Genomic DNA, 48600 nt, shown 5'->3' with positions numbered 1-48600 from the left:
AGTTCTGCTGTCTGATACAAGAGGATAAATTGAATTGATAGAACTCACCTTAAGTGATTATTCTTCATTTGCCTATCAAGTGGAAATTTCAAAAGAAGCTTTGAAAAAACTGAAAGAACTTTTTTTAACTTTAAAACAAGTATAGGATAATGATGGAAATTGTCATAGGGAGAGAATCGCCTAATAGCCGGTTGCGTATCAGTGTAGATAATAAAGACTTTTTTCTTGGTGAAAACGGGAGTGTGCCCAAGTCAGTAAGTCGTCAACATTGTAAGCTGACTATAAAAGAGAAAGGAAATTATGTAATCACCAATATAAGAAATATAACTTATGTAAACGGTGTAGAAGTCGAATCTAAGCATATAACCGATAATGATCGTGTAGAATTGGGAAGTGACCGATACTATTTGAACATAGCTGCAATATGTAAGATAGTTGCGAACGCATCACCTTCAACATATTCTATTCGGCATCTTGAGAAAGTTTGGGATGAGTTTCATGACACCAAACTCCGGATACAGATTAAAGAAAAGAAATCTGTAGCAATACGATCGGTAACAAGTGTATTTTCTATGTCTGCCATATTCTGTGGTTTTATTCCCGGTATAGCCGAGTACACTTCGTTGCGTGTAGCTTTATATTCTGCAGGCCTTTTGTTGGGTGTGTATTTCTTTATAGTTACTTATCGTTCATCTTCCACACTTCCTAAATTTCTGGATGATTTAGATAAGAAGTTTCATAAAGATTATGTATGCCCTAATCCGGATTGTCACCATTTTATGGGCTATCAACAATATGATGACTTAAAGAAAATGCCAGGTTGTCCCTACTGTAAATCCAAATACACGAATAATTGACAATCTCACAAAAAACAGACAATAGCAGAGGCAAAGGAAGCCGTCCTATTCAAGCATTATCAAACAAAACAAAAAAATAATAGCATATGCAGTTACAATCAGAAACTCTTTTGTAAGCAGAAAAATAAAAATTGAAAAGCAACCCCCTTCATACATAAATCCCTATATTTCATGTAATACACCTTATGGAATATCTGGTTTATAGAATGATTCGGTACCTTTGAAGCAAGACAAGAAAAACAATTATGAAAAAAAAAGAAGAAACAAAAGCTCAATCAATGTCAGAATTTAATCGAGATAAAGATTGGGCGATAGCGGCTGGAATTGGTGCTGTAACTGGAGGAGCGGCTTTTGCAACAGCGGCATATTCTGCCGGAATATTGGAAAGTGAACAAGAAGAAATCATTGATGACGGCAAAATGACTGAACACAACGAAGTCACTGTTGAAATTCATCGACCGGAAGTGATACCTGTCGAAACGCTATCTTCATCTACGGGTGATGTATTGACAGAACCATATACTGCAGAACCGTATATTACAGAACCATCAGTTCTGCCGGATAATGATGAAGTGAATATTGTTGCTGTAGAATCTAATGGGATGCACTTGGAAAATATCGGATATCCGACAGAAGGAGCGATTCTCCATTCGGATATGCAAGAAATAATGGACATTTCTATAAATCAAACCATAGACACCCTATCCGTTGATAGTATTAATGAAACATATGATGACAACGTGACGGATGATTACCTACCTTATTTAATATAAAACAGAATTAATAACCATAAAAATTGCAGCCTTATGAAATCGGAAGAGACTATACTCAATCAGTATGAGAATGAAAATGAAGAGACACAACTATCTGATAAACAAACGAAAGAGCAGAAAGAACCGCGGGAAGAACTTACTAAAAAGAACCGTTCCTGGAAACAAGTTGTAATAGGCGGAGTATCGGGAATATTATTAGGTAGTACGAGTACATTCTTTACAGGCTCAACTAGCGCATATGATGATGCGGACGCTCCAGGGCACGGTAGTCAATCCTCAACAAGCGGAGAAGCACTCCCGGTTTCAGAAGATTCTGCTATTAGCGTAGAAGGGCTTCCTGTAGCTACAGTAAGTGATGACCTGTCTTTTAGTGAGGCCTTTGCGGCAGCACGTCAGGAAGTGGGACCGGGCGGAGTTTTTGAGTGGAACGGAGGCGTTTATGGTACATACTATGCAAATGAATGGAACGAAATGACTGCAGAAGAACGTGCGGAATTTGGCAGCCGTATCTCTTATGGGACCGGGGAAAACACAGCAAATAATGAAGATTCCAATCAAAACGATACAAGCACAGAAGCAATATCTGCCGAAATTCACACAGATACCATGCCGGGTGGCGGGAGAGTCGGAGAGGACCTCGTCGTTAACGTAGAGCCTGAAAACAACGAAACATTTGATGAGGTTCAAATAATAGGCGTTCATGAGGCGACAATGGAAGATGGCTCCGTAGCTACTATCGGACAAATGGAAATAAGCGGCCATGAAGTCTTTGTCGTGGATGTAAATCATGACGGCACTTTTGATATTATGGGAGCAGATATGAATAGCGACGGAGTCATCAGTGAGAGCGAAATATGCAACATACAGGATGAAGGAATACAAGTAGCCGATTTTCAACAACAATTGGATATAAGTCCCCAGGATAATTATTTGGCAGAACTGCCGGATTATACCAATGATGCTGAGCCGGTTGACTTTGCTTAACATCTAAAACATCAGTTATGAAGCAAATATTGTTTTTGGCAGCCTGTTTTTGCATCCTTTGTGGAAAAGCTTCTGCCCAAAAGATTTATTTGGTATCTGTCGGGATAGCAGATTATCCGGGTACGGAGAATGACCTCACACTTCCGGCCAAAGATGCAAAAGCCATTCAATGGGTCTATCAAAAAAATCAGAAAGCAGAAACAGTAATATTGACAAATCGACAGGCTACCCGCAGTAACGTGTTAACCGGCATGAGCAAGCTTTTTAGTAAAGCTACAGTCGATGATATCATTGTTCTCTTTTTCAGCGGACATGGATATAAAGGCGGATTTGTCGGGTATGATGAAAGGATTTCCTATCAAGATGTGAGAAAAGTAATGGCTAAAAGCCCGTCGAAAAACAAGATGATATTTGCAGATGCTTGTTTTTCAGGTAAGATGAGAAACTCAAGAAACAGTTCGTCGGCGCCATCATCTTTGTCTTCCTTGAAAGTAATGCTCTTCTTGTCCTCCCGCGACAATGAGGTATCAATCGAGCGTCGCACCATGCAAAACGGATTCTTCACTACCTGTTTGCAGCGTGGCTTACGTGGAGGAGCTGATGCTAATCGTGATAGGATAATTACGGCAAAAGAACTGTTCCTATATGTCAGTAAAGGAGTAAAAGAACTGTCAAATAATAAACAACATCCGGTCATGTGGGGAAAGTTTAGTGATACGATGCCGGTTATAGTGTGGTGAAAAATGTAAAAAAATAAAATGGAACCCGAATTACTTAAAATCAAGTGCCCCAATTGCGGGGCAGTTCTGACTATTAAAAATATGACCGGTTTGGAAAATAAATCTATTCCTTGTCCGGTATGTAAAAAAGTCTCCCGTTATGTAGATTATAAAATTCCAAGTCAGAGGCAAGAATCACAATATGATATGGACGATGCGACTACGGCAGGAGATGCCACACAATTAGGCAACAATTTGCACGACAGACTTAAATCCAAAAGTATTGGCAAACTTAGAAAGCCCGGGACAAACGAGGAATATACGCTTTCGCTCGGTAAGAATACCATCGGAAGAAAAGCACAGTCATCTAATTCTACCATACAGATTAATACGGATGATCGTTACATGAGTCGTGCGCATTCTGTTATTGAAGTCCATAAAAAGCAAGATGGGGATTATATCCACTATTTCTCGAATGCACAGAATAAAAATGCCACATATGTGAATTGCCTAAAAATAGAGAACGGAGACCGTATCGTATTACATGGAGGAGACACCTTGAAAATGGCGAATACAGTGTTGCAATTTGTTTTTGATTCGGAAGACGAAACTATCCTATAAATTGGAAAATAAAAGAAGATGAAATATATATTAAAACCATTGGCGATTTATGAGTTGGGGCAGCGAGCCAACCAAGAAGACTCTATATTCCCACATTATGGAAAAGCAACAAAAAACGATCGTACATTCCTCGTCTGCGATGGAATGGGAGGACATGATTCAGGAGAGATAGCAAGCCAGACTGTATGCGAAGCCATGAGTAAGTATGTTTTAGCACACACTCCGACAGATAATTTCACAGATGAACAGTTCAATCAGGCATTAAACGCTGCGTATGACGAATTGGATGCTAAAGACAACGGTGCGGCAAAAAAGATGGGGACCACCATGACTTTCTTGCACTTCCATGACGATGGTTGCCTGTTAGCTCATATCGGAGATAGCCGTATTTACCATATTCGTCCTTCAGAAAAGAAAATCCTGTTTAAAACGCGAGACCATTCACTCGTGAATGACCTGATTGAAATAGGAGAATTAACGCCTGAGGAGGCCAAAACATTCAGACAAAAGAACGTCATCACTCGTGCCATGCAGCCCAATCTTGAAAGACGTCCTAAAGCTGAGCTTAAACATATTACGGATATTCGGCCGGATGATTATTTCTTTATGTGTTCGGACGGGATGTTGGAAGAGACAGAAGATGAAAACCTGTTGAACATACTATCGGAAACAAAGAATAGTGATGAAGAGAAGTTGGATATACTGATTAAAGTAAGTGAAAACAACAAAGACAATCATTCAGCCTATCTCATTCATGTGCTTGATAGTCTATCAGACGAAAATATCCCGGCCGAGACAAATAAAACCGTTCAAGAACCAAAAGAAAACAAGCGCCATAAGCGTGTTTCTTCCATCATAAAAATTTCGGTTTTTTGTGTACTGCTCTTTGTGCTTCTTTATGCCGCCTCTTCACTTTTTATAAAACGGATATCCAAAAAAGAACCGGATAAAAAGCCGCAAATTGAAAACGTAAAGAAAGATTCCCATGATAAGACCCGGAATGAAGACAGGAATCAAAAACAAGAATAATCATAGTTACCGACAACTAATAAACAATGAATTATGCAGCTCCCATTTCAAACTTTCCTCCAAGGCAAGAAATATAGAATAGAAAAAGTGCTTGGGCAAGGTGGTTTCGGCATCACTTATTTAGCAACAATGAAAGTGGAAATAAAAGGACCACTGGGAATCATACAAACAGAAATAAATGTCGCTGTTAAAGAGTTCTTTATGAAAGAGCTATGTAATAGGGATGAATATACCAAACACGTTTCCGTCCCGTCAACCGGCAGCATAGAACAAGTTGAAAGCTATCGGAAAAAATTCAGGAAAGAAGCAGAGAACCTGTCCAAATTAAACCATCCGAACATAGTCAAAGTTTTGGATGTCTTTGATGAGAACGGAACATCCTATTATGTAATGGAATATATTGACGGCGGTTCTTTGCAGCAATACGTCAGTCAGTCGGGTGCTTTGACAGAAAAAACGGCACTGAATTATATCTCTCAGTTAGCGGCGGCATTAGGTTACATGCATACCCACCGGTTGTGCCATCTTGATATAAAACCGAGCAACATATTGATAACTGCTGATAGAACGAAAGTACTATTGATAGACTTCGGGCTTTCAAAACAGTATGACCCGGACGGCAACCAGACTAGCAGTACTCCTGTCGGCATTAGTGAAGGATATGCTCCTATGGAACAGTACGAGCCGGGCGGTGTCAGTGAATTCTCTCCCGCAACAGATATTTACTCATTGGGAGCCACTCTGTTTTTTTTACTTTCAGGAGTAAAGCCCCCTAAGGCAAGCCTGGTATTGAATGAAGGTTTACCGGAACTGTCGGGTTCAATATCGGATACTACCCAAAGAGCCATTGAAAAGGCTATGAACCCCAGAAGAAAAGAACGTCCGCAAACAATAACGAATTTTTCGATACTCCTTAATAGCCAAAAGGAGAAAGAGCCAATGTCATCTTCTATAAACAGTGATGATACGACAAAGATTATAACGGATGAAGAAAAGTTACAAACATCCGATGAAAAAACACCTAAGTTTAATCTGAGTCAATCTACATGGACATTGATTGTCAGTGTCGCCATATTAACCGGTATAGTGATATTATTCTCTGTTTCTTACAGAGGCAATGAAGCTAAAAAACGTGAATTAGCTCTCATGGATTCCATCCGGATAGGAGATTCGATAGCAGCTTTAGAGAACACGCCAGTACTAAATGACGTTGTTGCTGTTGCTGATACCACGGTTCTATCGGTAGCACAAAGTACGGCATTGGACGAGAAACAGGCATTGAAAGAGAATCTGCGTCTTGCACACTATGGGTTTAGTGAAGGGATAGCCCTGATAAATAAAAACAAAAAATGGGGATATATTGATAAAAACGGGACCATTGTCATCCCATTGAAATACGATTATGCAGAGTCATTTTCAGAAGGGCTGGCGGCAGTCGAGAAAAATGGCAAAAGGGGATATATAGACAAAGACGGGAATACAATGATTTCGTTTAAATACAACTATGCCGAGCCGTTTTCCGAAGGACTGGCATTAGTGGGAATAAATGGAAAAGAAGGTTTTTTTGATAGAAAATATGGGTTTATTAATAAAAGTGGCAAGATGGTTACTCAATGCATATATGATTTTGCCAATAGTTTCTCCGAAGGTTTAGCGGCAGTGAGCATAAATGGAAAATGGGGGTTTATAGATAAAAGCGGTACCATCGTTGTCCAGTGCCAATATAATAACGTATCCAGCTTTAAAGGCGGGGAAACTAAGGCAGAACTGAATGGTGAAACTTTCCGTATAGATAAACGAGGAAATAGAATCTAATCAATTATGAATATACAAATAGGCACACTCCTTCAAGGAGGTAAATATAAAATTGAAAAAGTACTTGGGCAAGGTGGTTTCGGAATTACCTATTTAGGCATGCAAGTCGGGTTAAACCGCTTGGTCGCAATTAAAGAGTTCTTCATGAAAGAATATTGTGAACGTGACGAGCGAACTTCAAAAGTCTATTTAGGTTCTCAAGGCAGTAAGGAAATCGGTAATCAATAATATAATATCCGATACGGTCTTCGTTTGAAACCGGCAACCCTTAAAGCGGAAAAACGGGACACCTTTCGTTGTTCATCCGTAAGCGGTGCGATGATAGACGATATGACAAAACAATCCCCTTATTTTAACCTTCATTCCGGAGAATGTCAGGTAAAATAAGGGGATTACTGTTTTGAGAGATTCCAGTCTGTCGGATTACATTTACACAAAATTCTGGACAGTGCCGATTTTCAATTTCCGGAACCCGTTTTGGGGTATCCTTCTTTCGCTTTAGGACATCCTTCTTTTCGCTTTAAGACATCCTTTCTTTTCGCTTTAAGACATCCTTTCTTTTCGCTTTAGGACATCCTTTCTTTTCGCTTTAGGACATCCTTCTTTCAATATAAGAACCTCCTTTTTTCCAAAAAGAAACATCCCTATACCGACCGACAACGCAATATCAAAAACGGCCTCCTCCCAGCGCCTTGTATAATTGGGCATGCAACTGGCAATAAGCAGTATTCAGCTCGATACGTTCCAGTTCGCATTCCAGATAACGCTCGTCGGCTGACAACACATCCAGATACCCCGCAAAACCGGTCTTGAACAACTCATTCGCGTTATTGATAGACCGGTTATGAATCCGGCTTTCCTCCTGTTTGAGAGCCTTGCGTTTGCTCATCTGCTCGGAGGCGGCTATGAGACTCACCACCTCCTGGTAAGAGCGCAATACCGTATAATGATAGTTCAGCAAAGCAATCCTCTGGCGGCTTTTAGAAGTCTGCCATAACGCGCGGATTTCATGACGCTTGAAAATAGGTGCGCTGATACCCGCTGCGATGTTATACGCCAGTGAGGCCGGAGAAGCGAACCACTCCTGCAGGTTGAACGCATTGAACCCTCCACTTCCGCCTATTGTCAGTGAAGGGAAAAAAGCCTTGCGGGCGGCGGACAAGTCAGACTTGGAAGCCAGCAGCTCCAGTTCGGCCGCCCGGATGTCGGGACGGTTCCTCAATAACTGGGCGGGAATACCCACCTCGCCGGGAAAACGGTAAGCAGACATCGTATTGAAATCCGGACGTACCACCTTCATGGACAACTTCCCCAATAATAAGGCAAACGCCCGTTCCGCATCCGATATCTGCAACTCCGTATCCAGCAACATCTCCTTCAGTTGCAGCCGGCGCGAGTTGAACTGGTCCACCGACAGACGGGAAACCTCCCCCTCCTTCATCAACTCATCAGTCAGGGCACAAGACTCTCCGGTCTTGCGGATAGCCTCCTCCAGTACCGCCCGTTTCCTGTCCAGGCCAATCAAGCCGTAATATTGCGTAGCCACTTCGGAAATCAGCATCGTGCGGGCGAGCCGTTGCGCCTCTACAGACTGCATCCACCGCATGGCAGCCGCCCGTTTCTTGTCCGTAAGCTTCCCCCAGATATCCGCTTCCCACTGGAAACTCAGTCCCAGGTTCAGATTCCTGTACGGGTCGGGGATATGCTTGTTCTCCGGCAAGTCCGGGGTATTAGTCGTGCTGTTGCCCACACCGTCCATCGTAAACTCGCCAAACCGTTGGATACCGCCGTCAATCCCCAATGCAACCTCAGGCAACAACGCCCCCTTGCTGGTTTTCAGTTGCGCCCGCGCTATGGATATATTCTCCATCGTCTGCAAAAACGAATGATTCCCGGCCAGAGCCGTATCCATATAAGCAACCAGGCAAGAATCGGGAAAGAAAGCTTTCCATGAAAGAGAGGCGACCGTAGCCGTGTCCGTGCGCCCCGTAAACGTGTCCGGCAAGTCAATTCTCTCCACCGGTGAGAGAGAAGGAGCCTTGCATCCCCCCAATACCCACACCGTGGCGGCCATAACCGAACAAATCCTTATGCTATTCATCATCATCTTCATAACGTATTTTATTGCGGTTCAATCGTACCGACAAAGATTCAAAAATCAAATATAATCCGGGAACCAGGAAAATACCCACAGCCGTCCCGATAAACATGCCGCCTGCCGCTGCCGTACCTATGGAACGGTTCCCCAGCGCGCCGGCGCCGCTCGCCAGTAACAGCGGAATCAGTCCGCAGATAAAAGCGAATGAAGTCATCAGAATCGGGCGCAGACGGCTCACCGCCCCCTTTACCGCCGCTTCCAGAGGAGACAATCCCCGGCTGCGGAACTGGTTCGCCATCTCCACAATCAAAATCGCATTCTTGCCCAGAAGCCCGATAAGCATCACCAAAGCCACCTGTGCGTAAATGTTGTTCTCCAGCCCCGCCAGTTGCAGGAAGAAATAAGAACCGAAAATCCCCGCAGGCAGAGAAAGAATTACCGAGAAAGGCAATAACAGACTCTCATACTGAGCGGCAAGCAACAGATAAACAAACAACAGGCAAATACCGAAAATGACAAGAGTCTGCCCGCCGGAATCCTTCTCCTCGCGAGTCATGCCCGACCATTCCACGTCATACCCGCGCGGAAGCACCTCCTTGCAGATTTCCTCCACGGCGGCAATCACCTCACCCGAACTGATGCCGCCTTCCCCTTCACCCGTAATCAGTGCCGAGGTAAACATATTGTAACGGGTAATCTGGCTCGGACCGTACACCCTGTCCATAGTCATGAAATTCGAGTACGGCACCACGTTCCCGTCCTTGTTCTTGGCATAAAAATGATACAAATCCTCAGGATTCATCCGGTATTCCGGAGACGCCTGAATCATCACCTTGTACATCTGCCCGAAACGGATAAAGTTAGAAGAATAAAAACTGCCTATATACGCTTGAAGCGTCTCCATAGCCTTGTCCAGTTCCACTCCCAGCTTGGCGGCCTTTGCCAAATCCACCTTTAGCAAATACTGCGGGAAGTTCGGGTTGAACCCGGAAGTGACCCCTGCCAGACGCGGGTCCGCGTTTAACTTCTCCACTAAATCGTCCGCCACTGCTGCGAACTCATGGAAATCCCCGGCAGTCTTGTCCTGCAGCCGCAGCTCGAATCCGCTCGCATTGCCGAAGCCCGGAACAGACGGAGGCAGGAAAAACTGGATGTCAGCATCCTTGATGTGAGAAGTACGGTCCTTGTAAACCTGCATCAGCTCGTCCACGCTCTCTTCGCGCTCGCCCCAAGGCTTGAGGTTAATCATCCCCATTCCGTAGCTCGCCCCCTCCGTTTCCGTCATCAGGCTGTAGCCCGCCAATGTCGAGATACTCTCGATTTCGTCAAAAGGCAGCAAAGCAGCCTGTATCTCATTCAACACCTTCTCGCTGCGTTCCACCGTAGCCCCCGGAGGCGCGTCCACATTGACATATATCATGCCCTGGTCCTCATTCGGTATAAATCCGGTGGGCAGGACCAGATTGATTCCGTAGGTTGCCAGCAAGAAAATAAGCAAAGTAGCATACGTGAAAGCCTTCCGTCCCAGATACTTGTGCACTCCGAGATTATAACGGTTCTCGAAACGGTAATAAGCCCGGTTGAAAACGATGAAAAACTTACGCAGCCAAGTCAGCTTCTTCCGGCCCGTACCCGCCGGTTTGAGCAGTAAGGCGCAGAGGGCGGGGGAGAGGGTCAGGGCGTTGATACCCGAAATGACGATAGCCACAGCCAGAGTCAGGGAGAACTGGCGGTAGAAAATCCCCACAGTACCCTCCATGAAACCTACCGGGACGAATACGGCAGACATCACCAGCGTGATGGCGACAATCGCCCCGCCGATTTCCTTCATGGCAGCGACAGACGCCTTGTATGGCGACAACTTGTTCTCATGCATCTTCACATGCACCGCCTCCACCACCACTATGGCATTATCGACCACAATCCCGATGGCAAGAACCAGAGCGAAAAGCGTAAGCATATTGACAGAGAACCCCAGCATCTCCATAAAGAAGAACGTGCCGACCAGCGAGACAGGGACCGCGATGGCGGGAATCAGAGTAGAGCGGATATCCTGGAGGAAAATATACACCACGATAAACACCAGCAAGAAAGCCTCAAGCAACGTTTTCAGCACAGACTCGATGGAAGCGTCGAGAAACCGCGACACGTCATAAGCGATGTTATAATCCATTCCCGGAGCAAAACTGCTCTCTTTGATTTCCTCCATCCGCTGCTTGATGTTCTGAATCACTTCGCGGGCGTTCGAGCCCGGCCTCTGCTTAATCATGATAGAAGCCGAAGGACGCCCGTCGGTCATGGAAATCATGTTGTAGTCTTCCGAGTCAAACTCGATTGCAGCCACATCCTTCAGCCGGAGCAGCGAGCCGTCGGGCAAAGCCTTCAGCACGATTTCGCCATACTCCTCCGGAGTGCTGAACTTACCCGTATATTGAAGCACATACTGCAACTGCTGCGGCAGACGGTCGGAACTGATACCCGTCTTGCCGGGAGCCGCCTCGATATTCTGTTTGCGGATAGCCTCGGTCACGTCCTGGGGAACCATGTTATAAGCCGCCAGGCGGTTCGGGTTCAGCCATACGCGCATGGCGTAGTCCCGGCTTCCCATAATCTCCACGAGCCCCACGCCGTCAATACGTTTCAGCTCCCGCAAGATGTTGATGTCCGCAAAATTATAGACAAACTTCTCGGTGTGCGTGCTGTCGCTGCTGAATACGTTCAGATACATCAGCATGCTGTTCACCTCCTTCTCCGTCACCACGCCGGCCCGGATAACCTCCTCCGGCAACTCGTCGAGCACCGTCGTCACACGGTTCTGCACGTTGACAGCCGCCACGTCGGGGTCCGTCCCTACCTTGAAATACACAGTCGTGAGCGACATGCCGTCGTTGGTACATACGGTAGTCATATACGTCATTCCCGACACGCCGTTGATAGCGCGTTCCAGCGGAGTCGCAACCGTTTTGGACATCACGTCCGCGCTGGCGCCCGTGTAGCGCGCCGTCACCGTCACTGCGGGAGGCACGATGTCCGGAAACTGGGTGATAGGCAACGATACGATAGAAAGCGCCCCCAGACACACGATAATCACGGAAATTACCGCCGAAAGAATCGGTCTTCGGATAAATAATTTGAACATAAGCTATACTATCTTTGGAGGTTATTCAAATGAAGTTCCTGTTTGATGTCCTCAAAAGAGACCGTATCAGTTTTAATCTTCGCGCCATCCCGAATCATCTGCACGCCCTCATACACGATAGTCGTGTTCGGCTGCAAATCCTGCGTGATATAATAATTCTGATACCGTTCAATCGGGTTGAAGCTGCGCACCTTCGCCACACCCTCCTTATCGACCAGATAAACATACGTGAAATCCTGGATTTCGAACGTAGACTTCTGCGGAACCAGGCATACATCCTCCATGCGCGTCATCATGCGCACCTTGCCGGTCACGCCGTGTTTCAGCAACCCGTCCGGATTCGGGAAACGTACGCGGAAGGCGATAGAGCCGGTTCCGCGCTCGAAATCCCCCTCCACCGTTTCCTGCCGTCCCTTGTGCATATAAGGCATTCCGTCCGGCAATATCAGTTCCACGTTGTCCGTCTCCTGCAACTGTTCCCCTTTCAGTTGCGCGCGTTTGAAGCGGAGATATTCGTTCTCGTTCACCTTATAATACGCAAAAACCTCCGAGATATCACTTACGGTAGTCAGCAGGCTTTCCGGGTTCACCAGGCTGCCCACCTTGTACGGGATACGGTCTACATACCCCGTGAACGGAGCGGTGATAGTCGTGTACCGGTATTCCATCTGAGTACGTTGCAGTTGGGCGCGTGCCTGCGCCACCTTCATCCTCGCCACTTCACGCTCGCGTTTTACCTGGTCCAGCCTTATCGGAGAGAAAATCTGCTTGTCCACCAGCCGCTGGATGCGTTCCGTCTCATAATTCGCCATTTCCAACTCCGCCTGCACCTGCTTGTAGTTAGCCTCCGCTTCCTTTACGGCTTCCGCATAACTCTCCGAACTCAGCCGGAACATCGGCTGCCCTTTCTTCACCAGTTCCCCCTCGTCAACCAGCACCTCCTGTACGAAACCCTCCACCTTCGGCTTGATTTCTACAAACTGGATAGCCTGGATATCGGCAACATAAGAACGGGGCAACTCCACCGTAGTGGGTTGAAGAACAGTTACAGGTACGGTCTCGTCTTTTCCTACCTGACGGTTGCCTGCCGACTGGCAGGCAGATAACAGCCCCATCACGCACGACAAGGCTGTAATCCTGTGAAAAAAAATTCTCATAAAGATTACAAAATAGTATTAGTATGATAATGTTTGTTGTAATAAAAGAAAGAGGACCGGCAGTAAGAACGGCCCTGGAACATAAAGCCGGAATAGCCGTTTCGCGGCTAAATGAGCAAGGCTAAATGAGCAATGTGCAGTATATCAGATGTTGCGACCCCGCCGCTTCCCCTTTGACGGCACGGGAACAGAGGCGCGGGAATGGAATACGCGGCAACCGTAAAAAAACGAAAACAGAAAACATCAGCAGAAAACACTTGATAAAAGTGCGTTGCAAGGGGACAACCCTCTTATATACGGAGTCACACCATTCTATATCCTCACCGTCGGCTTCCGTGCTCCCCGTGTCATGCACCGTACAAGGCATCTGCTCCCAATCCTTTTCCGCAGAGAAAAAAACAGCCAGCTCATAGGCATACGCATCCCCGTGTATGAGCAGTAACATAGCCATACATATAATCCGGAAAATCTGTTTTTGCCTGCGTATCAACATAAATGTGTCAAAATTTCGGCACAAAATTAATACCTCCCGCAGAAAGCAGGAAAACAGCGCTTTATTATTTATTTTTTTTAACAGTCATAAAGCAAATATCCGTTCATACATCCTGTAAGGCAAAGCCCCCCGTTTCCCCGTCCGGAGGAGCCCCCTGCCTTTTCACGGATTCGTCCGGCTCACTTCACGCATAGCAGGCTTTCCATTTGCGCGACGATGTACGTTTTCCATTCGGCAAGCATATCGTCAAACGATTCCCCCTGTTCCGTAAAAACGCGGGAGCCGAGATTCCTGGTAAGGAAAGGGAAAGTCAGCAAGCTGTAGAACGTGAAGAACAAGAATCTCAAAGGAACCGGCTTGAGCTTTCCCTCCTCCATCTCTTCCTGCAGGCTGGCAATCAGTCTGCCGAAAGCATCCTTCATGTGCAAAGACCGAATCGTGTCCAGCAGATAATCCACATCCCGGTGCATCTCCCTCAATACGAACAGCGGCAGGCAAGCATTCTCACGGAAAACGGCGTAATACGTATCCACCACATTCCCGATACGCTGCGATATAGGCTCGTCCTTTCTCAGCAAGATATCCTGCACCTTGGGCACGATTGACTGGATAATCATTCCGAAGACAGCCTTGAACATCTTGTCCTTCGTCCTGAAATAATAGTGCAGGGCAGGGCGGTTTATGCCCACCTTGGCGGCAATCTCGCTCATGCTGGTCTCGGCGAACCCGTTCTCGATGAATGAAGACTTGGCAGCCTCGATGATTCTCGCCTCCAAATCATTGTTCTCGATATTCTCAGTCATAATTTTATTTTTTCAGATTATCAATAAATAACAGCATTCTATTCACAATGTTGACGTCGCTCACCCCGCTGTCGAAATCCAGCGACAACATATTCACCTCCGGGCAGAGCGACTTGATGCGCTTCTCGATTCCCTTCGATACGATGTGGTTGGCTATGCATCCGAACGGTTGCAGGCTGACCACATTCGTCACCCCCTGCCGCGCGTATGAGATAATCTCTGCCGGCAACAGCCATCCCTCACCGAACTGGGCGTTCAGCGACACCACCTTCGCGGCCTCCTCCGCTTCCTCGAAAATATCCGCGAAAGGAGTGAAATAACGGAAATTCCCGGCTATCCTGTTCACCTTCTCTATCTGGCTCCGGACCACCCTGTATCCGAACTTGTAGACAAACTCCGGCAGCGTCCTTCTCTGTATGTCCGACTCCACCCTGACCTTCCTGTTCACGAAACTCTGCATAAAGAAATCCGTCAGGATGGAAGGGACCACCTCGATTCCCCTCTCCGCCAGCCAGTCCGTCACATTCTTCTGTGCGAACGGGTTGAATTTCAGGAAAATCTCCCCGACCACCCCGACTCTGGGACAAGGCTTATCCTCGCATATCCCGTTGAACTGCCTGGCGGCCAGTGCCAGATAACTGAACAAATCCCTCGAACGGTTTTTCAGTATCAAGTCTTCCGCCGTGTTCAGGAACATATCCCTCAGTTGCGCCGCCTGTCCCGCCTTCTTCTCGCGCGCTGCGGAAGCATAGTAAAACTTGGAAATGCAATCGCTGTACAACACAGCCCGGAAAGCCACCGGCAAGACTCTCAGCCAATTAATCCTGAGTCCGGGCTGCCTGTCCTCGATAGAGCCGCCGAACGTCAGGGATACGACAGGAGTATCCGCGTAGCCCGCATCCGCCAGTGCCTTTCTTATCACGGCGACGTAGTTGCTGGCCCTGCATTGCCCGCCCGTCTGCGTCATGGCGACCACACATTTGCCGGGGTCATACCTGCCGCTCTTGAAAGCCTTGACGATATCGCCTACAATCAGCGTGGCGGGATAACAGATCTCATTGTTGGCGTATTTCAGTCCCCAGTCGCACGACTCCGTGTCGCTTAGCGGCAGGTTTTCCGCGTCATATCCCGCCACACGCATGATTGCGGGAATCAGAGGAGACATGAAAGGAGTGAAGTAGGGAACCAGCACCTTCCGGCCGCGGAAACTCCCGTCGTAAATTGGGACAGTCCCGAATGCCTCCGCCTTTTTCCTGTCCTCCCTCTGCTCCCCGGATATTTTCAGGCTTTCCACCAGTGAGCGCACCCGGAGCTTCATGGAGCCTACATTGTTGATATCATCCAGTTTCAGCAAAGTGAACGTCTTCCCCTTTCGCATCAGCAAGTCGCGCACCTCGTCTGTGAGGAAAGCGTCGGGGCCGCAGCCGAAAGAAGTCATTTCGATAAACTGGACGCCGCCGTCCTGCATGGCACACCATTGCGCCGCTTTCAGTATGCGGTTGGGATACGTCCATTGAGCAAGGAAATGCACCTCGCCGACTTCAATCTCCTCGCCGCGCACGATATCGTCGCTGATGACGTCGATACCCATGTCCGCAATCATGTCGGAGATTTTATGCTGTATCAGAGCATCCGTGTGATACGGGCGGCCGGCAAGCAATACGGCAAAACGGCCTTTCTCCCTTGCCTCCCGCAATATCCTCCTGTTGTAGTCCGCCAGCGTGCGTTCATACTGTTCCTGCTCTTTTTCCGCCAGTGAGAAAGCGGTCTCCGCCAAAGCCCCGCCGATTCCCAGCCCGCTTAGATAACGCCGGCATTGCTTGAATAGCAACTCCCTGTCCTTGAAAGAGATGGCAGGAGAGTCAATGGGGATTCCCTCAGACTGCACGCTCTTTACAACGTCGGAATAACCCGTGACGATGGGACAGTTGTAACTGTTCTGCTCCTTCTCCCGCTTCTCGAAAATCACGAAAGGCATGAAGATGCGGTCCGTTCCCTTGTCGAGCAGATTCCGTATGTGGCTGTGCACCAGCTTGGCGGGAAAACAAATGTTGTCGGACATCACCATTCGCGCATTCTCCTCGTAATGCGTGAAGTCCGACGCATCGGAAAGGCAGACCCGTATGCCGCATGAGGTGAACAGCGTATGCCAGAACGGGAAATTCTCATACATATTCAGGCATCTGGGAATACCGACCGTCATGCGGGCAACCTCCGCCTCCGTCCCGTTGCGCCGGAAAAGAAGCTGCTCTTTCAGCCGGTAGACATTGTTTCCCTTTCGCCCGCTTTCCCCGTTCGTAAAGACTTTCTCGCACCGGTTCCCCGAATAATAATCCTTCCCGTTGTCAAAGCGGTAGCGGTAGACGGGGCATCGGTTGTCACACCCTTTGCAATGCAGCAGACGAGACGTATAATGCGCCTTGGAGATAATCTCGTCCAGCGTGGCGGAGACGTCGCAATGGTCTTTGGCATACAGGGCGCAGCCGAAAGCCCCCATCAGTTCCGGAACGTTGCATCTGGCAACTTCCGCCCCGGTCAGGAGTTCGAGAGCGCGGACCACGGCGTCGTTGCGCATCGTCCCTCCCTGCACCACGATGTTGCGTCCGAGAACCGACACATCTTTCAGTTTCAAAACCTTGTAGAGGCAATTCTTGATGACGGAGTAAGCCAGTCCCGCCGCTATGTCGTCCACCGTGGCGCCTTCGCGGAGCACCTGCTTCACCTTCGAGTTCATGAATACCGTACACCTCGTGCCCAGGTCGCACGGCAGGGAAGAGCGGCAGGCGGCCAGCGAGAAGTCACTCACCGTATATCCCAGAGTCTTGGCGAAAGTCTCGATAAACGAACCGCATCCGGAAGAGCACGCTTCATTAATCTCGATACGGTCTATGACGCTGTTGTTCACAAACATTGCCTTCATGTCCTGCCCGCCGATGTCCAGAATGAAAGACACCTCCTTGTTCAGGTAACGGGCGGCTACGTAATGCGCGATAGTCTCCACAATCCCCGAATGTAACTGGAATGCGGTTTTTATCAAGTCCTCTCCGTAGCCGGTGGAGCAACTGCCCTTGATATTCAGCACCGTACCGTGTTCCAGACATTTCTCCTTCAATCGGAGCAATCCCTTTTCCACCGCTTCGACGGGGTTTCCGCCGTTGACGTTGTAATAAGTGTACAGAAGCCGCGCGTCCGTGTCGGTCACGACGATTTTAGTCGTGGTGGAGCCGGAATCGATACCGATGAATACATCCTGCTTTCCCGCCTTGAACGCAGCCGTGGGAATCTCATGCCTTGAAATCCTGTCCTTCCACCCATCATATTCCTCCCGGCTTGAAAATATCGGTTTCAAACCGGATTGCCGGTTGCCCGTCTTTTTCAGGCTGTCGTCCAGCCGGGCTATCAGGCAAGAGAGCCGGTATGTCTTTTCGTTTTCCACAGGCGAAAGGGCGGCGCCCAACGCAGGCAGCAGCGTACCGTTTTCCGGCAAGATGATGTCTTTGTCCTCCAGCCTCAGATACTCGGTGAAGGCTTTGCGCAGTGCGGGGATAAAGGTAAGCGGACCGCCGCAGAACAAGACCGGGGCTTCGATGTCGCAGCCGTGTGCCAGCGTCACAATCGTCTGCACGGCAACGGCATGGAAGATGGAAGCCGCAATGTCTTCCCGGCTCACGTTTTTGGCTATCAGGTTTTGAATGTCCGTTTTGCAGAACACTCCGCAACGGGAAGCAATCGGGTATATCTGTGTCGCATTCAGCGCGAGTGTGTTCAGCTCTTCGATGTCTGTTCCCAGGATAACCGCCATCTGGTCTATGAACGCTCCCGTACCTCCCGCGCAGTTCCCGTTCATGCGGAGGTCGGTCGCCTCGGCATTCTTGAAAAACACGACTTTGGCATCTTCCCCGCCTATGTCTATCATGGAGCGGACGCAGGGATAGTCCTTCTGTATCGCTTTAGTGGCGGCAACCACTTCCTGAATGAAAGGAAATCCCAATTGTTCGGAAATACCCATACCGACAGACCCCGTAATATTTACGCAGGTATCCCGGTCGCCCAATTCCGCCAACACCTCTTTCAATATGTTGCTAACAGCCTCTTTCGCTTTTGCATTATGCCTTTCGTATCTCGAAAACAAAATCTTGCCGGCTGTATCCGTAACCGCTAGCTTGGCTGTTGTCGAACCTACATCAATCCCTATTCTAAGCATAATAGTTCGGTTTTACAATGATATTTGACATATGTGTCAGACGCAAAAGTAAAAACTCTTTTTGAAAGGTTGGTTCGTCCGAAATATAAATAATTATTTTTTTATGCAATGAAAACAATCATGCATATTTTTTAAGACTTTCAATTCGGGGTCCGGAAGTGTTGGGAGGTATGGATTGTTTGGGTGGGGGTATTTGGATGGGTAGGGATGTGCAGATATTTTGGTTGTGTCGATGTTTGGGTATGTAGGTATTTGGATGTGCAGATATTTTGATTGTGTAAATGTTTGGGTGTGTAGGTATTTGGATGTGTGGATATTTCGGTTGTAGATGTTCGGATGTGCAGGTATCCGGATATGCAGATATTTCGATTGTATAGATGTTTGGGCGTGTAGGTATTTGGATGTGTAGATATTTCGATTGTGTAAATGTTCGGGCGTGTAGGTATCCGGATATGCAGATATGCAGATATTTCGGTTGTGTAGATGTTCGGTAGTGTAGGTATTTGGGTATGCAGATATTTCGATTGTGTAGATGTTCGGTAGTGTAGGTATTTGGGTATGCAGACATTTCGATTATGTCGATGTTCGGGCATGTAGGTATTTGGGTATGCAGATATTTCGATTATGTAGATGTTTGGTTGTGTAGGTATCTGGATACGTAGATATTCGAATATGTAGGTCCCCAAGTGTTAAATTAAAGAAAAATTCCCTTGTACAGTTCTGATTCATAAAAGAATAAAGACTATACAAAGGAAAACTGTATCTTTCACTTGCGGAAGACAACCCAAAGATAACTAAGAACATCTCATCGGTCCGTTTTTGAAACCTTTCCGTTATCAGTGGGTATTTCCGTCATATCCCCATTTCATATACATAGCTCCCCAGGCAAATCCGGCTCCGAAGGCCGTCAGAATGATGTTGTCACCTTTTTTGAGCTGGTGTTCGAAATCCCAGAGACAGAGTGGGAGAGTGCCTGCACTTGTGTTACCGTAACGTTCAATATTAACCATGACCTTTTCGGAAGGTATCCCCAGCCGTTGCGTTACAGCATTGATGATACGCAAGTTCGCTTGATGGGGAATCACCCAGTCTATATCGTCTTTGCTTAGGCAATTCCTTGCAATGACAGCTTCGCAGGCATCAGACATGCTGGCTACCGCATACTTGAATACGGTGCGTCCTTCCTGATAAATGTAATGCATCCGGTTGTCCAGCGTATAATAAGAATGGGCGCATACAGACCCGCCGGCTTTCACGTGGAGGAAAGGCAGGCCTTTGCCATCCGTCTTCAATACGGCATCCATGATACCCCAGTCTTCGGTGGTGGGTTCCAGCAGGACGGCGGCGCCCCCGTCACCGAATATCGGGCAGGTTGCCCGGTCGGTATAGTCAATGATAGACGACATCTTCTCAGCCCCTACGACAATGACCTTCCTGTAATTTCCCGAACGGATAAAATTGGCTCCGGTCTCCAGAGCATATAAAAAACCGCTGCATACGGCCTGCATATCGAAGGCGAACGCCTTTTTCAGTCCCAACCTTTCGCATAAGATAGAAGCCGTGGAAGGGAAACGGTAGTCGGCAGTGGTGGTGGCGACGATAACCAGGTCTATATCGTCCGGATTGGTCCGTGTACGTTGCATCAGTTGCTTGACGGCTTTGCGGGCTATGTAAGAAGTCCCCAGCCCTTCCTCTTTCAGGATACGCCTTTCTTTAATACCGATACGGCCCATAATCCATTCATCAGTAGTGTCCACCATCTTGGAAATCTCGTCATTCGTCAATACATAGTCGGGCACATATCCCCCGATTCCCGTAATTACCGCGTTTATCTTCTCCATTAGGTCTATCCGGTTTAGTCTGTTCTATTAATAAAATAAGAGTAGTTAGTAAAGTGTCATAAAATGCGGGCGCAAATATATGGAAAAGGAAGTAAAATTCAATCGCCGCCGGAAAAACACCCGCTTTTTTTAATAATAAAAAGGAATATTAGGTCAAATTTTAATGGGACGTTCCCGTTGGAACTGCCGTTGCAGAAAAGTTCCTGCCTGTGGAATGGGAAGCCGGGAGAATGAAACTGAAAAGAATGCCGTTAAGACCGGGAACAGCGAATAAATATCTATCGGTTTGAATAACGCGACACGGGAAGAGACCGTTTCAGACTGGAAATTCTTAAACCGGACAGGAAATTGAATGTTGAAAATCTTACGGATTGAAGCTTTTGGGAAGTAAAAAACCTCTTCTTCCTGTTTTTCCCTTTGACAATGATTTTGCTTATATGCAACCGGAATGTAATCCGGTTGGTGTGTTTAAAGAACTATTTTAATGTGCCTCCAGATTGCCGAGTAGTTCTATAACCTGATGAATTTCGGAGTATGCCTTCAAATCTTCAGGTGATTCCTGGCAAAGTTGGCAGAGCTTCTTTGAATTTGACATCACTCGTTCCAAATCACCGTTCTCTGTCAAGTATTTGTAGAGGTTGGTACGTATGAAATACCGTTTTGTCTTTTCATATCCCGGCATATACTTCTGTAGCTCCGGAAGCAGTTGCTCGTAACTCTCATACCGCCGACAAATCACATTGGGCAGAAAGTGAAGCAAGAACCAGAATTCCGTACATGGGTTCGTTTCTACAAACATCACTTTGCCGGCGTATTTCTTTGCGCCATACTTTCTCTTTGCTCGTTGATACAATTGCATTTCAGAAGGAAACTGAAATAACCTGTCCATATCAAACAGGCATACGATGAAATCATATTGCTTGTTCAAGTAGGATTCTACCAGTTTCAGAATATGATTGATGTCGCTGTGCTGTGGAAAATCAGGCGCAACCTTGAAAGGATAACGGCACGCTACCCTCAAAGAATCGAAATAAAACCATTCGGTTTCTCCCTCGCCGATAATAGCTATACTTTTTGTCACTGTCCGCCCCATGTCATTTGTCGTTTAGGTTGATGTACTGGCTGCCGAGAAACGGTAGTTTTACTAACTTCCCCTGCTTGTAGGCATTATATGGGGAGAGATTCTTGTGCAGGCCCAAAGCGGAGAGACGTACAATTTTCGTCTCGCCGCATTCATCTTTATCGGTAAACCATATCGTGTCACGGCGAATGAAATCCTCGTTGAGAAGATTGATGTCGTGCGTTGTCAGCAACATTTGGGATGTTCCTTCACTGTTTGCCAAAAAGACTTTGATGAAATAAGCCAACAGCTCATAATGAATGCTTGTCTCGACTTCATCGATAGGCACAAACCGATTGGTCTTTAACAAGAAATTCAGAATCACTGCCATTCCCAAGAATCTCATAGTGCCGTTAGATTCGTATTCTTCGGACAAATCGTATAGTTTGTCGTCAACCTTGTGCTTGAAGGTCAATTCAGTATTTGTAATTTTGCTTTTTTTGAGCATTTCGGCTTTTGCCTCATTATCGATGGGGGCATTTTGAATCACTTGCTCCAATTCCGGTGTAATCAATTCTTCCTCTTCGTGCAATACGACATCTTCTATGTTGAAATCAGATGCTTTCAGGAGGTTTAAAACAAACTTCTTCAAATCTCCTGTCCCGTCTTTATCCAATCGTGATTTGACATACCCTGAGAGTAGCATGCCGGGAGCAAGCACCTCTTTTACCTGTTTGGCAAAGTAGTCGTACACGTCATTCAACTTAGTCCGTTCCACATTACTTTTGCCAAATGCGGCAAGCACACTGCAATTATTGATAGTGTTGCCGGAAATTACATCCTGACTCTTCCGTGGCATTTTCAGATTTACGCCGAAATCTATTGTCGTGGAATCTGTTGTTGCATCATAACTGCGGCTATACAGTTTGGTAGGGCGAATGGAATCGTAAACAATCAATGTTTCGGTATGGATATATTTTGCATCCAACTCAAAAGTAAGGATATATTTCGACTGATTGATATAGAATACCATCGACATCTTCGTCTTTTCATTCCTTGATGTGTCATCCAGCATGAAAGGAACGACCCCTGTTTTCTCATTTCGGTTTTTAGGCATCCTAAGAACAAGCTTTCTGAAAAATTCCACAGCATTCAAGATATTGGTTTTGCCGGAAGCGTTAGCACCATAGATGATTCCCACTTTCAGCAACTTTACCCCCTTCTTGACTTCATACGAATATTCGTCAGACATAAAAGTATCTGATGAAGGCTCAAAACTTATCTTTTGCGGAGACCTTATTGAGAAAAAATTTTCAATAGTGAATTCTGCTATCATATTCGTTGAATTTATCTGTTACACACAGTACAAAGATACAAATAAAATTCCATATGACGAATTATAATTTATGTTTTCGGAGAAAAATTACAAAACATGAGTACAAAGTATATTTATAGGCATTTTTCTGACAATAAGATAAAATCAAGTTCAGTTTTCAGTTCTATGATGTTATTTGTTCATTGTTTGGATTATTGCATTGGTTAAATAGGGGTACTAAAATGATACTAAATAGTAAACTATTCATTTGATTGTTGTTGTAAATCGCTGAATATTAGTATATTGTAAAATATAATATATATTGCAACCCAGTAAATTAAATCTAATATAGAAGGGATTTTTTGTTATCACTTATGAATTATAAATGCGAGAGTATGCAAAACTGAATTAAGTATTTACAGAAGTGGGTATTCGAAAAAGTGACGGACTGTAATAGTTAAACATAAAAAAAGCCATATCAAGCCTTTCGGTGTCGGAGGTATCTTCGAAATAGATTGTAACAGTTAAACATAAAAAAACGTATCAAACCTTGTGGTGTCAGGGGTATCTTCAAAGTAGATTGTAACAGTTAAATATAAAAATAATCATATCAAGCCTTCCAGTGTCAAAGGTGTTTTTTTAAGTAAACTATAACAAGTAAACGTAAAAGAATCGTATCAAACTCCATTTGGGTAATGATACGATTTCTTTCTACGGTTGACCGGGATAGCCGGGTTTCAGATTAAAGATTAAAAATCACCTTCATCCGAAATTGAGTTCAGGCTTTACCCTTTCATGATTCTACAAGTCCTCATATTCCTTCCGGCTGTCGAAACAAGGACATGCTTTGTGGATATTGGCGCTCAACTGATAGTGGCCTACGATTTTCGCTTCGGGATAAAGCTGTTTCAGTTCGCCCAGAACCCGCCGGAGCGTCTCTTTCTGCAAGGCTGTCCGGGTGTCCTCCGGTTTCCCCAGTTCGTTCAGTCCGCCTTCATAACAGATGCCCAGACTGTGGAGGTTGAATCCCAGCGCATGCGCTCCCACTTCGCTCATCGGGCGGGTGTGGTGCAGCATTCCGTCTTTCGTCACGTAAAAGTGATACCCGATTTGTTTGAAACCCCGCTGCAAATGGCATTTGAGCAATTGTTCCTCCGTGAAAGGAATATTCACCCGCGTGGCGCTGCAATGCACAACGATGTACTGGATGCTGCGCGGGATATATTCTTCTTTTAGGGAAAGTTCTTTCATTTCCTTCATCTTCTCCGTCCGTTATATTAGATGTGTCCCATGCAGGAAGTCACGCCTAAGGCGGAGACAATTGAAGTAGCTATCGTGATAATCACTTGTAAGATTTGTTTCCAGATTGATTTTTTCATGATTTTTGAATTTTAAATTTAAAAATAAATGAGAATAAATTAAACATAAAAATGATTGGGAATTAAAGATAAAATGAGATTGAGAATGAAATTAAGCTTGGGAATAAAGCTGAATTTGAAAACGATATATGAAAATAAAAATAAGATTGAAATCGGAAATAAGACTGATTCTTGAAACGGAATCGGGATAGAAAATAAGATTAGGATGGAAAATAAAATTAGAATTGAAAATCAGATTGAGGTTGGAAATAGCGGTTGAAAGAGTAAGTCCCGAATCCGGGCTGCCGGCATGCTGCCGGTTCAATACCGGCAGCTCCCTGATTCATCGGCCTGCACTGTCAAAGCGGCCTGTTGATACCTCGATACGGATTTCCATTATAACGACGGGTCCGGCGCTTCCCCGTTTCCGTTGTCGGGATTCCCATTCCCTCCGCCGTCTCCACCGGTATTGCCTCCGTCCGGAGGAGTGGCGTTTCCTCCTTCTTCTCCGTCCTTCTCCGTTTTCCACAATGTATATTTCATCGCCTTACACATATCCGTAAGCATGCTCCCCGGATGAAACCGTACACGTGATTTCTTGATACAGGTAGCCGCTTTGAATTTCTCCGCCGTCTCGGTTGCGTTGCCGGTGACAAGCGTGATGCGGAAACTTCCCATATCGCCCAGAAGGACAATGTTGCCCAGCATCAGTTGGTTTTTCATTTCCAACAAAAACTCTGTGATGCAACCTTTCAGTTCGCCGATGGAATAAGAAGAACGTTCCGATACGCGGCCGATAATTTCGTCCGTATCCACTCTGCGGTTGCTGCGCGCCATCGCGTAAAACTTTGCCGGTTCCTTCGGTTTCAGAGGATTCCTGCGTTCTATTACTACAAATTTCTGTGCCATAGATTTTACTTTTTAATTAATTCTTAAAACTTGATATTTGCATTCCCAAACTTAATATCCGTAATCGATTACATTGCAAAGATACTGTATCCGGATGGGGGAATGGACGCCAGTAAACGACACTGAACGATGGTTATTATTTTTAACTGAATACTTGTCAAAGTACGGGAAAAAGACTACCTTTATATCCTAAACGATACAACAATCCGGAAAAATGGAAGAAGTTAAATTTTACGTGAGATGCTATGACAAGATAGAGTTGGCAAAGATGTATTTCCCTAATCTGAGCAATCCGGTGTCCGTAGCGAAACTGCGCCGGTGGATGCGTAACTGCATGCCTTTGATGGAAGAACTGACGGCGGGAGATTTTCATCCGAAACTGAAAATGTTCAGTGCGCGTGAAGTCCGCCTTATCGTACGTTATCTGGGGGAGCCGGACGGGTATGTTTTGATTCCATAAGTTGGTTGCAGGAAAAGGCTTGCATAAAAAAAGACCGCTCCATTGGTTGAAAAGGAGCGGTCGGTTAGTTGCAGAGATACGGTCGATTGCCGGTAAAGGTACGGTTGAACTGATGCAAAGATACGGTTGATTGACGTTAAAGATACGGTTAACCTAATACAGTGGTACAGTCATTGTCGTTAAAAATCCGTTTTCCCTGTTACATTGATACAGTCAATTGCTGTTAAAAATCCGGTTTTTCTATTGCATTGATACAGTCGGTTGCCGTTAAGAATCCAGTTTCCCTGTTGCATTGATACAGTCATTGCCGTTAAAAATCCAGTTTCCCTGTTGCAGAGATACAGTCATTGGCGTTAAAGATACGGTTCTCATGATACAGTGATACAGTCATTGGCGTTAAAAATCCGTTTTCTCTGTTGCATTGAGACAGTCAGTTACCGTTAAGAATCCAGTTTCCCTGTTGCATTGATACAGTCGGTTGACGTTAAAAATCCATTTTCCCTGTTGCATTGATGCAGTCATTGTCGTTAAGAATCCATTTTCCCTATTGCATTGATACAGTCATTGTCGTTAAAAATCCGTTTTCCCTGTTGCATTGATACAGTCATTGACGTCAAAAATCTGGTTCCCCTGTTGCATTGATGCAGTCATTGCCGTTAAAAATCCGGTTCCCCCTGCCACAGCGATACAGTCAATTATCATTAAAAATCCGGCTAATTACCCAACTATCCAACAGAATTATCCAATTACAATACCCCGACCAATGCCAGATAATCAGGAAGAAACGGCAGTATTCTTTTTCATCCATATCATTCCCGGCACATAATCCCCTAATTTTGTCAGACTGTTATCGTGGCTGAAATACAGTTCCCCGGTTCCTCCGTTACGGTGTTTCGCTACGCTGATTATCCCCAGTCCTTCGGTCGGATATGAAGTCTTGCGGTCGGTCACCCGTCCGGAAAGGGCGGGACGGCTCAACAGCAATACCAGGTCGGCATCCTGTTCGATGGCGCCGCTTTCGCGCAAGTCGCTCAGAGAAGGCCGGCTGTCGGGATGCCCTTCACAGTTACGGTTCAACTGGCTTAGCAATATCACCGGCACGTTCAGCTCTTTAGCCAGCATTTTCGCTTTGCGGCTGGCTTGGGCAACTTCCTGTTCCCGGTTCCGGTTGTTCCGCTCGCTTTTCATGTCGCATAGCTGGAGATAATCTATGATAACGCCGTCACATTTTCCCTTGCTTTGTTGCAGCTTGGCGGAAGAACGGACATAATCCATGCTGACGGAAGAATTGTCGTCGATATAAATAGGCAGACGTCCCAGTTCTACCGATGCCTCATGCACACAACGTATCTCTCTGGGGTTGAGCTGTCCGGTATGCAGATGTTCCGGGCAGACCTCCGTGGTGGCTGCCAGCAGCCAGCGTTCGCCCAGGCGTTCCCCCTGCATTTCGAGGCTGAACACGGCGATGTGGTGTCCGGACGAAGCGGCGGCACGTGCCAGATGCAGCGCAAAAGCCGTTTTGCCTACCGAAGGCCGGGCGGCAATAACGATTAAGTCGCCGGGTTGCCAGCCCGCCGTCATCCGGTTGAGGTCGGTAAAACCGGTGGGCAACCCTGTGATACCGTCTTTATTGGAAACCACCCGTTTGTCTATTTCGGCAACGGTGTCCTCCATAAGCTGCTCCATAGAGCGCAGATGCTCGGTTCTGCCGCATTCATCCTCCAACCGGTCGAGCAGGCTGTGGGCATCCACCATCGTGTCGTCGATATCGGTCGTCTCGTCTGCCGCAAGCGCCAGCAATTTGTGGAAGCCCAGAATCATCTCACGGCGGATGTATTTCTGCTTGAGGATGGCCGCGTGATATTCCAGATGGATGCTGGACACCACCCGTCCGCTGATACACGCCAGCGCATAAGGCCCCCCGACAAATTCGAGTTTGCCGCGTCGGACGAGTTCGTTCTTTACCGTGATAATGTCGATGTTCTGCCCGTTGCGGTACATGCTTTGCAGGGCGGCGTAGATTTCCCGGTTTTTCTCGTTATAAAATACCTCCGGCCGCAATCTGTCGGCAACCAGCGTGATAGCTTTGCTTTCAAGCAGGCAGGCGCCAAGCACGACTTCTTCAAGCTCGGCGTCCTGCGGATTGACTGTTTCACTCATCCCCTAATAATCATATTCATTCAAGAAAGCCTTATTTGACAGATAAGTGGCAGCCTGCATGCAGAATTTTATGTTTTTCAGATTGTCATAATACTCGTCGATGCGGTTTATGCCGAGCGCCCGTTCTTTGGCGGAAAGCTTTTTCCATTCCCGGCGTGCACGCCCGATGTTGACTTTAGAGCTTCGGGTGATGTCGTGATACTTCTCCCAGAAAGCGTCGAAAGTAATCCCGTCAGCCTCGGCATGAAGATTCTCGCGCTTTTTCTGTCCTATCAGCAAGTCATAGCAAGGGATACGGATGTGGGTGACATACGGGTTGACAACCCTTTCAATGATACCCTCTTCATACATTTTGTTGAAAAAATACCTCGTCCGGCTTCGTTTCCACCCGAACAGATGCGCCCATCCGGCGATAGACATGACCGATTCACCCCGTGGGCAATCAAACGTGTACCGGTGGATGTGGCACTTCACGGTGCTGTAATTGACATGAGTCAGTACCAGGATGAATGCGTCGAAATAGCCTGTGGCGCCTTTGGTAACTTTTATCTGCTCCTCGAATAAGACTTTAGGGAAGAGGATGTATCCCTTTTTAAGCATTTCCGCTGTCGGTTTAATCATCATTAGTTCATATATATTAGTGAATATGACGCGAAGGTATCTCCGTTGTCCGAGATGTGCAATTATCCGGTTGCGAGCGGCTCAAAATTCCAATATCGGCTCAATCCGGGCTCCCCTTTTCGCGGCGTGATGTGGCAGACCGGCCGTTCCGCCCCCTTTCGTGCCGCCTCAAACCGCTTGCCCCAGGGGGAGGCCGGATGTGCAGCCATCGCACTTCGGCCATCCCTCGAACCCCTAATATATAATAAGAAAAGAATGTATTAAAATACATTATATCTTTTTCTTCATTTTCGGGACGATGAGATACGGATTCCTCTCCACCATTTCAGATACCAGCCCCGGCATTCCCCAGAACCTTACGATAACCGCTATCTGCTGCGGTGTGAGAGTAGAGGTGCGTGAGGAGAATCCCGCCTCCGCCAGCTCGTCTGCAAGGGCTGCCTGTTCGTTGACGACCCGTCGGAATGCTTTTACTGCCGAATTGTTATACCGGTAATTCGGGAAATAAGCCACCGCCACTTCGGACAGGGCATGGCAGCCGTAAAGCAGCCAATTACAAGATTTGTTTTCCATTCTTTAACCTTTTTTGTGTTCTGCAAAGCTACCATTCCTTTCCCGGACCGGAAAAACTGAATTTTTGATATCAGTAATTTAAAAATGTTATAAGTCAGGATGTTTTTAAATAAAAATCTAATAATTTAAACAATGTTCTATATATTCGCACTCGAAATAAGATTTTATAAGAACTTTTTGAAACGGTCTGCTCCCGGTGATAACGAGCTATTTATATATTACAATTTTTTTATGCCGTCGCAAAGAATACAAGCATTGAAAGCGTGTTTACAGCGTAAGAAAGAACAACACGTTTGCCAGCGGGAGAGATTGGAGAGAATGAAGTGTGCCATGCAAAACTCGGAAAAGGAGATAGAACAGTTGGAATATGTCCTCAACGAATTGCAGCATCTGTCAGATACGGGCCGGGAACCGCGCACGGTGTCCAGGGACGAGGTGGAGGACTACTTCAAGAGGTTCTGCCGGGTGTTCGACTGTCTGCAACACCGCTTGCAGCAGCACTTCAAGTACAGGTTGGCGTGCGAGCTCATTTTCGCCCGTTACCGCTTCCGGAGCCGGTCGCAGACCCCCGGACGGGAATATCTGAGTTTTGCCACCGTGCTTGCCTATTTTAAACGCGAAAGGGGAATAACGGACGGTTAATATCAAATAGATTGAAATATGGAGGTAAAATCATGGGAAACAAATGTTTTGGGAACGAAAATAATTAAATTGATATTTTTTCCTTATTTTTGTGTGTCCATTTTTGAATGATATGATACAGATAATACAATTAAAAGGAAAAGACAAGCACTTGTACCGGTTGCTGGCGCCGATGGTTATGGATCCTGAAGTGATACGTGCCAATAATAATTACCCTTTCAAGACGGGGGAGGATTACGTGTGGTTTATTGCGATAGAAGATAAGGAGGTGATGGGTTTTGTGCCGGTGGAACGGAAGAGCCGGAAGAAAGCCGTAATCAATAATTATTACGTGAATGCGGAAGGGAGCAGGAGGGAGGAAATCCTGTCATGCTTGTTGCCCGCCGTCATTGCGGAATTCGGACCTGAGAGCTGGCTGCTTAATTCGGTAACGTTGGTACAGGATAAGGAGACGTTTGAGAAGTTCGAATTTATATCTATGGACAAGAAGTGGACAAGATATGTTAAAATGTATAGATAATTTATGGGGAAAAAGAAAAAAGTAGTTGGTACGAAGAATGTATATGAATTAGCACAAGAACGACTGAAAGTTATATTTAACGAATTTGATAATATATATGTATCGTTTTCCGGAGGAAAGGACAGTGGGGTACTTCTGAACATGTGTATTGACTATATCCGGAAAAACAACTTGAAGACGCGCCTGGGAGTTTTCCACATGGATTACGAGATTCAGTATAAGATGACTATCGACTATGTAGACCGGATACTGGAGGCCAATAAGGATATTCTGGATATTTACCGGGTATGCATCCCTTTCCGCGTGGCGACCTGCACTTCCATGTATCAGTCTTTCTGGCGTCCCTGGGAAGACAGCAAGAAGAATATCTGGGTCCGTCGCATGCCCAAATGGGCGATGACAAAAGACGACTTTCCTTTTTATAATACGACCATGTGGGATTATGAGTTCCAGATGCGTTTCGCGCAGTGGATACATGAGAAGAATGATGCGGTGCGCACGTGCTGCCTGATTGGAATCCGCACGCAGGAGAGTTTCAACCGGTGGAGGTGTATCTACATGTGCCGCAAGTTCCAGATGTATCATAAGTATAAGTGGACTTCGAAGGTGGGGAACGATATTTACAACGCCTATCCTATCTATGACTGGAAAACGACGGATGTGTGGACTGCCAACGGCAAGTTCCAGTGGGACTATAACACGCTGTACGACCTTTACTACCGGGCGGGTGTCAACCTTGAACGCCAGCGTGTGGCGAGCCCTTTCATCAATGAGGCGCAGGAGAGCCTCCAGCTCTACCGGGTGCTCGACCCCAACACATGGGGCAAGATGATTGGACGGGTCAACGGGGTGAATTTCGCCGGCATGTACGGCGGCACTCATGCGATGGGGTGGCAGTCGGTGAAGCTGCCCGAAGGCTATACGTGGCGCGAGTTCATGTATTTCCTGTTGTCTACACTGCCGGAGCGGACCCGGAAAAACTATCTCCGGAAGTTGTCGGTGAGCGTGAATTTCTGGCGGACGAAGGGAGGTTGCCTGAGCGATTCCACTATCCAGAAGCTGATTGAGGCCAAAGTGCCGATTATCGTCATGGACAACAGCAATTACAAGACGTTGAAGAAACCGGTGCGCATGGAGTATCAGGACGATATCGACATCCCGGAGTTTAAGGAGATTCCTACTTATAAGCGTATGTGTATATGTATCCTCAAAAACGACCATGCCTGTAAGTATATGGGTTTCTCGCCGACGAAAGAGGAGATGAGCAAGAGAAGTCAAATTATGGAACAATATAGAATCATAGTATCATGAGTGTAGATAAAAGCCCTGTTTACGCAGTTAAGGCGGTGCCTGTCGAAAAAGTATATGCGAACGATTACAATCCGAATGTCGTTGCGCCGCCCGAAATGAAGTTGCTGGAACTCTCTATCTGGGAAGATGGATTTACGATGCCTTGTGTCTGCTATTACGACAAGGATGAAGACCGTTATATCCTGGTAGACGGTTACCATCGCTATACGGTATTGAAAACTTCCCAGCGGATTTATAAGCGTGAAAACGGATTGCTCCCCATTGTCGTGATTGACAAGGATTTGTCAAACCGCATGAGTTCGACCATCCGCCACAACCGTGCGCGGGGGATGCATAATATCGAATTGATGTGTCATATCGTTGCGGAACTTGACAAGGCGGGCATGTCCGACCAGTGGATTATGAAAAATATCGGAATGGACCGTGACGAGCTGTTGCGCCTGAAACAGATTTCGGGACTGGCGGATTTGTTCGCCAATCGTGAGTTCAGCATTCCGGACGAGGTGGCGCCTACGGAAACGGAACGGAAGACATTGTAGTTTCCGGCGGACGAGAGAGGGGGATACCTTATTTATATATAGTGGAATTATATGGATGCGGAAGGATGTATAGGCGGACGGTGCCTGCGGGGGATATAGGGGTAAACGGGATTTATGAGGGGAGTCAACAGGCGGGCGAACGGAAGTCTGCAAGGAAGTGAATACATGAAATAGGTGGGATTTATAAGGGAATGAGGTCTGTGGGGTGGATGTATCCTGCAGCAAAGTGAATACATAAAATAAGTGGGATTTATAAGGAAATGAGTCTGCGGGGTGAATGTATCCTGCAGCAAAGTAAATACATAAAATAAGTGGAATTTATAAGGAAGTGAGTCTGTGGGGTGAATGTATCCTGCAGAAAAGTAATACATAAAATAGGTGGGATTTATAAGGGAATGAGTCTGCGGGGTGAATATATCCTGCAGAAAAGTAATACATAAAATAAGTGGGATTTATAAGGAAATGAGTCTGTGGGGTGAATGCATCCTGCAGCAAAGTAAGTACATAAAATAAGCGGGATTTACCAAAGTTTGTATGGAATGAAAAAAAGGACCGCCGGTTTTCCGCGTCCTTTTCATTTATTCCGTGTGATGCCTGATGTGCAAGGCTGACATATGAGGACATACCATGTATTTCCGGTACGGGCCGTGCGGTTTTCGGGAAGGTTTTGAAGATATTGAAAAGCGAACCTTCACGTCAGTCCGGACTGTGCCGTTATCTTTTTTTTAAATATTCTTCTCGAAAGTTGTATATTATGCGCAAATCGGTTACATTTGTGTCCATAAACAAAACGGGGAGACGCTGTCTCTTTAAAAAACAATATAAAACTGAGAATGAAAAGAATATTGGTAAGTGGAGGAGCCGGATTTATAGGCTCTCACCTTTGCACAAGGCTTATAAACGAAGGTAACGACGTGATATGCCTGGATAATTTCTTTACGGGGTCAAAAGATAACATCATGCATCTGATGGACAATCATCATTTTGAAGTGGTAAGGCATGATGTCACTTATCCTTATTCAGCCGAAGTAGACGAGATATATAATCTGGCTTGCCCCGCATCCCCTATCCATTATCAACATGACCCGATTCAAACTGCCAAGACAGCCGTGATGGGAGCCATCAATATGCTGGGACTGGCTATGAGACTGAATGCTAAAATCCTGCAAGCTTCCACCAGTGAGGTCTACGGCGACCCGATTGTCCATCCGCAGCCGGAGTCGTATTGGGGGAATGTGAATCCGGTGGGTTACAGGTCTTGCTATGACGAGGGGAAACGTTGCGCTGAGACTTTGTTTATGGATTATCACCGCCAGAACAATGTGCGGGTGAAGATTATACGCATTTTCAACACTTATGGCCCCCGGATGTTGCCGAACGACGGCCGTGTTGTCTCCAATTTTATCATGCAAGCGTTGAACAATGAAGATATTACCATCTACGGCGACGGGACGCAGACGCGCAGTTTCCAGTATATTGACGATTTGGTGGAGGGGATGATACGGATGATGGATACCGAGGATGAGTTTACGGGGCCCGTGAACCTGGGGAATCCCAATGAGTTTCCGGTGCTCGAACTGGCGGAAAAGGTGATACGCATGACCGGTTCTTCTTCGAGAATCGTATTCAAGCCTTTGCCGGACGATGACCCGAAGCAGCGTCAGCCGGACATTACGCTGGCGAAGAAGAAGCTCGAATGGGAACCCGTAGTCGAGCTGGAAGACGGATTGAAGCGTATGATTGAGTATTTTAAAACTATCTGACACGTAAAAAAGACGATTATGAATATGGAGATTAATCCTTCCGAATATAAAATCCTCATTGTAGATGATGTGGTTTCGAATGTCCTTCTGCTGAAGGTGCTTTTGACTAACGAGAAGTTCAATATAGCGACTGCCGGCAACGGTGCGCAGGCCTTGGAACAGGTGAAGAAGGAGAAACCGGATTTGGTATTGCTGGATGTGATGATGCCGGACATCAGCGGGTTTGAGGTGGCGCAGCAGATGAAGGCTGACCCGGAAATGTCCGATATTCCCATTATTTTCCTGACCGCATTGAATAGTTCGGCGGATATCGTGAAGGGATTCCAGGCGGGTGGCAATGATTTTATTTCGAAGCCTTTCAATAAGGGGGAGCTGATTATCCGCGTGACGCACCAGATTTCGTTGGTGGCGGCTAAGAGAATCATTGTGGCGCAGACGGAGGAGTTGCGCAGGACGATTATGGGGCGCGACAAGCTGTATTCCGTGATAGCGCATGACTTGCGTTCGCCGATGGGGTCTATCAAGATGGTGCTGAATATGCTGATTCTGAACCTGCCGAGCGAGGCTATCGGCGAGGAGATGTATGAGTTGCTGACAATGGCGAATCAGACTACGGAGGATGTCTTTGCGTTGCTGGATAATTTGTTGAAGTGGACGAAGAGCCAGATAGGTAAGTTGAAGGTGGTTTATCAGGATTTCAACCTGGTGGAAGTCGTGGAGGGTGTAGGCGAGATTTTCACGATGGTTGCCAATCTGAAAAATATCAGGATTGTGCAGGATATGCCTGTTACGGATGTAACCGTCCGCGCCGATATCGATATGGTGAAGACTGTAATCCGCAACCTTATCAGTAATGCCATCAAATTCAGCAATGAGGGGACGGAAATTGTGCTGTCATTGGAGGAAACTGACGATATGGCGATAGTCAGCGTGAAGGATAGCGGCTGCGGCATCGACGAGGAGAACCAAAAGAAACTGCTGCATACCGATACTCATTTCAGTACTTTCGGCACGAACAATGAAGAGGGTTCGGGGCTCGGACTGCTGCTCTGCCAGGATTTTGTTGTCAAGAATGGAGGCAAGCTCTGGTTTACGTCAAAGAAGGGTGAAGGCTCTACGTTCAGTTTCTCTATTCCGTTGCTGAAATAGTTTCTTGTTATAGAGGTGTTTTTGTGTTGCTGGAATATGTGAAAGTGACGAACACCAAACTTGATGATGACATTTCTACCTTTGAAAAGAAAGTAAACAAACGTTTCACTATATATAAATAACTCATGAAATGTGAAACGATTATAATGGATGAATACGGTAGAGTAACTGTACCGACTTCAACGAATGTATGGATGAGCGAAACGGAACTGTTGGAATTGTCCGGGATAATTGTTCCGACACTCCGTGCCGCCATCAGAGCCGTATAAGAGCGAGGTGTTAAAACCTTACAAAGCGGAAAGATACATCAAACTACCTAACGGTTACGGCATGGATGTGTACGCCTTTGTCAATGGTTGTGGCTCTTACTTTCCACATCAACTCCCCATGTGCGGACAAGGTATGAATACATTGTTAGAGAGATTGTGCTTGCAAAAAGAGAAAACAACCTTGTGGGCATTTATGCACGATAATGTGTATGAGTGTTAGTACGCTTGTACGCACATACGTATGTGCGTACGTCAAACAGAAGAACAGCTATATAAAAAACTCTCTGATATTTTGATAAAATGATGTATTTGTTTTTCTCCTTGATTTTTAGCTATTAAAGGTTCTTTACAGGCAGGACAGGAACAACCACATTTATTTCCGGTAGGCACATTATCAACATCTATAAGTTGTCTTATTTCATTCAAAACATAGGTAAGACGATGCGCAGAATGTTTTTACATATTCTTCTTATTATGTCTATTGTTTATCCCCAAACACTTTTTTCAATTTTTTCCGAATTGCACCAAGAGCTATATTTTGGTCTTGAGAAATAGTCAAGCCAATGCCACTACTTTTTAGTACCACAACACTTTGATTCGTATCATAGTCGTAAAAAGTAACTGTTATGTATGTATGTCCACCATCCCATTTCTCTGTTGAAACATGAATATTCGGAGATAATACAGATTCCCCAAGCGCTATTTTTGCAAATCCGTCTTGCGCGGAAATTACCCGTAATTTTGTATCAGCAATTTCATTTTGAACAGCCATCACAATGTCATCAAGTTCTCTATCTCCTGTTGATTCTTTTCCAAAGACAACATAGGCATACTTTGACAAATCAACGCCGTGAGAAATAACAGCTTTACTTGTAGAACAGGCTTGTAATATGATTACAATAGCGATTAAAAAAAATAAACTAGGTGCTTTCATACATTTACAACAGTTTCAGATTCGTTTAAGCTTATTGGGTATGAGAAGTTCTCTAATGTCAATATGTAAAAATATCTACAATTTGATATAAAACAGGAATGGGAGGTTGTACCTTGTTTGTAACATATAAATTGACCATATTAAAAGTCTTGCCAATTCTGTTTGGCTAATGCTCTTAGTCTCCAATACCTCTTTTATTCGGTTCATATTCGCATTCTTTTGTCTGATGTTTACAAAGGTACAAAATTTTATTTAGTATTTTGTTCGATTCTCAAAAGAAAGTGCTAACTTTACAAATAGAATAAGAGTTGTTTGACAGAAATACACTGCATATCACAGAAATTGCAACTGTTGCCAAGTCATACCTTATTTTTTGAGAAAAGGTTATAAGTGGCTGATTATTAATATTTTTCCGTCTTATCGTTTAATTTTGGTTGCAGAAATGTTTTTCCCGAAACAAGAAATGTGATTGTAATCTATCTATTGAATAATAGGTTTTTGAAGAAGAAGAGTATAACAATGGGTAACGATATGGAAACGAGTGAACTTTATTGGTCTGCTGTGTTTCTCCGTTGTTTCAAATAATTCGTTATAAAGATAATCATTCTTATACATATTACTCCATTTATGCGTATCTTTGCTGGAAACAAGATAGTTATATGGCGAATTTCAATTATGAAACATCCCGATATGTAGCATGGGTTAAAGGTAGTGTATTTCATTGTTGGTGTATTGGAGATGGTGGTTGTGAATGCATTGTGGGATATTCTTTTGAAAATGAATTTATCTGCGATTACTCTTCTCTTGTAAAATGAGGGCAGTCGTTGGTTAATATAGTAGCCGTTAACCGGTTGTACAATTTTTATAAATTTCTAAGATGACTGCAGAATACAAGGTTGGCGAATTGATTTATGATGCACATATTTATGATGGATTGAATACCTTTCTGTCTGATTTGCAATTCTATAAAAAGTGGTTGCCGGCTGATAAAGACGCTCGAATACTTGAACTCTGCTGTGGTACGGGTAGGCTTACGATTCCAATTGCACAGGAGGGATATACTATTTGCGGTGTAGATTACACTCCGTCAATGCTTGAACAAGCACGTGCGAAAGCTGCCAAAGCTGGGTTGGAAATTAATTTTATTGAGGCGGATATTAGAACACTCGATTTGCAGGAGCAATTCGACTTTATCTTTATTCCGTTTAACTCCATTCACCATTTATACGGAAACAAGGATTTGTTCAGGGCGTTAGAGGGGGTAAAGAAACATCTTAAAGACGGAGGCTTGTTTCTGTTTGATTGCTTTAATCCCAACATTCAGTATATTGTCGAGAATGAAAAAGGGCAGGCTGTAATTGCTGAATATAAAACGGATGATGGCCGGAAGGTCTTGATAAAACAGACAATGCGTTATGAGAGTGCAACTCAAATAAACCGTATCGAGTGGCACTACTTTATAAACGGCGAGTTCCATTCAACCCAAAATCTTGATATGCGATTGTTTTTCCCACAAGAGTTGGATGCATATCTGGAACAGGTAGGATTTAATGTTATTCATAAGTTCGGAGGGTTTGGAGAAGAGGCTTTTGGTAATGAATCGGAGAAGCAGATATATGTTTTGAGTCTAAATGGGTGATATTGGTTTTTAATAATAAGATAAATCATGAATATTCGACAACTGGATAATTCCGAATACGGAAAGGCAACCGATTTGGCACTCGATGTATTTACTGAGTGTGGAAGTGCCGATTTTGATGCAAAGGGGCTGCAAACATTCAAGAGTTTTATTCAGAATGATGGGCTGATGAATGAACTTTGCATGTTCGGGGCATTTGATAATGAGACTCTTATTGGTATTATTGGAACTAAGAACGGAGGTTCTCATATCTCATTGTTCTTCATACATCCGAAGTACCATCGCAGAGGTATTGGCAGACAATTGTTTGATTTTGTCTATGCCAACCGACCTCAAATGCAGATAACTGTCAATTCATCGTCATATGCTGTGAAGTTCTATGAAAGTCTGGGCTTTTCAAAGACTTCCGAAGAGCAGGAAACGGATGGGTTAAGATATACCCCGATGAGTAAAGTCTAAAATTCACTGTATTGGAGCTTCGGGGGGATGTCAAGATTCAATTTTAGAGGAAATGAAATTTTTATCGGAAACCTGATATTCTTCATCTGAATCCCGACATTCTTTATCTGAAACCTGGCATTCTTTATCTGAATCCCGGCATTCTTCATCTGAACCCCGACACTCTTCATCCGAAACTTGGCACTCTTTATCTGAACCCCGATGCAATTAAAAGACCGTATCAACTCTGTTTTTGAGTTGAAGTGACCCCTAAAAGTTGGACGGGTTAAATATTATCCGTATTGAGAAAGAGTTCGGTATTGTATCAGGCTCTTTCCTTTTAAACGGGATTTAATTCGGGACATTCAGTAAATAGTATAAAATTAGCCAACTAATTCGCAATACTTTAAGTATGAATTAGTTGGCTTTTTTGTATCTTTAGGTATTCCCCCGCAAACAAGGTTTGGTAGCCAAAACGGGGGAAATTCCCAAACCAAGATATGGCAAAGATACGAAATATTTCAGAAATTCACCTAACTTTGGGGTTTACAGAATTTGATATTCTGGAAAAATATCGCAAGAGTTTTAATGAGAGTGAGCTTGGCAGGCTTCATTCCGTATTCCCATTTGAGAGTATGGCAAAAGTCGCCGGTCTATTCCAGTGCCGCCTGGGACGCAGGAACTGTTTCAGTCCTTCTGCCAAAATCGCCCTTATGGTACTGAAGGCCTACACCGGGTTCTCCGTAATTCTCTTATTGTTATAATACTCTATATATTTTTCCAAAGCCTTCATGAAGGCTTCCGGTGTTTCGAACTTCTCTGCGTAAAGCAACTTTGATTTCATAATTCCAAAGAAATTCTCGGCGACAACATTGTCCAAACAGTTTCCCTTACGCGACATGCTTTGAATTATATGATGTTCTTTGAAGTGCACCCCAAAAGTTTTGTGTCTAACTTTTGGGGGTCACTTCATCTGTTTTTGAGTAATGATACGGCTATTTTTATGTTTGTCAATTAGATTCTGTAACTGTTCCGGGTATTCATCTTAGTTTCGGCACACTCCCGTTTTCAGTCTTTACCGGTCACCTTTTGCAGATTGCCTTAAAATCGCAGTATGAGCATTTCTTTGTGTCTTTTGTCTGTGTAAAAGATTCTTTCTCATTGAAAATCTCTTCCAATAATGCCTGCAGGCGCCCGCGGAACTCATCTTCAAAAAAGGCGAAGTTGTTTACCGATATTTTCGGTTGGCGGGGTTCTCCCATTTCTATAACGGGGGAATAGCTTTCCGAAGATGCCCGATGGATATAGAGCAGGGCGGGAGCTACCTTGAGCGGTTGTTGCCGGCACATGATAGCGGCGTATAGGAAGGTCTGGAAGATGTAATTGGGACGTGCTTCGGCAGGGGTGAACAGTTGTTCGATGTTTGCCGGTGTCTTGGGGCTTCCTCCGGTTTTGTAGTCTACGATTCGTAGCGTGTCTTCCTTCGCATCCATGCGGTCAATCGTGCCGCCCAGCCGGAGGGTGAAGGGTTTTTGTCCGGTCTGAATCGTGATTGTTTCGGAGACGGGTTTTTCCATGGCGACCATTTCGAAGGGGGCGTATTGGAGGTCGTTCCGCAACAGTTGTTTCAGGTAGGAGGTGATTACTTTGGAATTGATTAGTTGGATGCCGTTGTACTCCGGTTTTTCTTCCGGGCCGACTTTGAAAAATTTCTCCTTGAAGGCCGAATCGACATAATTTTGAAGTTTCACTTCGTTGTGCAGCAGGCGTTCCAGCTCTTCTTTCCGTATCTGTTGCCCGTTGGCGGTCAGGTCTGTATATACCAGTTCTGCCGAACGGTGGAAGATGGTTCCGAATAGGGCGGAGTCTATTTCCGCACTTACTTCGTCCGGGGCTTTCAGTCCGGCTACGTAACGGTAGTAGAATTTGAGGCGGCAGTCGAGGTATGCGTTGAGGGCTGACGGGGAGAGCACCGCGGATTCCGGGTTTCCGGCGTCATAGATGCGGTAGAGCCGTTCCAGCGTTTCTTTCGTTTTCGGTATCTTTATCTCCTGACTGTTTTGGGGAGATTGTCCGGCTTCCAGATATTCGCGGGTGATTTCGTGGGGGCCTTCAACAAGGAGTTGCAGCATGAAACGGGATTCTTCGCCCCGGTTCAGGCCGTCGGAAGAGGTGTTGTAAAGCAGGGTGATGTTCTCTGCCCGTTGTATCAGGCGGTAGAAATAATAGGCGTAGACCGCGTTTTTATGTTCGATGGTAGTCATGCCGAAAGCTTTCCGGAGGTTGTAGGGGATGAAGGAGGATTCGCCGCCGGATTTGGGGAGTTGGCCTTCATTGAGGGAGAGCATGATGAGGTTGCGGAAATCGAGGTTACGGGTTTCCAGCACTCCCATGATTTGCATCCCGATGGCGGGTTCGCCGTGAAAGGGGATGTTGGAGCTTGTCAGCACTTTGGTGAGCAGTTTTCTCAACGTGCCGGGACGTATGCTCAGCTCTCTGCTTTCGCTCAGGCTGTAGAGGCGGTTGATTTTCAGATAGCTCTGGAAGAGGGATTCGCGGTATAGCTGGTTGAATATGTCGTTGTACTCGTTTTCCTTGCGGTACAGGACGGATATGTCTCTGATAAGCTCGATGAGGTAGCCGCAAAGTTCGCTGATGCCGTTGCGGGGAGTGAACAGTTTTGCAAGGAAATCGTCCTGTTTCAGTTCCGAGGGGAGCGGGTAGAAGCGGTTGGTCTTTGTCAGTTCGCGTTCTATCCCGTCCGCTTTGGCGGATAGCTGGCGGGTGTAGGGATGTTTCAGCACGGCCGATACGGTTTCGTATGTGAAACGGCCGGTGTCGGGACGGTAGCCGTTGGTTTGCAGCTCCATGACGGCATTGATGAAGCTGTAGACGGGGGTCTGTGCCAACGGGAATCCCATTGTGATATTGACATTTTTTACTTCCTGCGGGATGGAATGGAGTACGGGAAGCAACAGAGACTCGTTACAGAGGACAACTGCGTTTTCCTTTTCTTCTGCGGCTTGTCTGTCTTCTGTGGCTTGTCCGTCTTTTCCTGCAGCTTGTATATCTTTTATGGTTTGTCTATTTTCTTGTACAGCTTGTTTGTCTATTTTTATAGCTTGTATATCTTCTTCTGCGGCTTGTATATTTTCTGTAGTTTGTCTATTTTCTTGTGCAACTTGTCTGTCGCCAGTATTCTCTTTTTCAATTACCGACGAATGGCTGTCCGCAATGGTTTTGAGCCATTCGGGCAGGAACCTTGCCTGCGCATTTTCGGTAGGGGCGGAGATATAACGTATCTTTTTCGGTTTTCTCAGCGAATCGAAGCAGCTTTCCGGCAGTTCGTTCGGAAAGTCTTTCAGGTTGCGGTTGATGAATTCTCCCGCTTCGTGTTTTTTGATTTGCCGGGTGTAGAAGATATCATAGTCCCAGTAAAACATCGCTTTCCCCGCTTTTTGCAGTTGCCGGAAAAATTCGCTTTCTACTTTGTTCAGCACGTTGAAGCCTACAAACACGTATTTGTCATATTTGAGTCGGTCTGTGTCGAGCTGCTCGATGACATTGCGGTAGAGCATGCCTTCGTAGGCGATGCCGAGCTGTTCCAGGTTCTCCCGGTAACGGTGGTAGATGGTTCCCAGCTTGTCCCAGAGGGAGATGAATTTCTCTTTGAGTTCCGTCCGCCGTTCGATGGAGAAGTTCCGGAAGAACTGCCGGATGGCTTCTTCCTGTTCGTTGTCCAGGAATTCGTAGTCGTCCGTCAGGTTTCTCAGGTCTTGCAGGTTACCGAACAGCTTGTTGGCGTCTACCAGGTTTTTGTCTACGTCGTCGAAGTCGCTGATTAGCAGTTCTCCCCAGAAGTAGAAGTCGTCCAGGGTTTCCCGGCTTTGCGTCTCTTCTATGAATACTTTATAAAGTTCGCAGACCAACCGTATCGGGTCGCCGGCTTTCTGGACGGATAGTTTCTGGAACAGGTCGCTGATGCTCATGGCGGCGGGCGACCATATCGGCCGGTCGGACTCTCCCGCCAGATAGTCGTTGAAGAACAGGTTGGCGCGTTTGTTCGGAAACACGAGCGCCGTGCGGGAAAGGTCGTTTCCTATCTTGGCGTACAGGTCGCGGGCTACCAGTTGAAGGAATGATTGCATATCGTTTTTTCTTTTTGTTGGCTATGTTAATTGTCTATGAATCTGATGAATGTGGGAAATCCCATTTTGACGGCGACGGGTTTGCCTCTTGATGCCGCCCGGTTTCCATGCAGGCATCCGGCTGACGGCTTCCAGTGCTTCTTTGTCCGGACTGAGGTCGGCAGACCGGACTGCTTGAGGGCCGGTGATGTTTCCGTCTTTTTCGACGGTGATTCTCCATTCTGTACCGCAAAGTTGCCGGGATTGCCGGATGAATTCGTTTTGCAGCAGCGGTTCTCTGTCTCCGACGGTGACACTTCCGCGGCTGGCAAGGGAATAGAGCTCGTCTATGCGCACTTCTTCGTAGAGCCGCACGCAGTCATAGCGTTCCCAAATCCCGTCGGGATGGAGTGAGACGGGATTCAGGCGGTATTTGCGACGCAACGGGCAACCGTGGAAGGCTGCCGGGGTTGTGACGCCTTTGCTGTCGATGGTGAGCCGATGGTGGGCGATGCTGTCGATGGTGAGCCGCTGGCGGGCAATGCTGTCGATGGTGAGCCGGTGGCGGGTGATGCCGATGAGGGGTACTGTTTTCATAACCGGTTTTCCGTTTATACTTTTTCTATTCTTTCTTCGTCTACGTACCACAAGTAGCCGGTGATGTTTTTATAGCCCATCCGGGTGAGCAGTTGCATGTATCCTTTTACTTGTTTGTTGTATTTGGGATTTTCTTTGCCGAACTTGAAATCGACGACGACGACTTGGTTGTCTTTCATCATTACGCGGTCCGGGCGGCGGGTCTGCATGGTTCCTTTTTCTTTGTAGATGATGGCGCATTCGTTGAACAGGGTCCATTCTCCGGAATACCAGTCTTGTATTTCGGGTGAGGAGAATGCTTTCCGGGCTACTTCGCGCGCGGTCTCTTCTTTTTCCCGGTCTCTGATTACTCCTTCGAAAATCAGCCTTTCGATGGCGGGGTCGATGTCTTCTGCGGTTTCGATAACGGAGAACAGGGTGTGAAGCATGCGTCCGCGGTTGATGAAACGGTCGTCGGACTCTTCTTCTTCGATTCCTTGAATGAAGTCGGCTGACCGGTTGGATTGCCGGAACTCGATGTCGTGCCGCATGGATTCCATACGGACGGGTGTTTTCCCGGCTTTCCGGGTGAGCTTGTTGGTGGATATTCTGGCTTTTTCTTCTTCCGACGGGCAGAGTGTCCCTTGTTCGTAACTGTCTTCTTCCCAGTCTGTCTCTTCTTTAAGGGCGACGGCGGGAAGGGTGTTTGCCAGGAGTTCGGATATGGTTCCTTTTTGTCCTTTCTTGCTCCAGATGATGAGGTTTTTTCCGGCGCGGGTGAAGGCGACATATAGCAGGTTCAGGTTGTCTACCCATAGCTGGAGGCGTTCTTGCAGGTAGTCTTCTCCGTAGATGGATTCTGCCATCTGGACGGAATAGTTGACCGGGAGGATGTCCAGGGCGTTGAATGGGGCTACTTGCGGTGTGCACCATACTAGCTGGTTGTTTGTTTCGTTCTCCAGTTTCCAGTCGCAGAAGGGGAGGAGTACGGTGTGGAATTCGAGTCCTTTGGATTTGTGGATGGAGAATATCCGGATGCCTTCGATTTCTCCGCTGGGAATTGTTTTGTTGCACAGGGTTTCGTCCCAATAGCGGATGAAGCTGTCGAGCTCGGAGGAGTTGCTCTGCAGGTAGTCGGTCACTGCATCGAAGAAGGCGAACAGGTAGGCGTCTTGCTCTTGGATGCGGTGCATCTCGAAGAGGGTGAAGAGTTCTTCCAGGAGTTCGTAAAGGGGCATCAGGCGGAGTTCTTTCATTCTTTCGGAGAATGCCGCGGGGAGGTAGTCTCCGGCGGGGCGGAGCAGGAGGGTGTTCCAGTCCAGCCCTTTTTGCAGGACTTCGTTCTGATAGGCTACCGCCAGTTGGGTGCGTGCTATGAGGTTGTCTTCGTCGGAGAGGCAGCGCAATGCGTCTGTTATCATGCAGACGGCGAGGGAGGAGTCGAGGCGGAAGGCTTCGTCCGATACGATTTTGTAGTGCAGCTCTTTGTCGAAGTAGTCGGCGATGCGGGGGATGCTTTTGTTTTTCCGCACCAGGATGGCTATGTCGTTCAGCCGGATGCCGGAGGCGAGGAGGCGTTCTACTTCTTGTCCCAGGCTGATGAGGGTCTGTTCGGTGTAGTCGTGTTCTTCGTCGGGGGCGAGGAAGGTTACTTTGACGTAGCCTTTTTCCGTGTTCCGGGGGGATTCCTGCACGACGTCGGCGTAGGCTTTTTTCAGGTCGTCGCAGTCTTTGCCTGTCTGTTTCTTGTAAATGCCGTTCAGGTAGTCGGCGGCGGCTGTGAAGATGCGGTTGTTGAACCGGATGACGTTGGTCTCGCTTCTGTGGTTGGTTGCCAGGGTCTTTACGCGCACGGGGAAGTGTTCGATACGGTTGTTCAGGCTGTTGAGGATTCCCCAGTCGCCGTTCCGCCAGCGGTAGATGGATTGTTTGACGTCTCCCACTATCAGGCTGTCGGCTCCCTGGGACAGTCCTTCGAGCAGGAGCAGCTTGAAGTTGCCCCATTGCATCCGGCTGGTGTCTTGGAATTCGTCAATCATGACGTTCCGGATGTTGGTCCCTATCTTTTCGAATACGAATGAGGAATCGCCGTCTTTTACCAACCGGTGGAGCAGGGCGTTCGTGTCGGAGAGCAGGAACCGGTTGTTTTCATGGTTCAGCTCGCGCACTTCTTCGTCGATGCCGGCGAGGAGCTGCACTTTGTTGAGGTGTTGCAGGGAGAGCCGGCAACTGTTCAGCAGACGGTTGTTGTTGGGACGCATCTCTTCCGCGTCTTTCAGGATTTGCATGAGGCTGGAACCCGCCAGGGCGATGATGTCGGCTTGGCGGGGGGAGGTTTTTGCCGCCCAGTTTTTGGCGTCTTCCAGGCATTTTTCAACGGTGGCGTTGCGGATGTCGTTGCTTAGGTTGCCGTTATAGAGTTTGCGGAAGTAGCTTCCGATTCCCCGTGAACCGTTTTTCAGGTCGTCGGCAGTGAGCGCGTGTCCGTCCAGTTCGCCTTCAAACTGGTCGTGGAATCCTTTCATCTGTTCCAGGATGTCGGTTTCGAGCGCTTTCAGTTGTCTGCGGTATTCTTTGACGGTGTCCGGGTTGCGAAGCCGTTGGCGGAGTCCTTCTCCTTTTTCGATATAGCCTTCGTCGAAGATGTTGCGCCCGAAATTTTTTATTTCGTCTGATATGTTCCAGCGTTTGTCGTCTGCAATCCGTTCGTTGATGTAGTCCAGCAGCCAGGCGAGGATGGGAGAGGTGGGGCGTAGCTTTTCTATCATGCTGTCTACCGCTTCGCTAAGTACTTCCGTATTGTTCAGCTCGATATTCAGGTTGGGGCTGAGTTCCAGTTCCCGCGCGAGGTTGCGCATGACGGACTGGAAGAAGGAGTCGATGGTTTCTACCCGGAACCTGCTGTAGTCGTGCAGCATGTATCCCAGGGCGGAACCTGCCGCTTCCCGTATTTCTTCTTCTGTCTTTCCTGTCTCTTCCCGGATGCGGCGGAGGTAGGCTTCGGAATCTTTGTCGCCTGTCCGGATGCCGTACAACTGGCTCAGGATGCGTTCTTTCATCTCTGCCGTGGCTTTGTTGGTGAAGGTGACGGCAAGGATTTGGCGGTAGGCGCGCGGGTTGAGGACTAGCAGTTTGATGTATTCCACGGCCAGGGTGAATGTTTTGCCCGAACCTGCGGAGGCTTTATATACAAGGAGTTCGCTCATATTCGGTGGAGGGTATGGGGTTAATGTTATCTTTTCAGGAAATCTGCTCCGAAATACAGGATGAACAGGGGCAGGTAGTCTTTGAGGGCTATCCGCAACAGCTTTAGGGCTTGCCCGATTCTGTAATTGACGGTTTGCGGGGAGATGTTGAGTTTGCCGGCTATCTCTTTGTGTGTCAGGCGTTGGTTGCGGTTCATCTCGTAGGCTTCGCGATACTCTTTGGGGAGTTGTCTCAACGCTTCTTCATAGAGCCGGAAGAGTTCGTTGCCCAGGTAGAAGTCGGGGTTGTCGAACTCGCTTTCATATTTGTCTACGATTTCCTGGTGTACTTTCCGTTTGATTTCGAAGTGGGTGAGGCGGTTGAGTGCCTTGTTCTTGACGATTGTGAAGAGGAGGGTCTTTAAGGTCAGGTCTTCCATCAGGGTGTGGCGGTTTTCCCACAGCCACAGCATCGTCTCTTGCACAATTTCCTCTATTTCTTCTTGTTCGCTTACGTATTGCGAACAGAAAGCGCACAGTCTCCGGAAGTAATGCCGGTAGACCGCGTCGAATACTTTTTCTTCTCCTGCCTTTAAGGCGGCGATGACAGATTTGTTGTTATTGATATCCAGATATATGGGATATTGTGGCATTCTCTTCTATTTTATGTAAGACAAAAATAATGAAAGAAGTAGAGAAACGAAATAAAAACGCGATAAAAATGTTTTTTTCTTTTTTCATTTAGTATATTTGTACAGCCAACTGTATAACTATAAAGGTATTATATTTCTTATTGTAAAAAGATTTAATTGAAATGGATGAGATTGTCTTGTTGAGTTATCTGCGAGGTGAGTGTAACGATACGGAAGCTGCCCGTGTGGAAGCATGGTGCGGGGAGAGTCCGGAAAACCGGAAGGCTCTGGAGCAGCTTTATTATACTCTTTTCGTGGGTGACCGGGTAGCTGTGATGAACGCCGTGGATACGGATGCGTCATTGGAGAAGTTCAAATCGGCTGTCAGGGAAAAGGAGAAACTTGCCAGGCGGAAGGACTTGTCAATCCGTTGGGGGCGTTACGCCGCCATGACTGCCGCTTTCCTTACGGGGCTGGTGGTTGCCGGGGGGATTACCTGGGGGCTGGTCTCTAATAAGCTTTCGGATTATACGGTGGCGACCGCTGCCGGGCAAAGGGCGCAGACGGTGCTTCCCGACGGAAGCAGGGTGTGGCTGAATGCGTCTACCAGGTTGGTGTACAGGAATTCTTTCTGGAGCACGGACCGTCAGATAGATTTGTCGGGCGAGGCTTATTTCGAGGTGGCGCAGGACAGGCATGCTCCGTTTGTCGTGAACAGCAAGCAAATCAAGACTCGCGTACTGGGTACGAAATTCAACGTGAGGGCGCGTGAGGAGGAGAACAGGGTGGTGACTACCTTGCTCCAGGGTTCGGTACGGATGGAGTCTCCGCGTACTCAGGACAACGGGTATCTGCTGAAACCGGGGCAGACGATGAATATCAACACGGATACTTATCAGGCGGAACTGATTGAATATGCGGAACCTTCGGAGGTGCTTTTATGGATTAACGGCAAACTGGAATTCAAACAACATTCGTTATTGGAGATTACCAATATCATGGAGAAGCTCTTTGATATCGAATTTGTTTATGAGGATGTTGCCCTGAAGACGGAGAGGTTTACCGGACAGTTCTCTACGGACTGCACTCCGGACGAAATCCTGAATGTTTTGATGCATACGAATCATTTCAATTATAAGAAGGAGGGACGGGTGGTCCGTCTGTCGAAGAAATGATGTCCTGATTCGTTATCTTATTTGTGAGGTGGGGCGCATGGTTTTTTGTAAAAGAAAGAGAGGGCAGGCAGAGGGGTGTTCGGATGGAAGGCCTGCAGGGAAGGGCAGGTAGTTGGGAGGTGATGGTTGCCCGGTTACTTGTTTTTCGGTTACCTGTTTTTCAGTTACCTGATTTTTCGTTTGCCTGTTTTTTGGTTGCTTGTTTTTTGTTTACCTGTTTTTCGGTTGCTTTGCCCAATCGGCTATTGTCTGTTTACACTGCTTCTGTCTTGTTTCCGATTGGTACGTCATCGATGGCATAGAAAGTATTCTTGCATATTTTGCCAATGATTCTAACCGTGAACTGGTTCGCAGATTGAAAGCTGCCGGATTGCAACTTTATCACACTGAAGTACATTGTTATCTCCACCGATGGATTTATTTCCATGCATTACAGATATGTACCACCTCCTACACCGGAAGTGCTTTTCTGAATATTGACACCGGCAACTTTTTCCGTTAAGGCTATTGATGGAATTGGCGTCTTTCACGGTCGTGATTTCGTCTCCTTTCATTGGTTGCACGTTGTAACTTAACATTTTCTCTGAACATTTGATTCCCAAAGCCGTCACCACGACTTCGTCCAAAACCTCCGTCGCTTCCCCTAATGTAACTTTTAAAGGCTGATTATCGGCTAGCGTGATTGCTTGGGAGAAATGTAGTAATAATAACA

37 protein-coding genes and 7 pseudogenes are annotated in these 48600 nt (G+C 46.5%); 20 read left to right on the top strand and 24 right to left on the bottom strand.

Annotated elements, in window-relative coordinates; all coding sequences use genetic code 11:
* Window positions 1-149 precede the first annotated feature (149 nt).
* The 8 genes from Q5076_RS12160 to Q5076_RS12125 all read left to right on the top strand — a co-directional run bounded on the left by Q5076_RS12160 (window position 150) and on the right by Q5076_RS12125 (window position 7026).
* Window positions 150-857 carry an FHA domain-containing protein gene (locus Q5076_RS12160; RefSeq protein ID WP_303013666.1) on the top strand — a complete coding sequence of 236 codons (708 nt, stop codon included), beginning with the start codon at window positions 150-152 and terminating at the stop codon, window positions 855-857.
* Between the two features lie 245 nt (window positions 858-1102).
* On the top strand, window positions 1103-1630 hold the full coding sequence (locus Q5076_RS12155; RefSeq protein ID WP_303013664.1) for a hypothetical protein: 528 nt from the start codon (window positions 1103-1105) through the stop codon (window positions 1628-1630).
* A 33-nt stretch (window positions 1631-1663) separates the two neighbouring features.
* Window positions 1664-2614 (top strand): hypothetical protein, encoded by a 951-nt coding sequence (locus Q5076_RS12150; protein WP_303013662.1) that lies wholly within the window; start codon window positions 1664-1666, stop codon window positions 2612-2614.
* Between the two features lie 17 nt (window positions 2615-2631).
* The gene (locus Q5076_RS12145; RefSeq protein ID WP_303013660.1) at window positions 2632-3354 is read left to right on the top strand and encodes a caspase family protein; all 723 of its coding nucleotides are present in this window, start codon (window positions 2632-2634) and stop codon (window positions 3352-3354) included.
* A gap of 18 nt (window positions 3355-3372) precedes the next feature.
* Window positions 3373-3954 (top strand): FHA domain-containing protein, encoded by a 582-nt coding sequence (locus Q5076_RS12140; protein ID WP_303013657.1) that lies wholly within the window; start codon window positions 3373-3375, stop codon window positions 3952-3954.
* An 18-nt stretch (window positions 3955-3972) separates the two neighbouring features.
* Window positions 3973-4983 (top strand): PP2C family serine/threonine-protein phosphatase, encoded by a 1011-nt coding sequence (locus Q5076_RS12135; protein ID WP_303013654.1) that lies wholly within the window; start codon window positions 3973-3975, stop codon window positions 4981-4983.
* A gap of 33 nt (window positions 4984-5016) precedes the next feature.
* Window positions 5017-6798, top strand: a complete 1782-nt coding sequence (locus Q5076_RS12130; RefSeq protein ID WP_303013652.1) for a WG repeat-containing protein — start codon at window positions 5017-5019, stop codon at window positions 6796-6798.
* A gap of 6 nt (window positions 6799-6804) precedes the next feature.
* Entirely contained in the window at window positions 6805-7026 is a 222-nt protein-coding gene (locus Q5076_RS12125) for a hypothetical protein (RefSeq protein WP_303013649.1), read from the top strand.
* A gap of 439 nt (window positions 7027-7465) precedes the next feature.
* On the opposite strand, the gene Q5076_RS12120 is transcribed toward Q5076_RS12125, so the two are convergent.
* The 12 genes from Q5076_RS12120 to Q5076_RS12065 all read right to left on the bottom strand — a co-directional run bounded on the left by Q5076_RS12120 (window position 7466) and on the right by Q5076_RS12065 (window position 25175).
* Window positions 7466-8905 (bottom strand): TolC family protein, encoded by a 1440-nt coding sequence (locus Q5076_RS12120; RefSeq protein WP_303013647.1) that lies wholly within the window; start codon window positions 8903-8905, stop codon window positions 7466-7468.
* Complete coding sequence (locus Q5076_RS12115) at window positions 8892-12035, bottom strand: efflux RND transporter permease subunit (protein ID WP_303013645.1); 3144 nt, start codon at window positions 12033-12035, stop codon at window positions 8892-8894. The genes Q5076_RS12120 and Q5076_RS12115 overlap by 14 nt, the downstream gene beginning before the upstream one ends.
* A gap of 8 nt (window positions 12036-12043) precedes the next feature.
* The gene (locus Q5076_RS12110) at window positions 12044-13192 is read right to left on the bottom strand and encodes an efflux RND transporter periplasmic adaptor subunit (RefSeq protein WP_303013643.1); all 1149 of its coding nucleotides are present in this window, start codon (window positions 13190-13192) and stop codon (window positions 12044-12046) included.
* Window positions 13193-13313: 121 nt separating this feature from the next.
* Window positions 13314-13643 (bottom strand): hypothetical protein, encoded by a 330-nt coding sequence (locus tag Q5076_RS12105; protein ID WP_303013642.1) that lies wholly within the window; start codon window positions 13641-13643, stop codon window positions 13314-13316.
* 221 nt (window positions 13644-13864) lie between these two features.
* Window positions 13865-14488, bottom strand: a complete 624-nt coding sequence (locus tag Q5076_RS12100; RefSeq protein WP_303013640.1) for a TetR/AcrR family transcriptional regulator — start codon at window positions 14486-14488, stop codon at window positions 13865-13867.
* Between the two features lie 4 nt (window positions 14489-14492).
* Entirely contained in the window at window positions 14493-18692 is a 4200-nt protein-coding gene (locus Q5076_RS12095) for an acyl-CoA dehydratase activase (protein ID WP_303013638.1), read from the bottom strand.
* A gap of 836 nt (window positions 18693-19528) precedes the next feature.
* Window positions 19529-20533 carry a beta-ketoacyl-ACP synthase III gene (locus tag Q5076_RS12090; RefSeq protein WP_303013635.1) on the bottom strand — a complete coding sequence of 335 codons (1005 nt, stop codon included), beginning with the start codon at window positions 20531-20533 and terminating at the stop codon, window positions 19529-19531.
* A 481-nt stretch (window positions 20534-21014) separates the two neighbouring features.
* Window positions 21015-21626, bottom strand: coding sequence for an RloB family protein (locus Q5076_RS12085; protein ID WP_303013633.1), 612 nt, complete (start codon window positions 21624-21626; stop codon window positions 21015-21017).
* A gap of 1 nt (window position 21627) precedes the next feature.
* Window positions 21628-22929 carry an ATP/GTP-binding protein gene (locus Q5076_RS12080; RefSeq protein ID WP_303013630.1) on the bottom strand — a complete coding sequence of 434 codons (1302 nt, stop codon included), beginning with the start codon at window positions 22927-22929 and terminating at the stop codon, window positions 21628-21630.
* 780 nt (window positions 22930-23709) lie between these two features.
* Window positions 23710-24168 carry an N-acetylmuramoyl-L-alanine amidase gene (locus Q5076_RS12075; RefSeq protein ID WP_303013628.1) on the bottom strand — a complete coding sequence of 153 codons (459 nt, stop codon included), beginning with the start codon at window positions 24166-24168 and terminating at the stop codon, window positions 23710-23712.
* A 17-nt stretch (window positions 24169-24185) separates the two neighbouring features.
* On the bottom strand, window positions 24186-24287 hold the full coding sequence (locus tag Q5076_RS12070; RefSeq protein ID WP_303013626.1) for a smalltalk protein: 102 nt from the start codon (window positions 24285-24287) through the stop codon (window positions 24186-24188).
* Between the two features lie 375 nt (window positions 24288-24662).
* Window positions 24663-25175, bottom strand: a complete 513-nt coding sequence (locus Q5076_RS12065) for an HU family DNA-binding protein (protein ID WP_303013624.1) — start codon at window positions 25173-25175, stop codon at window positions 24663-24665.
* Between the two features lie 214 nt (window positions 25176-25389).
* Here Q5076_RS12065 and Q5076_RS12060 point away from each other — a divergent pair, with 214 nt between their 5' ends.
* Entirely contained in the window at window positions 25390-25635 is a 246-nt protein-coding gene (locus Q5076_RS12060) for a DUF4248 domain-containing protein (RefSeq protein ID WP_303013622.1), read from the top strand.
* Between the two features lie 774 nt (window positions 25636-26409).
* Here Q5076_RS12060 and dnaB read toward each other — a convergent pair.
* From dnaB to Q5076_RS12045, 3 genes are all read right to left on the bottom strand, one after another.
* On the bottom strand, window positions 26410-27795 hold the full coding sequence (gene dnaB, locus Q5076_RS12055; RefSeq protein ID WP_303013620.1) for a replicative DNA helicase: 1386 nt from the start codon (window positions 27793-27795) through the stop codon (window positions 26410-26412).
* A 3-nt stretch (window positions 27796-27798) separates the two neighbouring features.
* The gene (locus Q5076_RS12050) at window positions 27799-28416 is read right to left on the bottom strand and encodes a hypothetical protein (RefSeq protein ID WP_303013669.1); all 618 of its coding nucleotides are present in this window, start codon (window positions 28414-28416) and stop codon (window positions 27799-27801) included.
* Between the two features lie 270 nt (window positions 28417-28686).
* On the bottom strand, window positions 28687-28989 hold the full coding sequence (locus Q5076_RS12045) for a DUF4248 domain-containing protein (protein WP_303013618.1): 303 nt from the start codon (window positions 28987-28989) through the stop codon (window positions 28687-28689).
* Window positions 28990-29220: 231 nt separating this feature from the next.
* On the opposite strand from Q5076_RS12045, the gene Q5076_RS12040 reads away from it, so the two are divergent.
* From Q5076_RS12040 to Q5076_RS12010, 7 genes are all read left to right on the top strand, one after another.
* A complete protein-coding gene (locus Q5076_RS12040; protein WP_303013617.1) occupies window positions 29221-29631 on the top strand; it encodes a hypothetical protein in 411 nt (136 codons plus the stop codon).
* Between the two features lie 112 nt (window positions 29632-29743).
* Window positions 29744-30151, top strand: coding sequence for a hypothetical protein (locus Q5076_RS12035; RefSeq protein ID WP_303013615.1), 408 nt, complete (start codon window positions 29744-29746; stop codon window positions 30149-30151).
* A 3-nt stretch (window positions 30152-30154) separates the two neighbouring features.
* A complete protein-coding gene (locus Q5076_RS12030) occupies window positions 30155-31462 on the top strand; it encodes a DUF3440 domain-containing protein (RefSeq protein WP_303013612.1) in 1308 nt (435 codons plus the stop codon).
* A complete protein-coding gene (locus Q5076_RS12025; protein ID WP_303013609.1) occupies window positions 31459-32001 on the top strand; it encodes a ParB/RepB/Spo0J family partition protein in 543 nt (180 codons plus the stop codon). The genes Q5076_RS12030 and Q5076_RS12025 overlap by 4 nt, the downstream gene beginning before the upstream one ends.
* Window positions 32002-32834: 833 nt before the next feature.
* Window positions 32835-33764, top strand: a complete 930-nt coding sequence (locus Q5076_RS12020) for a UDP-glucuronic acid decarboxylase family protein (protein ID WP_303013606.1) — start codon at window positions 32835-32837, stop codon at window positions 33762-33764.
* An 18-nt stretch (window positions 33765-33782) separates the two neighbouring features.
* The gene (locus Q5076_RS12015; RefSeq protein WP_303013603.1) at window positions 33783-34913 is read left to right on the top strand and encodes a hybrid sensor histidine kinase/response regulator; all 1131 of its coding nucleotides are present in this window, start codon (window positions 33783-33785) and stop codon (window positions 34911-34913) included.
* A 125-nt stretch (window positions 34914-35038) separates the two neighbouring features.
* Window positions 35039-35182, top strand: a complete 144-nt coding sequence (locus tag Q5076_RS12010) for a hypothetical protein (protein ID WP_303013601.1) — start codon at window positions 35039-35041, stop codon at window positions 35180-35182.
* Window positions 35183-35660: 478 nt separating this feature from the next.
* Here the strand turns inward: Q5076_RS12010 and Q5076_RS12005 are convergent, their stop codons facing one another.
* Together Q5076_RS12005 and Q5076_RS12000 are read right to left on the bottom strand one after the other, a co-directional pair.
* Window positions 35661-36116: a hypothetical protein gene (locus Q5076_RS12005; RefSeq protein ID WP_303013599.1), complete on the bottom strand. Its 456-nt coding sequence runs from the start codon at window positions 36114-36116 to the stop codon at window positions 35661-35663.
* 15 nt (window positions 36117-36131) lie between these two features.
* Window positions 36132-36323: pseudogene (locus Q5076_RS12000) on the bottom strand (transcriptional regulator).
* 670 nt (window positions 36324-36993) lie between these two features.
* On the opposite strand from Q5076_RS12000, the gene Q5076_RS11995 reads away from it, so the two are divergent.
* The 3 genes and pseudogenes from Q5076_RS11995 to Q5076_RS11985 form a co-directional block, all read left to right on the top strand.
* Entirely contained in the window at window positions 36994-37755 is a 762-nt protein-coding gene (locus Q5076_RS11995; RefSeq protein WP_303013596.1) for a class I SAM-dependent methyltransferase, read from the top strand.
* A gap of 27 nt (window positions 37756-37782) precedes the next feature.
* The gene (locus tag Q5076_RS11990; RefSeq protein ID WP_303013594.1) at window positions 37783-38214 is read left to right on the top strand and encodes a GNAT family N-acetyltransferase; all 432 of its coding nucleotides are present in this window, start codon (window positions 37783-37785) and stop codon (window positions 38212-38214) included.
* A gap of 479 nt (window positions 38215-38693) precedes the next feature.
* Window positions 38694-38936 (top strand): annotated as a pseudogene (locus Q5076_RS11985) (DDE transposase); the annotation flags it as partial.
* Here the strand turns inward: Q5076_RS11985 and Q5076_RS11980 are convergent.
* The 6 genes and pseudogenes from Q5076_RS11980 to Q5076_RS11960 form a co-directional block, all read right to left on the bottom strand.
* A pseudogene (locus Q5076_RS11980) lies at window positions 38921-39118 on the bottom strand (IS3 family transposase); the annotation flags it as partial. The pseudogenes Q5076_RS11985 and Q5076_RS11980 sit on opposite strands and share 16 nt — an antisense overlap.
* 157 nt (window positions 39119-39275) lie before the next feature.
* A pseudogene (locus Q5076_RS17900) lies at window positions 39276-41210 on the bottom strand (PD-(D/E)XK nuclease family protein); the annotation flags it as partial.
* A 222-nt stretch (window positions 41211-41432) separates the two neighbouring features.
* Window positions 41433-42341, bottom strand: a pseudogene (locus Q5076_RS17895) (PD-(D/E)XK nuclease family protein); the annotation flags it as partial.
* 201 nt (window positions 42342-42542) lie between these two features.
* Window positions 42543-42917: pseudogene (locus Q5076_RS11970) on the bottom strand (hypothetical protein); the annotation flags it as partial.
* A 14-nt stretch (window positions 42918-42931) separates the two neighbouring features.
* Entirely contained in the window at window positions 42932-46102 is a 3171-nt protein-coding gene (locus Q5076_RS11965; protein WP_303013586.1) for an exodeoxyribonuclease V subunit beta, read from the bottom strand.
* Window positions 46103-46128: 26 nt separating this feature from the next.
* Window positions 46129-46734 (bottom strand): RNA polymerase sigma-70 factor, encoded by a 606-nt coding sequence (locus Q5076_RS11960; RefSeq protein WP_303013583.1) that lies wholly within the window; start codon window positions 46732-46734, stop codon window positions 46129-46131.
* 161 nt (window positions 46735-46895) lie between these two features.
* On the opposite strand from Q5076_RS11960, the gene Q5076_RS11955 reads away from it, so the two are divergent.
* Entirely contained in the window at window positions 46896-47888 is a 993-nt protein-coding gene (locus Q5076_RS11955; protein WP_303013581.1) for a FecR family protein, read from the top strand.
* A 389-nt stretch (window positions 47889-48277) separates the two neighbouring features.
* Here Q5076_RS11955 and Q5076_RS11950 read toward each other — a convergent pair.
* Window positions 48278-48600: pseudogene (locus Q5076_RS11950) on the bottom strand (SusC/RagA family protein); the annotation flags it as partial.

It is taken from the genome of uncultured Bacteroides sp. (assembly GCF_958445495.1).
Taxonomy (GTDB): domain Bacteria; phylum Bacteroidota; class Bacteroidia; order Bacteroidales; family Bacteroidaceae; genus Bacteroides.
This window is presented reverse-complemented; position numbering and strand designations above follow the sequence as displayed.

Bases quoted from the DNA above. Each gene is read 5' to 3' on its own strand.
- dnaB (WP_303013620.1), bottom strand. From the start codon at position 27,795: ATGAGTGAAACAGTCAATCCGCAGGACGCCGAGCTTGAAGAAGTCGTG.
- Q5076_RS12085 (WP_303013633.1), bottom strand. From the start codon at position 21,626: ATGGGGCGGACAGTGACAAAAAGTATAGCTATTATCGGCGAGGGAGAA.
- Q5076_RS12130 (WP_303013652.1), top strand. From the start codon at position 5,017: ATGCAGCTCCCATTTCAAACTTTCCTCCAAGGCAAGAAATATAGAATA.
- Q5076_RS12015 (WP_303013603.1), top strand. From the start codon at position 33,783: ATGAATATGGAGATTAATCCTTCCGAATATAAAATCCTCATTGTAGAT.
- Q5076_RS12095 (WP_303013638.1), bottom strand. From the start codon at position 18,692: ATGCTTAGAATAGGGATTGATGTAGGTTCGACAACAGCCAAGCTAGCG.
- Q5076_RS12135 (WP_303013654.1), top strand. From the start codon at position 3,973: ATGAAATATATATTAAAACCATTGGCGATTTATGAGTTGGGGCAGCGA.
- Q5076_RS12050 (WP_303013669.1), bottom strand. From the start codon at position 28,416: ATGATTAAACCGACAGCGGAAATGCTTAAAAAGGGATACATCCTCTTC.
- Q5076_RS12110 (WP_303013643.1), bottom strand. From the start codon at position 13,192: ATGAGAATTTTTTTTCACAGGATTACAGCCTTGTCGTGCGTGATGGGG.
- Q5076_RS11955 (WP_303013581.1), top strand. From the start codon at position 46,896: ATGGATGAGATTGTCTTGTTGAGTTATCTGCGAGGTGAGTGTAACGAT.
- Q5076_RS12160 (WP_303013666.1), top strand. From the start codon at position 150: ATGATGGAAATTGTCATAGGGAGAGAATCGCCTAATAGCCGGTTGCGT.
- Q5076_RS11990 (WP_303013594.1), top strand. From the start codon at position 37,783: ATGAATATTCGACAACTGGATAATTCCGAATACGGAAAGGCAACCGAT.
- Q5076_RS12025 (WP_303013609.1), top strand. From the start codon at position 31,459: ATGAGTGTAGATAAAAGCCCTGTTTACGCAGTTAAGGCGGTGCCTGTC.
- Q5076_RS12090 (WP_303013635.1), bottom strand. From the start codon at position 20,533: ATGGAGAAGATAAACGCGGTAATTACGGGAATCGGGGGATATGTGCCC.
- Q5076_RS12120 (WP_303013647.1), bottom strand. From the start codon at position 8,905: ATGATGATGAATAGCATAAGGATTTGTTCGGTTATGGCCGCCACGGTG.
- Q5076_RS12020 (WP_303013606.1), top strand. From the start codon at position 32,835: ATGAAAAGAATATTGGTAAGTGGAGGAGCCGGATTTATAGGCTCTCAC.
- Q5076_RS12145 (WP_303013660.1), top strand. From the start codon at position 2,632: ATGAAGCAAATATTGTTTTTGGCAGCCTGTTTTTGCATCCTTTGTGGA.
- Q5076_RS12030 (WP_303013612.1), top strand. From the start codon at position 30,155: ATGGGGAAAAAGAAAAAAGTAGTTGGTACGAAGAATGTATATGAATTA.
- Q5076_RS12155 (WP_303013664.1), top strand. From the start codon at position 1,103: ATGAAAAAAAAAGAAGAAACAAAAGCTCAATCAATGTCAGAATTTAAT.
- Q5076_RS12035 (WP_303013615.1), top strand. From the start codon at position 29,744: ATGATACAGATAATACAATTAAAAGGAAAAGACAAGCACTTGTACCGG.
- Q5076_RS12100 (WP_303013640.1), bottom strand. From the start codon at position 14,488: ATGACTGAGAATATCGAGAACAATGATTTGGAGGCGAGAATCATCGAG.
- Q5076_RS12045 (WP_303013618.1), bottom strand. From the start codon at position 28,989: ATGGAAAACAAATCTTGTAATTGGCTGCTTTACGGCTGCCATGCCCTG.
- Q5076_RS11960 (WP_303013583.1), bottom strand. From the start codon at position 46,734: ATGCCACAATATCCCATATATCTGGATATCAATAACAACAAATCTGTC.
- Q5076_RS12115 (WP_303013645.1), bottom strand. From the start codon at position 12,035: ATGTTCAAATTATTTATCCGAAGACCGATTCTTTCGGCGGTAATTTCC.
- Q5076_RS12105 (WP_303013642.1), bottom strand. From the start codon at position 13,643: ATGGCTATGTTACTGCTCATACACGGGGATGCGTATGCCTATGAGCTG.
- Q5076_RS12140 (WP_303013657.1), top strand. From the start codon at position 3,373: ATGGAACCCGAATTACTTAAAATCAAGTGCCCCAATTGCGGGGCAGTT.
- Q5076_RS12005 (WP_303013599.1), bottom strand. From the start codon at position 36,116: ATGAAAGCACCTAGTTTATTTTTTTTAATCGCTATTGTAATCATATTA.
- Q5076_RS11995 (WP_303013596.1), top strand. From the start codon at position 36,994: ATGACTGCAGAATACAAGGTTGGCGAATTGATTTATGATGCACATATT.
- Q5076_RS12125 (WP_303013649.1), top strand. From the start codon at position 6,805: ATGAATATACAAATAGGCACACTCCTTCAAGGAGGTAAATATAAAATT.
- Q5076_RS12080 (WP_303013630.1), bottom strand. From the start codon at position 22,929: ATGATAGCAGAATTCACTATTGAAAATTTTTTCTCAATAAGGTCTCCG.
- Q5076_RS12150 (WP_303013662.1), top strand. From the start codon at position 1,664: ATGAAATCGGAAGAGACTATACTCAATCAGTATGAGAATGAAAATGAA.
- Q5076_RS12040 (WP_303013617.1), top strand. From the start codon at position 29,221: ATGCCGTCGCAAAGAATACAAGCATTGAAAGCGTGTTTACAGCGTAAG.
- Q5076_RS12065 (WP_303013624.1), bottom strand. From the start codon at position 25,175: ATGGCACAGAAATTTGTAGTAATAGAACGCAGGAATCCTCTGAAACCG.
- Q5076_RS12075 (WP_303013628.1), bottom strand. From the start codon at position 24,168: ATGAAGGAAATGAAAGAACTTTCCCTAAAAGAAGAATATATCCCGCGC.
- Q5076_RS12010 (WP_303013601.1), top strand. From the start codon at position 35,039: ATGAAATGTGAAACGATTATAATGGATGAATACGGTAGAGTAACTGTA.
- Q5076_RS12070 (WP_303013626.1), bottom strand. From the start codon at position 24,287: ATGAAAAAATCAATCTGGAAACAAATCTTACAAGTGATTATCACGATA.
- Q5076_RS11965 (WP_303013586.1), bottom strand. From the start codon at position 46,102: ATGAGCGAACTCCTTGTATATAAAGCCTCCGCAGGTTCGGGCAAAACA.
- Q5076_RS12060 (WP_303013622.1), top strand. From the start codon at position 25,390: ATGGAAGAAGTTAAATTTTACGTGAGATGCTATGACAAGATAGAGTTG.